Annotated in this window: 51 protein-coding genes, 2 tRNA genes and 1 pseudogene (1 of these 54 running past the window's edge); 46 read left to right on the top strand and 8 right to left on the bottom strand. The window is 69.0% G+C overall.

Annotated features, from left to right (window positions below; genetic code table 11):
- From CHR28_RS22465 to CHR28_RS22420, 11 genes are all read left to right on the top strand, one after another.
- Window positions 1-228, top strand: partial view of an SCO3933 family regulatory protein gene (locus tag CHR28_RS22465; RefSeq protein WP_094055481.1) — the 3' portion only. It extends 102 nt beyond the left edge of the window; only the last 228 of its 330 coding nucleotides appear in the window; its start codon lies beyond the left edge, outside the window; it ends in the stop codon at window positions 226-228.
- 2 nt (window positions 229-230) lie between these two features.
- Complete coding sequence (locus CHR28_RS22460; protein ID WP_094055480.1) at window positions 231-1,598, top strand: FtsK/SpoIIIE domain-containing protein; 1,368 nt, start codon at window positions 231-233, stop codon at window positions 1,596-1,598.
- 57 nt (window positions 1,599-1,655) lie between these two features.
- Complete coding sequence (locus tag CHR28_RS37835; protein ID WP_179272526.1) at window positions 1,656-1,826, top strand: hypothetical protein; 171 nt, start codon at window positions 1,656-1,658, stop codon at window positions 1,824-1,826.
- Window positions 1,827-1,902: 76 nt separating this feature from the next.
- Window positions 1,903-2,538 (top strand): DUF2637 domain-containing protein, encoded by a 636-nt coding sequence (locus CHR28_RS22455; protein WP_094055561.1) that lies wholly within the window; start codon window positions 1,903-1,905, stop codon window positions 2,536-2,538.
- Between the two features lie 19 nt (window positions 2,539-2,557).
- A complete protein-coding gene (locus tag CHR28_RS22450; protein ID WP_094055479.1) occupies window positions 2,558-2,743 on the top strand; it encodes a mobile element transfer protein in 186 nt (61 codons plus the stop codon).
- A gap of 19 nt (window positions 2,744-2,762) precedes the next feature.
- Window positions 2,763-3,068 (top strand): hypothetical protein, encoded by a 306-nt coding sequence (locus CHR28_RS22445; protein WP_094055478.1) that lies wholly within the window; start codon window positions 2,763-2,765, stop codon window positions 3,066-3,068.
- A gap of 93 nt (window positions 3,069-3,161) precedes the next feature.
- On the top strand, window positions 3,162-3,344 hold the full coding sequence (locus CHR28_RS22440) for a hypothetical protein (RefSeq protein WP_094055477.1): 183 nt from the start codon (window positions 3,162-3,164) through the stop codon (window positions 3,342-3,344).
- Window positions 3,345-3,350: 6 nt separating this feature from the next.
- Window positions 3,351-3,539, top strand: a complete 189-nt coding sequence (locus tag CHR28_RS22435; RefSeq protein ID WP_094055476.1) for a hypothetical protein — start codon at window positions 3,351-3,353, stop codon at window positions 3,537-3,539.
- A gap of 4 nt (window positions 3,540-3,543) precedes the next feature.
- The gene (locus CHR28_RS22430; protein WP_094055475.1) at window positions 3,544-5,031 is read left to right on the top strand and encodes a replication initiator; all 1,488 of its coding nucleotides are present in this window, start codon (window positions 3,544-3,546) and stop codon (window positions 5,029-5,031) included.
- The gene (locus CHR28_RS22425) at window positions 5,024-5,236 is read left to right on the top strand and encodes a helix-turn-helix domain-containing protein (RefSeq protein WP_094055474.1); all 213 of its coding nucleotides are present in this window, start codon (window positions 5,024-5,026) and stop codon (window positions 5,234-5,236) included. Before CHR28_RS22430 ends, CHR28_RS22425 begins: the two co-directional genes overlap by 8 nt.
- Window positions 5,236-6,393, top strand: coding sequence for a tyrosine-type recombinase/integrase (locus CHR28_RS22420; protein ID WP_094055473.1), 1,158 nt, complete (start codon window positions 5,236-5,238; stop codon window positions 6,391-6,393). The genes CHR28_RS22425 and CHR28_RS22420 overlap by 1 nt, the downstream gene beginning before the upstream one ends.
- 66 nt (window positions 6,394-6,459) lie before the next feature.
- Here CHR28_RS22420 and CHR28_RS22415 read toward each other — a convergent pair.
- A tRNA-Gly gene (locus tag CHR28_RS22415) sits at window positions 6,460-6,533 on the bottom strand.
- Window positions 6,534-6,699: 166 nt separating this feature from the next.
- On the opposite strand from CHR28_RS22415, the gene CHR28_RS22410 reads away from it, so the two are divergent.
- The 6 genes from CHR28_RS22410 to CHR28_RS22385 all read left to right on the top strand — a co-directional run bounded on the left by CHR28_RS22410 (window position 6,700) and on the right by CHR28_RS22385 (window position 12,067).
- Window positions 6,700-6,776 (top strand) — tRNA-Pro (locus CHR28_RS22410).
- Between the two features lie 193 nt (window positions 6,777-6,969).
- Window positions 6,970-8,358 carry a trigger factor gene (gene tig, locus CHR28_RS22405; RefSeq protein WP_094055472.1) on the top strand — a complete coding sequence of 463 codons (1,389 nt, stop codon included), beginning with the start codon at window positions 6,970-6,972 and terminating at the stop codon, window positions 8,356-8,358.
- Window positions 8,359-8,714: 356 nt separating this feature from the next.
- Complete coding sequence (locus CHR28_RS22400) at window positions 8,715-9,320, top strand: ATP-dependent Clp protease proteolytic subunit (protein ID WP_031114129.1); 606 nt, start codon at window positions 8,715-8,717, stop codon at window positions 9,318-9,320.
- A 109-nt stretch (window positions 9,321-9,429) separates the two neighbouring features.
- Entirely contained in the window at window positions 9,430-10,137 is a 708-nt protein-coding gene (locus CHR28_RS22395; protein WP_094055471.1) for an ATP-dependent Clp protease proteolytic subunit, read from the top strand.
- A 181-nt stretch (window positions 10,138-10,318) separates the two neighbouring features.
- Window positions 10,319-11,605 (top strand): ATP-dependent Clp protease ATP-binding subunit ClpX, encoded by a 1,287-nt coding sequence (clpX, locus tag CHR28_RS22390; RefSeq protein ID WP_031114127.1) that lies wholly within the window; start codon window positions 10,319-10,321, stop codon window positions 11,603-11,605.
- A 177-nt stretch (window positions 11,606-11,782) separates the two neighbouring features.
- Window positions 11,783-12,067 carry a hypothetical protein gene (locus CHR28_RS22385; protein WP_143655871.1) on the top strand — a complete coding sequence of 95 codons (285 nt, stop codon included), beginning with the start codon at window positions 11,783-11,785 and terminating at the stop codon, window positions 12,065-12,067.
- A 101-nt stretch (window positions 12,068-12,168) separates the two neighbouring features.
- On the opposite strand, the gene CHR28_RS22380 is transcribed toward CHR28_RS22385, so the two are convergent.
- Entirely contained in the window at window positions 12,169-13,131 is a 963-nt protein-coding gene (locus tag CHR28_RS22380) for a hypothetical protein (RefSeq protein WP_094055469.1), read from the bottom strand.
- A gap of 138 nt (window positions 13,132-13,269) precedes the next feature.
- Between CHR28_RS22380 and CHR28_RS22375 the strand changes: the two genes are divergently transcribed.
- The 11 genes from CHR28_RS22375 to CHR28_RS22325 all read left to right on the top strand — a co-directional run bounded on the left by CHR28_RS22375 (window position 13,270) and on the right by CHR28_RS22325 (window position 28,743).
- Entirely contained in the window at window positions 13,270-15,894 is a 2,625-nt protein-coding gene (locus CHR28_RS22375) for a valine--tRNA ligase (RefSeq protein WP_094055468.1), read from the top strand.
- Window positions 15,895-16,071: 177 nt separating this feature from the next.
- The gene (folC, locus tag CHR28_RS22370) at window positions 16,072-17,595 is read left to right on the top strand and encodes a bifunctional tetrahydrofolate synthase/dihydrofolate synthase (protein WP_094055467.1); all 1,524 of its coding nucleotides are present in this window, start codon (window positions 16,072-16,074) and stop codon (window positions 17,593-17,595) included.
- 6 nt (window positions 17,596-17,601) lie between these two features.
- On the top strand, window positions 17,602-17,958 hold the full coding sequence (locus tag CHR28_RS22365) for a DUF4233 domain-containing protein (protein ID WP_094055466.1): 357 nt from the start codon (window positions 17,602-17,604) through the stop codon (window positions 17,956-17,958).
- A gap of 82 nt (window positions 17,959-18,040) precedes the next feature.
- Window positions 18,041-18,454: a nucleoside-diphosphate kinase gene (gene ndk, locus CHR28_RS22360; RefSeq protein ID WP_094055465.1), complete on the top strand. Its 414-nt coding sequence runs from the start codon at window positions 18,041-18,043 to the stop codon at window positions 18,452-18,454.
- Window positions 18,455-18,729: 275 nt separating this feature from the next.
- A complete protein-coding gene (locus CHR28_RS22355; RefSeq protein WP_006133575.1) occupies window positions 18,730-19,749 on the top strand; it encodes a rod shape-determining protein in 1,020 nt (339 codons plus the stop codon).
- 145 nt (window positions 19,750-19,894) lie between these two features.
- Window positions 19,895-20,842: a rod shape-determining protein MreC gene (gene mreC / locus CHR28_RS22350; protein ID WP_094055464.1), complete on the top strand. Its 948-nt coding sequence runs from the start codon at window positions 19,895-19,897 to the stop codon at window positions 20,840-20,842.
- 13 nt (window positions 20,843-20,855) lie between these two features.
- Window positions 20,856-21,530, top strand: coding sequence for a rod shape-determining protein MreD (gene mreD, locus CHR28_RS22345; protein WP_094055463.1), 675 nt, complete (start codon window positions 20,856-20,858; stop codon window positions 21,528-21,530).
- Between the two features lie 148 nt (window positions 21,531-21,678).
- Window positions 21,679-23,925, top strand: coding sequence for a penicillin-binding protein 2 (gene mrdA, locus CHR28_RS22340; protein ID WP_094055462.1), 2,247 nt, complete (start codon window positions 21,679-21,681; stop codon window positions 23,923-23,925).
- Window positions 23,922-25,124, top strand: a complete 1,203-nt coding sequence (gene rodA / locus CHR28_RS22335) for a rod shape-determining protein RodA (RefSeq protein WP_094055461.1) — start codon at window positions 23,922-23,924, stop codon at window positions 25,122-25,124. The genes mrdA and rodA overlap by 4 nt, the downstream gene beginning before the upstream one ends.
- 54 nt (window positions 25,125-25,178) lie before the next feature.
- Complete coding sequence (locus tag CHR28_RS22330; RefSeq protein WP_094055460.1) at window positions 25,179-26,684, top strand: CYTH and CHAD domain-containing protein; 1,506 nt, start codon at window positions 25,179-25,181, stop codon at window positions 26,682-26,684.
- Between the two features lie 88 nt (window positions 26,685-26,772).
- Window positions 26,773-28,743 carry a TIGR03960 family B12-binding radical SAM protein gene (locus tag CHR28_RS22325; protein ID WP_094055459.1) on the top strand — a complete coding sequence of 657 codons (1,971 nt, stop codon included), beginning with the start codon at window positions 26,773-26,775 and terminating at the stop codon, window positions 28,741-28,743.
- Window positions 28,744-28,948: 205 nt separating this feature from the next.
- On the opposite strand, the gene CHR28_RS22315 is transcribed toward CHR28_RS22325, so the two are convergent.
- Entirely contained in the window at window positions 28,949-29,641 is a 693-nt protein-coding gene (locus tag CHR28_RS22315; RefSeq protein ID WP_256984339.1) for a hypothetical protein, read from the bottom strand.
- Between the two features lie 238 nt (window positions 29,642-29,879).
- Here CHR28_RS22315 and CHR28_RS22310 point away from each other — a divergent pair, with 238 nt between their 5' ends.
- The 4 genes from CHR28_RS22310 (at window position 29,880) to CHR28_RS22295 (ending at window position 37,608) form a co-directional block, all read left to right on the top strand.
- Window positions 29,880-33,455: a DEAD/DEAH box helicase family protein gene (locus tag CHR28_RS22310; protein WP_179272525.1), complete on the top strand. Its 3,576-nt coding sequence runs from the start codon at window positions 29,880-29,882 to the stop codon at window positions 33,453-33,455.
- Window positions 33,452-34,951 carry a restriction endonuclease subunit S gene (locus CHR28_RS22305; RefSeq protein ID WP_094055456.1) on the top strand — a complete coding sequence of 500 codons (1,500 nt, stop codon included), beginning with the start codon at window positions 33,452-33,454 and terminating at the stop codon, window positions 34,949-34,951. The genes CHR28_RS22310 and CHR28_RS22305 overlap by 4 nt, the downstream gene beginning before the upstream one ends.
- Window positions 34,948-36,531, top strand: coding sequence for a class I SAM-dependent DNA methyltransferase (locus CHR28_RS22300; RefSeq protein ID WP_256984338.1), 1,584 nt, complete (start codon window positions 34,948-34,950; stop codon window positions 36,529-36,531). Before CHR28_RS22305 ends, CHR28_RS22300 begins: the two co-directional genes overlap by 4 nt.
- Window positions 36,532-36,678: 147 nt before the next feature.
- Window positions 36,679-37,608 (top strand): DUF2510 domain-containing protein, encoded by a 930-nt coding sequence (locus CHR28_RS22295; protein ID WP_218829475.1) that lies wholly within the window; start codon window positions 36,679-36,681, stop codon window positions 37,606-37,608.
- A 131-nt stretch (window positions 37,609-37,739) separates the two neighbouring features.
- Here CHR28_RS22295 and CHR28_RS22290 read toward each other — a convergent pair whose 3' ends face one another.
- Window positions 37,740-38,030, bottom strand: coding sequence for a hypothetical protein (locus CHR28_RS22290; RefSeq protein ID WP_143655869.1), 291 nt, complete (start codon window positions 38,028-38,030; stop codon window positions 37,740-37,742).
- A gap of 338 nt (window positions 38,031-38,368) precedes the next feature.
- Here CHR28_RS22290 and CHR28_RS22285 point away from each other — a divergent pair, with 338 nt between their 5' ends.
- Window positions 38,369-39,283 (top strand): phosphotransferase enzyme family protein, encoded by a 915-nt coding sequence (locus CHR28_RS22285; RefSeq protein ID WP_094055453.1) that lies wholly within the window; start codon window positions 38,369-38,371, stop codon window positions 39,281-39,283.
- 3 nt (window positions 39,284-39,286) lie between these two features.
- On the opposite strand, the gene CHR28_RS22280 is transcribed toward CHR28_RS22285, so the two are convergent.
- A complete protein-coding gene (locus CHR28_RS22280; protein ID WP_094055452.1) occupies window positions 39,287-40,663 on the bottom strand; it encodes a sporulation protein in 1,377 nt (458 codons plus the stop codon).
- 198 nt (window positions 40,664-40,861) lie between these two features.
- On the opposite strand from CHR28_RS22280, the gene CHR28_RS22275 reads away from it, so the two are divergent.
- Both CHR28_RS22275 and CHR28_RS22270 read left to right on the top strand, forming a co-directional pair.
- A complete protein-coding gene (locus tag CHR28_RS22275; RefSeq protein WP_094055451.1) occupies window positions 40,862-41,416 on the top strand; it encodes an ATP-binding protein in 555 nt (184 codons plus the stop codon).
- Window positions 41,417-41,740: 324 nt separating this feature from the next.
- Complete coding sequence (locus tag CHR28_RS22270; protein ID WP_094055559.1) at window positions 41,741-42,037, top strand: hypothetical protein; 297 nt, start codon at window positions 41,741-41,743, stop codon at window positions 42,035-42,037.
- A gap of 368 nt (window positions 42,038-42,405) precedes the next feature.
- Here the strand turns inward: CHR28_RS22270 and CHR28_RS22265 are convergent, their stop codons facing one another.
- Entirely contained in the window at window positions 42,406-43,185 is a 780-nt protein-coding gene (locus CHR28_RS22265) for a GntR family transcriptional regulator (RefSeq protein WP_094055450.1), read from the bottom strand.
- A 165-nt stretch (window positions 43,186-43,350) separates the two neighbouring features.
- Here CHR28_RS22265 and CHR28_RS22260 point away from each other — a divergent pair, with 165 nt between their 5' ends.
- The 4 genes from CHR28_RS22260 (at window position 43,351) to CHR28_RS22245 (ending at window position 46,843) form a co-directional block, all read left to right on the top strand.
- Window positions 43,351-43,695 carry an SCO3933 family regulatory protein gene (locus CHR28_RS22260; protein ID WP_094055449.1) on the top strand — a complete coding sequence of 115 codons (345 nt, stop codon included), beginning with the start codon at window positions 43,351-43,353 and terminating at the stop codon, window positions 43,693-43,695.
- Window positions 43,695-44,996 carry an FtsK/SpoIIIE domain-containing protein gene (locus CHR28_RS22255; RefSeq protein ID WP_094055448.1) on the top strand — a complete coding sequence of 434 codons (1,302 nt, stop codon included), beginning with the start codon at window positions 43,695-43,697 and terminating at the stop codon, window positions 44,994-44,996. The genes CHR28_RS22260 and CHR28_RS22255 overlap by 1 nt, the downstream gene beginning before the upstream one ends.
- Window positions 44,993-45,190 (top strand): hypothetical protein, encoded by a 198-nt coding sequence (locus CHR28_RS22250; protein WP_094055447.1) that lies wholly within the window; start codon window positions 44,993-44,995, stop codon window positions 45,188-45,190. Before CHR28_RS22255 ends, CHR28_RS22250 begins: the two co-directional genes overlap by 4 nt.
- A gap of 294 nt (window positions 45,191-45,484) precedes the next feature.
- Window positions 45,485-46,843, top strand: a complete 1,359-nt coding sequence (locus CHR28_RS22245; RefSeq protein WP_094055446.1) for a replication initiator — start codon at window positions 45,485-45,487, stop codon at window positions 46,841-46,843.
- A 215-nt stretch (window positions 46,844-47,058) separates the two neighbouring features.
- On the opposite strand, the gene CHR28_RS22240 is transcribed toward CHR28_RS22245, so the two are convergent.
- Entirely contained in the window at window positions 47,059-48,678 is a 1,620-nt protein-coding gene (locus CHR28_RS22240; protein ID WP_094055445.1) for a recombinase family protein, read from the bottom strand.
- A gap of 350 nt (window positions 48,679-49,028) precedes the next feature.
- Between CHR28_RS22240 and CHR28_RS22235 the strand changes: the two genes are divergently transcribed.
- Both CHR28_RS22235 and CHR28_RS22230 read left to right on the top strand, forming a co-directional pair.
- Entirely contained in the window at window positions 49,029-51,086 is a 2,058-nt protein-coding gene (locus CHR28_RS22235) for a restriction endonuclease (protein ID WP_179272524.1), read from the top strand.
- A 127-nt stretch (window positions 51,087-51,213) separates the two neighbouring features.
- Window positions 51,214-52,404, top strand: a complete 1,191-nt coding sequence (locus CHR28_RS22230; protein ID WP_094055444.1) for a serine hydrolase domain-containing protein — start codon at window positions 51,214-51,216, stop codon at window positions 52,402-52,404.
- A gap of 139 nt (window positions 52,405-52,543) precedes the next feature.
- On the opposite strand, the gene CHR28_RS22225 is transcribed toward CHR28_RS22230, so the two are convergent.
- A complete protein-coding gene (locus CHR28_RS22225) occupies window positions 52,544-53,233 on the bottom strand; it encodes a GAF and ANTAR domain-containing protein (protein WP_256984336.1) in 690 nt (229 codons plus the stop codon).
- 167 nt (window positions 53,234-53,400) lie between these two features.
- Here CHR28_RS22225 and CHR28_RS22220 point away from each other — a divergent pair, with 167 nt between their 5' ends.
- From CHR28_RS22220 to CHR28_RS22200, 5 genes and pseudogenes are all read left to right on the top strand, one after another.
- The gene (locus CHR28_RS22220) at window positions 53,401-53,898 is read left to right on the top strand and encodes a DUF2975 domain-containing protein (RefSeq protein WP_094055443.1); all 498 of its coding nucleotides are present in this window, start codon (window positions 53,401-53,403) and stop codon (window positions 53,896-53,898) included.
- Window positions 53,898-54,128 (top strand): helix-turn-helix domain-containing protein, encoded by a 231-nt coding sequence (locus CHR28_RS22215; protein ID WP_094055442.1) that lies wholly within the window; start codon window positions 53,898-53,900, stop codon window positions 54,126-54,128. Before CHR28_RS22220 ends, CHR28_RS22215 begins: the two co-directional genes overlap by 1 nt.
- A gap of 100 nt (window positions 54,129-54,228) precedes the next feature.
- Entirely contained in the window at window positions 54,229-55,446 is a 1,218-nt protein-coding gene (locus CHR28_RS22210) for a hypothetical protein (protein ID WP_256984335.1), read from the top strand.
- A 48-nt stretch (window positions 55,447-55,494) separates the two neighbouring features.
- Entirely contained in the window at window positions 55,495-56,277 is a 783-nt protein-coding gene (locus CHR28_RS22205; RefSeq protein ID WP_094055441.1) for a TIGR03936 family radical SAM-associated protein, read from the top strand.
- A gap of 259 nt (window positions 56,278-56,536) precedes the next feature.
- Window positions 56,537-57,671: pseudogene (locus CHR28_RS22200) on the top strand (Rne/Rng family ribonuclease); the annotation flags it as partial.

Raw genomic sequence — 57,671 nt, 5'->3', positions numbered from 1 at the left:
CGGGAGACCGGTGCGGCCCTGTCGACGGTGGGCCTTCTCGTCTCGGACGAGGGGGAGGGGAACCTGTACCAGGTGACCATCCCGGAGACGGGCTACCCGGAGGGCCTCCAGCCGGGCATGCCGGTCAAGGTCATCGGTCTGAAGGCCCGTGACTGGGAGAACGAGTTCAACGGCCAGAAGCGGCACGGGATCTCGTTCCGCGCGGTCGCGATCACCTCGGCGGTCTAACCATGACCGACCTCACCACCTGGTTCGAGCTGGGCGGTCTCGCGACCGGTGCCGGCGGAGTCGGCTACGCCAAGCACCGTGCCCCGCGCGTGTACTGGTCGCTGGTCGGCCTGCCGGTCACCTGGGGCCGGTTCACCTGGTCCTACGGCTCGACCATGGACGCGTGCGGGCTGACGGTGCAGCCGTCCGGCTTCCGGGCGTTCATGACGCGCAACGTCACCCGCCGTGAGGTACGACCGGTGCCGCCGAAGGTCCGCCGGGTCCGCCCGACCTCGACCGGCCTGCGGGTCACGCTCCGTCTTCCCGCCGGCCTGGAGCCCACCGATATCGCGGCGTCGTCCGAGCGCCTCCGCCACGCCTGGGGAGTGCACTCGGTGACCGTGGCGGAGACCAAGCCCGGCTTTGTCGAGCTGCGGATGACCGGTTACGACGTCCTCAACCGCGTGAAGATGCCCCGCAAGGCACAGCCCCGGGACCTGATCGTCCCTGTCGCGCTGCGGGAGGACGGCACGGTCTTCGAGCGTGACTATCGCAAGATCCCGCACGCCCTGACCCTGGGCGCCAACCAGTCCGGCAAGTCCATGTATCAGCGCAACCTGATCAAGGGACTGGCCAAGCTACCGGTGGCCTTGGTGGGGATCGACTGCAAGCGCGGTGTCGAGCAGTCCCGCTACGCACCCCGACTGTCGGCGCTGGCCACCGACCGCGAGAGCGCCGGCCGCCTGGCTGACGCGCTGGTGACGGAGATGGAAGACCGCTTCGACCTGCTCGCCCTGTACGGCGTCTCGGATCTGTGGGAGCTGCCGGATGAGGTGCGGCCCGTGCCCCTGGTCGTGCTGATCGACGAAGTCGCGGAACTCTTCCTGGTGACTTCCAAGAAGGAAGAAGCCGATCGCGATCACACGGTCATGCAACTGGTCCGCCTTGGGCAGATGGCCCGTGCGGTCGGCATCTACCTGGAGGCGTGCGGACAGCGCTTCGGCTCCGACCTGGGCAAGGGCGCAACCGCCCTGCGTGCCCAGCTCACCGGCCGTGTCGTGCACCGTGTCAACGACAAGCAGACGGCAGAGATGGGGTTGGGCGACATCGCCCCGGACGCCGTGGTCTCCGTGCTGGGAGTCCGCGCCGACCGTCCCGGTGTTGCGGTGGCCGGCGACGCCTCTGGCTACTGGTCCCGCATCCGCACCCCCGAGATCACCCCGGCTCAGGCGGCGGCCGTCTGCCGCGAATTCGCTCACCTGACCCCGGAGTTGCCGTTCCTGGCTCCGTTCCGTCCGGTCGGTCAGATCGTGCCGCCGATGCCCACGACGCCGCCGCTCGTGGCTCCGTACTCGTCGGCGAGTAACACCCCAGCTCCACGGTCGGCGTGACCGCCTCGCGCCAGGCCCCTACCCGAGCCATGCCGAAAACCCGACAGGAGATCGCCCATGGCACGCAAGACCACCAAGCCCCAGACCAAGCAGTGCCCGCCCTGCAAGGGCACCGGCGAGGTCTCTCGCACGGTCCGAGTGGGTCGGAAGCGCCGGACGGTCGGTCAGCAGACCGGCTTGTGCCTGAACTGCCTGGGCGCCGGCGAAATCCCCGCCGACGACGACTGAACCGCCGGGGCCGGGCGGCCGGACATCTGATCCCCGCCCCGCCCCCGGCCCGATCCCCCGGAGGGAGGTGAAGACCATGCCCCGCTCGTTCCGGCTCGACGCCGTACTCGTACAGGCCGTGATCGCCGGCGCGTTGTCCTTCGCCCACTTGCACGACCTTGCCGAAGCCGCCGGCCAGACCGGCTGGAAAGCCTGGGCCTACCCCGTCTCGGTCGACCTGCTCTTGGTCGCCGTGTGGCGCCGACTGCGCACCGAACGGTCCCGGCTGGCCTGGTTCTGGTTCCTGGTCGCCCTGGTCGCCTCGCTCGGCGCCAACATCGCCACCGCCGGACTCCTCGACCTCGAACACGTCCCGGCCTGGCTGCGCATCCTCGTCGCCGGCTGGCCCGCGCTGGCTTTCCTCGGCGGCACCCTGCTCGCCCACCAGCCCACCGACCCCCCGCCCGCCCCGGAGCCCGCGCCCCGGCCCGTGGCCGTGGTCGACCGCCCCGAGGCACCCGCCCCGGCCCCGGAGATCACCACGCCGGAACCGGCCCCGGCTCTGCCGGAAGCACCCGCCCCGGCGGTGCCCCCGGCGCTGATCGACCACGCCCGCAAGGTCGCGACAGATCACCGCATCCGCACGGGCACCGACATCGACACCGCCACCCTGCGCGCCCGGCTCGGCCTCTCCGAAGACCTCGCCGGCGCGATCGTCGCCCAACTCGCTTGACAGACAAGGAGGTTCCACCGTGCGTCCGAACCGCTTCTACGACGTGATCCGCATCGGCCCGGTGAAGGTCGGCACGTTCAACAACGGCCGTGGCCAGACCAAGCACACCGCCGCCTGCACCGCCCCGAAGTGCGGGTTCTCCACCGAGCACGGCGACCGCTCCGCCGCCGAACTCGCCGCCCGCACCCACCGCTGCATCGCCTGACAGGGCAAGGAGAGATCCCATGCGCCTGCCCGACGAACAGCTTCGCGCCGGTCACATTCCCGCCGATCTGTACCGGCAGATCCCGCCGGGCACCGACATGCGCCAAGTCGTGATCGTGCAGCAAGCCCCCCGCTCCTACACCGGCCCGATCGTGCTGACCCTCCTGGTCGTCACCGGCTCGATCGCGGTGCTGCTGGTGATCGCCTACGTCACGCAGATCATCGCCGCGTCGATCGTCTCGGTCCTGTCGGCCACCTGCGGTGTCAGCTACACGATCAGCCGCACGTCCAAGCGCAAGAAGGCACCGCCCGCGCTCGGCAAGTAACGCCCTCCGGGGCGGCTCTCTCGCCAAAGATCCGCCGCCCCGGACGGCTCTCACCACTTCCAGACCCATCGATCCGAAAGGGCTCCACTCATCATGCCTGCCCGCGTCCCGAACCGTCCGGTCTGCCACCACTGCGACGGCTTCCCCGTCGTCTCGATCACCACCGGCGACCGCCACCGCGACGGCTCCCGCGTCCTGCTCCGCGTCGTCTGCCACGCCTGCCAGGGCACCGGCCACGTTCTCGCCGCCTCCGTCCTGGCCCGGACCGGGAGGTGACCGGCCGTGGCTGACCTGACCCCGACCCCGGATCGTCCCGGCCTCCGCGTCAGCAAGCCGTCCCCGTCCGCCCCCGCTACCGCGTCGGCGGTCTGCCACTGCGGTGCCTCCGCCAGGGCGACCGGTGACGCCCAGGTCAAGGCGCTGGTCGACGGCTACACCGCCAACCACGGCCCTGCCCACGGCAGGAGGTGACGACGTGACCGACGCCGCCACCATGGCGGGGCTCGACCCGGCCACCCTCGCTGATGTGCTGAGGGTGGCCGGCTCGGCCGACTTCGACCGCTGGCAAGAACAGATCAAGCGCACCGGCGGCTGTTCCGACCCGATCCGCCTCGTGGGCCAGACCAAGACCATCGACCCGGCCACCGGCACCGTGCTCCACGCCTACACCACCGCACAGGAACCCGGCGGCATGCTCCGCGTAGCTTGCGGCAACCGCCGCGCCTCGCGCTGCCCCTCCTGCGCCTGGACCTACGCCGGCGACACCTTCCACCTCATCCGCGCCGGACTGGTCGGCGACCCCGACAAGGGCACCCCGCGCACCATCCGCGAGCACCCCCGCGTCTTCGCCACCCTCACCGCCCCGTCGTTCGGCCCCGTCCACAACCGTCCCGGCACCCGGCCCTGCCGCTGCGGTCGGCGGCATGCCGAGGATGCGCCCGAACTCGGTACGCCGCTCGATCCCGAGTCGTACGACTACGCCGGGGCGGTGCTGTGGAACAACCATGCCTCCGAGCTGTGGCGCTACTTCACGATCTACCTGCGCCGCGAGATCGCCAAGCGGGCCGGGCTCACCCAGAAGGACGCGCACGAACAGTCCCGGGTCTCCTTCGGCAAGGTCGCTGAGTACCAAAAGCGCGGGGCCGTGCACTTCCACGCGGTGATCCGCTTCGACGGACCGGACGGACCGGACTCGCCCCCGCCGGCCTGGGCCAGCCTGGACCTGCTCACCGACTCCATCCGCGCGGCTGCCGCTCGCGTCGCGGTCGACGTTCCCCCGGGCGGTGACCAGCCTGCCCGCACCCTGCGCTGGGGCACACAGCTCGACGTACGCCCCATCAAAGCGTTCGGCGACGGCTCCGAGATCACCGAACTGGCGGTTGCCTCGTACGTGGCCAAGTACGCCACCAAAGCCGCCGAGACGACCGGCGCCACGGATGCCCCGGTGCACTGCCGCACCTGCCGGGGATCCGGCCGCTCCCCGCGCTACGACCGCGCTGGCTCAGCCCTCGCCCGCTGCGTCGACTGCCAGGGCACCGGACTGGGCGAAGACCTCGCCCGCCTGGAGATCCCCCCGCATGCCCGGCGCTTGATGGCCGCATGTGTCCGCCTCCAGCCGCTCTACCCCGACCGCCACCTTGCGCGGTGGGCTCACATGCTCGGCTTCCGGGGCCACTTTTCCACCAAGTCCCGCCGCTACTCGACCACTCTCGGCGCCCTGCGCCAGGTCCGCGCCGACTACCGCGCCGCCCAGCAGCGCGAAGCCCTCGGCCTGCCCCACCTCGACGACAACCCGGAGGCAACCACGCTCACCCTCGCCCACTGGACCTACGCCGGCCACGGCCACACTCCGGGCGAATCCTGGCTAGCCGCCAACATTCGTCGCGACATCCAACTTAACCGCGAAACCGCACGTGAGGCGCTTACCGATCTGCGCCAGGAAGGAGAGCACGACCATGAATGAGCGGTACCTCAACGTCGACCAGGTCGCGGAACTGCTCGGCACAACCGTGCGTTTCCCCCGGCGCCTCATCGAGGAGCGGCGCATCACTTACGTGAAGGTGGGCCGTCACGTCCGGATCCCCGAGAGCGCGGTTCGCGAGTTCATCGAGGCCAACACGGTGCAGCCGCGTCGGCGTGGTGCGGTCCTTCGGGGGGTGGCTGCCTGATGGCAGGGAAGCGCCGGCACTTCGGCCGGGTCCGCAAGCTCCCGTCCGGTCGCTATCAGGCCCGCTACCTCGGCCCTGACGGGCAGCTTCGGCCTGCGCCCCACACGTTCCGCACCAAGAAGGATGCGGACGACTGGCTTGCCGACAAGCAGACCGAGCTTCGGCGCGGCGACTGGCACGACCCCGACGCCGGCAAGGTGGCGTTCGGCGAGTACGCGGCTGCCTGGGTCAAGGAACGCGAGCTGACCAGCACGACCCGGCAGCTCTACGGCTCGCTCCTGCGGCACCACCTCGAACCCGCTTTCGGGTCCGTCAACGTCGCGGAGATCTCGCCCCCGCTCGTGCGACGCTGGCGCGCTGACAAACTCGCCTCTGGCACGGGCCCGACCACGGTCGCCAAGGCTTACGCCTTGCTGCGCGCGATCATGGGTACGGCCGTTGCCGACCAGATGATCAGGCGCAACCCGTGCACGATCAAGGGTGCAAGCACCGTGCACACCCCGGAGCGGCCGACCGCCACCGTGCAGGAGGTCTACGACCTGGCCGACGCCATGCAGCCCCGCTACCGGGCGCTGGTGCTGATGGCCGGGTTCCTCGGCCTGCGCTGGGGCGAGCTGATCGGTTTGCACCGCCGGGACATTGACCTGGACCACGGCACCGTGAGGGTCCGCCGGGCCGTCGCCGAGCTGTTCAACGGACAGCGCGAGATCAAGGCCCCCAAGAGCGCTGCGGGCAAGCGCACCGTCTCGATCCCGGCCGCGATCATCCCGGACATCCGCGAGCACCTGGAGCGCTACGCGGAGGCCGGCGCCGATGGCCGGGTCTTCCTCGGTGCCAAGGGGGCGACTCCCCGCCGGAACCACTTCAACCGGCTGTGGCGCAAGGCGTGCAGTGATGCCGGGATCAAGGACCTGCACTTTCACGATCTTCGGCACACGGGCAACACTCTGGCGGCCTCCACTGGTGCGAGCACGCGCGAGCTGATGGCGCGCATGGGCCACAGCACCGCCCGGGCCGCGCTGATCTACCAGCACGCCAGTGCCGCCCGTGACCGGTTGATCGCCGACGCGCTGAGCGACCTGGTCGACAAGGGCCGCAAGCCCCGGCGGAAACAAGATCCAGAGCCGCAGGGGCACGCGGGGGACACGCCGGACTGAACGCAGTCCCCGGAAACACTCAGGGCCAGGCCGAGGAATTATCCTCTGACCTGGCCCTGAGCCATATGGAGCGGGCGACGGGAATCGAACCCGCGTAGCTAGTTTGGAAGACTAGGGCTCTACCATTGAGCTACGCCCGCACAGCACGCGCCGCAGGTCGGAGCGACCGCGGCACTGAAGGCATCGTAGCGGGTCGGGCCCGCCCCACGCACACCGCATTTCCGGCCCCGGCCGACGCGGCGCCTGCCCTGTGGAAATGCGGCGGTCGCAGCGCCCGGCGGCATGTACCCTACGTGTCGCACCAGACGGGGTGTGGCGCAGCTTGGTAGCGCGTCCGCTTTGGGAGCGGAAGGCCGTGGGTTCAAATCCCGCCACCCCGACCAGCCACCCGACCACCTCGGGTGATCGTCTCCTGATCACTCGCGTGATCGCCTTTTGGGCGGTGTAGTCGCTGCCGTTACTATGCAAGCTGCACGCCCGTGTGTCTCATCGTCTGAAGTCCTCCGGGCGGCGAAATCCGCCGGGCCGTTCTGGCCCCGGCAGAAACCAAGAAGTCAGCCACAAGGAGACCGAACCGTGAAGAGCGCCGTGGAGACCCTGAACCCGACTCGGGTTCGGCTCACTGTCGAGGTGCCCTTCGAGGAGCTCAAGGACAGCCTCGACGCGGCGTACAAGAAGATCAACCAGCAGGTCACGGTGAAGGGCTTCCGCAAGGGCAAGGTCCCGGCCCGGGTCATCGACCAGCGGTTCGGCCGCGGTGCGGTGCTGGAGGAGGCCGTCAACGACGCGCTTCCCAAGTTCTACACCGACGCGGTCAACGAGGCCGAGCTCAGCCCGCTGGGCCAGCCCGAGGTCGACATCACCGAGCTGAAGGACGGCGAGACGCTGAACTTCACCGCCGAGGTCGACATCCGCCCGGCCATCGAGATCCCGGACTACTCCGGCATCGAGGTCGAGGTCGACGCGGTCGAGGTCACCGACGAGGACGTCGACAAGGCCGTAGAGGAGCTGCGCGAGCGCTTCGCCTCCACCGCCCCGGTCGAGCGTGCCGCCGAGGACGGCGACGTCGTGACGATCGACCTGGAGGCCAAGGTCGACGGCGAGGTCCTGGAGGACGGCGTCGCGAACGGCGTCTCCTACACCATCGGCTCCGGTGAGCTGCTGGACGGCATCGACGACGCCGTGAAGGGCCTGGAGGCCGGTGGCGAGGCCACCTTCACCTCCGAGCTCAAGGGCGGCTCCGCCGCCGGCAAGGAGGCCGAGGTCACCGTCAAGGTCACCCAGGTCGCCAAGCGCGAACTGCCCGAGCTGGACGACGAGTTCGCGCAGCTCGCCTCCGAGTTCGACACCCTCGAGGAGCTGCGCGCCGACAGCCGCAAGCGCCTGGAGAACATGAAGCAGTACGACCAGGCCACGCAGGCCCAGGAGCGCGTCCTGGAGAAGCTGCTGGAGCTCGTCGAGGTGCCCGTCCCCGAGAAGCTGCTCGAGGACGAGATCAACACCCGCAAGCACAACCTGGAGCACCACCAGCTCGGCCAGATGGGCCTCGACCTCGCGAAGTACCTGGAGATCCAGGGCAAGACCGAGGAGGAGTTCGACACCGAGACCCGTGAGGCCGCGGTCAAGGGCATCAAGACCCAGTTCGTCCTCGACGAGCTGGTCAAGCAGGAGAAGCTGAACGTCAACCAGGAGGAGCTCACCGAGCACCTCATGCGCCGCGCGGCCTCCTCCGGCATGTCCCCCGACCAGTTCGCCCAGGCGGTCGTCGAGGGCGGCCAGGTTCCGCTGCTGGTCGGCGAGGTCGCCCGCGGCAAGGCCCTGGCCGTCGTGGTCGAGAAGGCCACGGTCAAGGACACCAACGGCGAGATCGTCGACCTCGACGACGAAGAGGACGAGACCGAGTCCACCGAGGCCTCCGCCGAGGAGACCCCGGCCGAGTCCGCCGAGGAGAAGACCGAGGGCTGACCCCGGTCGCCGTGAGTCACTGAGAAGGCCCTGGGGCACACCCCAGGGCCTTCTTGATCTTGCCGGTGGGCAGCGTCCCCAAGGGGCGCGGGGAACTGCGCGGGCAACCACGACGCACCCGCGGCCCGGCGACGGCAGGACCACCCCGGCGAGACGCCCCGGCCCCACCGGCGGAGCCCACCGCGCTACGCCCCCGGCGAACACTCCCATCTCCGGGATTCCCCGAAGGGACCCGCGCGTTAGGGTCCATGAATACCAGGGCAGTGGAGTCTCCGATACGGCTCCCGCCCCGCAGGGAACACGTGAGACGGCCCGGCGCCGTCGTAAGACGAGCAGGTGGATACGTGACGAATCTGATGCCTTCAGCCGCCGGCGAGCCTTCCATCGGTGGTGGCCTCGGCGACCAGGTCTACAACCGGCTGCTCAACGAGCGGATCATCTTCCTCGGCCAGCCGGTCGACGACGACATCGCGAACAAGATCACCGCACAGCTGCTGCTCCTTGCCTCGGACCCCGACAAGGACATCTACCTCTACATCAACAGCCCCGGCGGTTCGATCACGGCCGGCATGGCGATCTACGACACCATGCAGTACATCAAGAACGACGTGGTGACGATCGCCATGGGTCTCGCGGCGTCCATGGGCCAGTTCCTGCTCAGCGCGGGCACCCCCGGCAAGCGCTTCGCGCTGCCGAACGCCGAGATCCTGATCCACCAGCCCTCCGCCGGCCTCGCCGGCTCCGCCTCGGACATCAAGATCCACGCGGAGCGGCTGCTGCACACCAAGAAGCGCATGGCCGAGCTCACCGCCCAGCACACGGGCCAGACGGTCGAGCAGATCACCCGCGACTCGGACCGCGACCGCTGGTTCGACGCCTTCGAGGCCAAGGAGTACGGCCTCATCGACGACGTGATCGCCACGGCCGCCGGCATGCCGGGCGGCGGCGGCACCGGGGCCTGACAGGTCCCACGCGGCTCCACGAGCCCCGTAGGACCCCGCCCGGGCCCCGGAGGGCCCGGGGCGCCCCAGCAGCCCCAGCCGACCGCCTCAGCCCCTTTCAGGAGACACCGTGAACGCATTCCCCGGCAGCGGGATCTACGACCGTATGCAGGCCGTGCAGGACATGAGCGGCTCGCAGGGCCGCTACACCGGCCCGCAGGCCGAGTCCCGCTACGTCATCCCGCGCTTCGTCGAGCGCACCTCCCAGGGCATTCGCGAGTACGACCCGTACGCGAAGCTCTTCGAGGAGCGCGTGATCTTCCTCGGCGTCCAGATCGACGACGCCTCCGCCAACGACGTCATGGCGCAGCTGCTGTGCCTGGAGTCGATGGACCCCGACCGGGACATCTCGGTCTACATCAACAGCCCCGGCGGCTCCTTCACGGCGCTCACGGCGATCTACGACACGATGCAGTACGTCAAGCCGGACATCCAGACGGTCTGCATGGGCCAGGCGGCCTCCGCCGCGGCCGTCCTGCTGGCCGCCGGCACGCCGGGCAAGCGCATGGCCCTGCCGAACGCGCGCGTGCTGATCCACCAGCCCTACAGCGAGACGGGCCGCGGCCAGGTGTCCGACCTGGAGATCGCCGCGAACGAGATCCTCCGGATGCGCACGCAGCTGGAGGAGATGCTGGCCAAGCACTCCACCCAGGCGATCGACAAGATCCGCGAGGACATCGAGCGCGACAAGATCCTCACGGCCGAGGACGCGCTGAACTACGGGCTGATCGACCAGATCATCACCACCCGGAAGATGGACAACTCGAGCCTGCGCTGAGGCGCGAGGCTGTAACGTCTGCCGCCCCTTGGCACGGTTTGGCCCGGTTCACGTCAAAGCGAACCGCGCCAAGGGGGGCCCGAACGGGGGGCCCGGCAAGGTACCGTCGGACATAAGGCAGCACCAGGAGTCCGCTGGACGTCGACGTCCAGGAGTCTCCCAGGCGAAGGGGAAGCACACCGTGGCACGCATCGGTGACGGCGGCGATCTGCTCAAGTGCTCGTTCTGCGGCAAGAGCCAGAAGCAGGTCAAGAAGCTCATCGCAGGGCCCGGTGTCTACATCTGCGACGAGTGCATCGATCTCTGCAACGAGATCATCGAGGAAGAGCTGGCGGAGACCAGCGAGGTCCGCTGGGAGGAACTCCCGAAGCCGCGCGAGATCTACGAGTTCCTCGAGGGCTACGTGGTGGGCCAGGAGGCCGCCAAGAAGGCCCTGTCCGTGGCGGTGTACAACCACTACAAGCGCGTCCAGGCCGGTGAGAACGGCGGGGCGAACGGCCGCGACGACGCCATCGAGTTGGCGAAGTCCAACATCCTCCTGCTCGGCCCCACGGGCTCCGGCAAGACCCTCCTCGCGCAGACCCTGGCGCGCATGCTGAACGTCCCCTTCGCCATCGCCGACGCCACGGCCCTGACGGAGGCCGGCTACGTCGGCGAGGACGTCGAGAACATCCTCCTGAAGCTGATCCAGGCCGCCGACTACGACGTCAAGAAGGCCGAGACCGGGATCATCTACATCGACGAGATCGACAAGGTCGCGAGGAAGAGTGAAAACCCCTCCATCACGCGCGACGTCTCGGGCGAGGGCGTTCAGCAGGCCCTGCTGAAGATCCTGGAGGGCACCACGGCGTCGGTCCCGCCGCAGGGCGGCCGCAAACACCCGCACCAGGAGTTCATCCAGATCGACACGACGAACGTGCTGTTCATCGTGGGCGGTGCCTTCGCCGGCCTGGAGAAGATCATCGAGGCCCGGGCCGGCGCCAAGGGCATCGGTTTCGGCGCGCAGATCCGCTCCAAGCGCGAGATGGAGTCGAAGGACCAGTTCCAGGAGGTCATGCCGGAGGACCTGGTCAAGTTCGGCATGATCCCCGAGTTCATCGGCCGGCTCCCCGTCATCACCTCGGTCCACAACCTCGACCGCGAGGCCCTGCTGCAGATCCTCGTCGAGCCGCGCAACGCGCTCGTCAAGCAGTACCAGCGCCTCTTCGAACTCGACGGCGTGGAGCTGGACTTCGAGCGCGAGGCGCTGGAGGCCATCGCCGACCAGGCCATCCTCCGCCAGACCGGCGCGCGCGGCCTGCGCGCCATCATGGAGGAAGTCCTCCAGGGCGTGATGTACGAGGTCCCGTCCCGCAAGGACGTGGCCCGGGTCGTCATCACGGCGGACGTCGTCCAGTCCAACGTCAACCCGACCCTGATCCCCCGCGACGCCCGCGGCCGGGGTCCGGGCGAGCAGAAGACGGCCTAGCTGTCGACCAGTTGTCTGAGAGGCGTCCGGTACACGGGGTGTGCCGGACGTCTCTTCTTTGCACGCAGACGCAAGAATCGCGCCATGCTCACGGCAACTCTTGAGAGCGGCGACAGGTGCGTGATCAACTGGGCCCGACCGCACCGAATGTTCGTTCGATACGAGGGGGAAGTCGGTATGAAACTGCAGAGGACGAAGAGGCTCCTGTCGGTGGCAAGCGTCGTTGCTGCGGCGGGAGTCCTTCCGCTGATCAGCGCTACCCCGGCCAGCGCCGACCAGGGCGCCTGCACGAAGTACCTCGCAAACAAGGGGTACCTCGTCGGGCCCAAGGTCAAGTCCGCATGTGCAAACCCGGCGCTGCACACGCCCCTGGGCGTCGTGCCGGACTTCGACTGCACTCATGGTCTGCGCGTGGCGGGGGTCAAGGACCAGCACGCCATTGATGCCTGTAAGCGAGCCTGAGTCATCGACTCGCAAGCGTCCGTAAGGCCGCTGACGGGGAGCTCAACCGGCTGGTCGGGCTCCCCGTACAAGTCGTAGCGCTCGTACCTGAACGAGCCTCGTCAGGCCTTGACGCGGATCTCCGGGCGCAGCTTGGTTGTGACGTCAATGGCGGCGTCCTTAGTGGTCTCCTTCGTGGCATCACCCGAGGAGACGACGGCAATGGTGCTGTAATCGGCCCAGGCGCAGAACCAGTTGGTCTGCTCCTTCTTGGTCATCACGTTCTGCCCCTTCAGTGCCTGGCACTTCATGACCGCGCCGTCCAGGTCGGCTTCCTCGGGCTCGCCGATCAGCTCGGTCTTGGCGCCGCTGCTGCTGGAGGAGTCCTCCTCGGCCGACTTCTTGAAGTTGGCGAAGAAGGTGTCCAGGGACGCCTCAGGGTCGGCGACCTCTCCGTAGACACCGAAGAACTGCACGCTCTTGGCCGTCGCCAGCGTTGCGGCCGAGGACGGGTCCGAGGGGTCGTACTTGGTCGGGTCCACCGTCGAGTAGGAGCCCAGCACCGACGTGCCGTTCTTGACGCCGCTTTTCTCCAGTTCCTTGGTGGAGTCATCGCCGGCGGACGCCCCGTCCTTCGTGACGCGGTTGTACTCGCTCAGCACCTTCGCCGGGGTCGCCAGCTTGTGGGGGCCGTCGTCCTCCACGGCGCCCGCGCCGCCGCCACCGCCGAGTACGAAGTACGCGCCCACGCCGATCGCCGCGACCACGGCGACCGCGCCGATGACGATGCCCGTCTTCTTCTTGCCGCCGCCCGGGGCCGGGGGCTGGGGCACGCCGTAGGGGGCCTGGCCGTAGGGCGGCTGCTGGCCGTACGGGGGCTGCTGGCCGTAAGGGGCCTGCTGGGGCGGGACGCCCTGCGGGGGCTGCTGCGGGTAGCCGTAGCCGGGCTGGGGCGGAGGGGCCTGCTGGGGGTAGCCGTAGCCGGGCTGGGGCGCCTGCGGCTGCTGGCCGTACGGACCCGGCTGGCCGTACGGTCCGGGCTGCTGGGGCTGCCCGCCGTACGGGCCCGGCTGGTTGTAGCTCATGTTCTGGGTTCCCCTCCAGATGCTTACGTGTTTCCGACATCCTGGCGCAGACCCGCCGTGTGCATGGCAGCGGGGCCCGCACCGTTACAAGACAAACGCGTTTCGGGACGGGGTCGTGACACCTCTAAACTGACCCCCGTGACCGAGAACGCTCAGCAGCAGCCACCAGCGCCCAGCACCGACCTGCCGACCCAGTACGCGCCGGCCGACGTAGAGGGGCCGCTGTACGAGCGCTGGGTGGAGCGGGGTTACTTCGAGGCGGACGCCAAGAGCGACAAGCCGCCGTACACCATCGTCATCCCGCCGCCGAACGTCACGGGCAGCCTGCACCTCGGGCACGCCTTCGAGCACACGCTCATCGACGCCCTGACCCGCCGTAAGCGGATGCAGGGCTACGAGACGCTGTGGCAGCCGGGCATGGACCACGCCGGCATCGCCACGCAGAACGTCGTCGAGCGCGAACTCGGCAAGGAGGGCAAGTCCCGCCACGACCTGGGCCGGGAGGCCTTCGTCGAGCGGGTCTGGCAGTGGAAGGGCGAGTCCGGCGGCCAGATCAGCGGCCAGATGCGGCGGTTGGGCGACGGCGTCGCCTGGTCGCGCGAGCGCTTCACGATGGACGAGGGCCTGTCCCAGGCCGTCCAGACCATCTTCAAGCGCCTCTACGACGACGAGCTCATCTACCGCGCCGAGCGCATCATCAACTGGTGCCCGCGCTGTCTGACCGCGATCTCGGACATCGAGGTCGAGTACCAGGACGACGACGGCGAGCTCGTCTCCATGAAGTACGGCGACGGGGACGACACCATCGTCGTCGCCACCACCCGCGCCGAGACGATGCTCGGTGACACGGCCGTCGCCGTCCACCCCGAGGACGACCGCTACAAGCACCTGGTCGGCAAGCTCATCAAGCTGCCGCTGACCGACCGCTCCATCCCGGTCGTCGCCGACGAGCACGTCGACCCCGAGTTCGGCACGGGTGCCGTCAAGGTCACCCCGGCGCACGACCCGAACGACTTCGAGATCGGCCAGCGCCACGGCCTGCCGGCCATCACGATCATGGACGAGCACGCGGTCATCACCGCCCACGGCCCCTTCCAGGGCCTGGACCGGCTGGAGGCCCGCTCCGCGATCGTCGCCGCGCTGCGCGCCGAGGGCCGGATCGTCGCCGAGAAGCGGCCCTACGTCCACTCCGTCGGCCACTGCTCGCGCTGCAAGACCACCATCGAGCCGCGCCTGTCCATGCAGTGGTGGGTCAAGGTCGGCCCGCTGGCCAAGGCGGCCGGTGACGCCGTCCGCGACGGCCGCGTCAAGATCCACCCGCAGGAGATGGAGAAGCGCTACTTCGACTGGGTCGACAACCTCCACGACTGGTGCATCTCGCGCCAGCTGTGGTGGGGCCATCGCATCCCGGTCTGGTACGGCCCCGACGGCGAGGTCGTCTGCGTCGGCCCCGACGAGGAGCCGCCGAGCGGCGAGGGCTGGCGTCAGGACACCGACGTCCTCGACACCTGGTTCTCCTCGGGCCTGTGGCCGTTCTCCACGCTCGGCTGGCCCGAGCAGACCGAGTCGCTCGCGAAGTTCTACCCGAACTCCGTCCTGGTCACCGGCTACGACATCCTCTTCTTCTGGGTCGCCCGGATGATGATGTTCGGCCTGTACGCCATGGACGGCACCCCGCCGTTCCACACCATCGCCCTGCACGGCATGGTCCGCGACCAGTTCGGCAAGAAGATGTCGAAGTCCTTCGGCAACGCGGTCAACCCGCTGGACTGGATGGACAAGTACGGCTCCGACGCCCTGCGCTTCACCCTCGCCCGCGGCGCCAACCCGGGCGTCGACGTCCCGATCGGCGAGGACTGGGTCCAGGGCTCGCGCAACTTCGCCAACAAGATCTGGAACGCCACGCGCTTCGCGCTGATGAACGGCGCGACGGTGGACGGCCCGCTGCCGGAGGCGGAGAAGCTGTCGTCGACGGACCGCTGGATCCTGTCCCGCCTGAACTCGGTCGTGGCCGAAGTCGACGCGTACTACGACGACTTCCAGTTCGCGAAACTGTCGGACTCGCTGTTCCACTTCGCGTGGGACGAGGTCTTCGACTGGTACGTCGAGCTCTCCAAGACGACGTTCCAGGCGGGCGGCGAGGCGGCCGAGGTCTCCAAGCGCGTCCTCGGCGAGGTCCTCGACGTCACGCTGAGGCTGCTGCACCCGGTGGTCCCCTTCGTCACCGAGACCCTGTGGACCACGCTCACCGGCGGCGAGTCGGTCGTCATCGCCGACTGGCCGAGCGACAGCGGTTTCCGGGACGCCGACGCCGAGCGTGAGATCGAGTCCCTCCAGTCGGTCATCACCGAGGTCCGCCGCTTCCGCGCCGACCAGGGCCTGCAGCCGGGCCAGCGCGTCCCGGCCCGCCTCACCCTGGACGGCACGCCGTTTGCGCCCCACGAGGCCGCCATCCGCCAGCTGCTGCGCCTGCAGCCGGAGGGCGAGTCCTTCACGGCGACGGCGACCCTCCCGGTCGCCGGTGCCGAGGTCGCCCTCGACCTGTCCGGCACGATCGACGTCGCCGCAGAGCGCAAGCGCCTGGCGAAGGACCTCGCCGCGGCCGAGAAGGAGAAGGCCCAGGCGAACGCCAAGCTCGGCAACGAGGCGTTCCTGGCGAAGGCCCCCGACCACGTCGTCGACAAGATCCGCACCCGCCTCGCCAAGGCGGAGGAGGACATCGCCCGCATCCAGTCCCAGCTGGAGCGCCTGCCGCAGGCGTAAGGGTGCGTACGGCGTGAGAGGCCCCGGGAGCCATCGGTCCCGGGGCCTCTCACGTGGCTTAGGGGTACGTACTTCAGGGACGCGGGGAACTGCGCGACAAGCCACCACGAACCCGCACACACACGACGACACAAACCACCCCCGACCGATGTCACCGCCGCTCCGTAGACTGGCCCCGTGAGCGAGCTCCCTCCAGACCACGACGCCGACGACCAGCCCGACCCCCGCACCGCCTTCGACGAGATCATCGCGGAGGAGACCACCCGCGACCCCGATCTCGCGGTCATCGAGGCCGGCAGCCGAACCCTGCGCACCCAGGGCGGCCCCCCGGAGGCCGACATCCCGGCCCGGCCCGCCGACCCCGAGGTCGACAAGGCCCTGCGCGAGGTCGAGGCGGAGCTCGCCACCCGCTGGGGCGAGACGAAGCTGGAGCCGTCGGTCAGCCGGATCGCCGCCCTGATGGACGTCCTGGGCGAGCCGCAGCGGTCGTACCCGTCGATCCACATCACGGGCACCAACGGCAAGACGTCCACGGCCCGCATGATCGAGGCCCTGCTGGGCGCCTTCGAGCTGCGCACCGGCCGCTACACCTCGCCGCACGTGCAGTCGATCACCGAGCGCATCAGCCTGGACGGCGCCCCCATCTCCGCCGAGCGGTTCATCGAGACGTACCGGGACATCAAGCCGTACGTGGAGATGGTCGACGCCTCGCAGGACTACCGCCTGTCCTTCTTCGAGGTGCTCACGGCCATGGCGTACGCGGCGTTCGCCGACGCCCCCGCGGACGTCGCCGTCGTCGAGGTCGGCATGGGCGGCTCCTGGGACGCCACGAACGTGATCGACGGTGACGTCGCCGTCGTCACCCCCATCGACCTCGACCACACCGACCGCCTCGGCACCACGCACGCCGAGATCGCCACGGAGAAGGCCGGCATCGTCAAGCAGGGCGCCACCGTCATCCTGGCGCAGCAGCCGGTCGAGGCCGCGCAGGTGCTGCTGAAGAAGGCCGTCGAGGTGGACGCGACGGTGGCCCGGGAAGGGCTGGAGTTCGGTGTCGTGGACCGGCAGGTGGCCGTCGGCGGGCAGCTGCTGACGCTGCGCGGGCTGGGCGGCGAGTACCGGGAGGTGTACCTGCCGCTGCACGGCGCGCACCAGGCGCACAACGCGGCCGTGGCGCTCGCCGCCGTCGAGGCGTTCTTCGGCGTCGGCGCGCAGCGGCCCGACCCGCTGGACCTGGACACGGTCCGCAAGGCGTTCGCCGCCGTGGCCTCGCCCGGCCGCCTGGAGGTCGTGCGGCGCTCCCCGACGGTCGTCCTGGACGCCGCCCACAACCCGGCGGGCGCCCGGGCCGCGGCCGAGGCGATCGGGGAGGCGTTCCAGTTCAGCCGCCTCATCGGCGTGGTCGGCGCGAGCGGCGACAAGAACGTACGGGAGCTGCTGGAGGCCTTCGAGCCGGTGTTCGCCGAGGTCGTCGTCACGCAGAACTCCAGCCACCGCGCGATGGACGCCGACGAGCTGGCCGGCATCGCCGTCGAGGTGTTCGGCGAGGAGCGCGTCCAGGTCGAGCCGCGGCTGCCCGACGCGCTGGAGGCCGCCATCACGCTGGCCGAGGAGGAGGGCGAGTTCGCGGGCGGCGGTGTGCTCGTCACCGGTTCGGTCATCACCGTCGGCGAGGCCCGACTGCTCCTGGGGAAGGGCTGAGAACCCATGCGTACGCTCTGTTCTTCCACGCTGATCGGCGAGTTCTTCGTCATCGGCTTCGCCGGGCTGGTCGCCATGAAGGACCCCGACCTGTCCATGAGCACCGTGTGGACGGTCAGCGGCATCGCGATGTTCCTGTGCGTGCTGCTGTGCGGCCTGGTGACGCGGCCCGGCGGGGTCGCGCTCGGCTGGGCGCTGCAGATCGCGCTGATCGCGTCCGGCTTCATCGTGCCGACCATGTTCTTCCTCGGCGCGATCTTCGCGGCCCTGTGGTGGGCGTCCGTGCACTACGGACGGAAGGTGGACGAGGCCAAGGCGAGATTCGCCGCCCAGGCCGCTTCCTCCACACCTGACGCTGCGTAAAAGGCGCCCCGACACGCCGGGTAATCTCGTCCCACCGCATCACCGCTTCACCGCACAGCCTTGACGCATAAGGAGCCCCGTCGTGACCCAGCGCACCCTCGTCCTCCTCAAGCCCGACGCCGTCCGTCGTGGCCTGACCGGCGAGATCATCAGCCGCATCGAGCGCAAGGCGGGCTGGACGATCACCGCGCTGGAGCTGCGCACCCTGGACCAGGACACGCTGGAGCAGCACTACGGCGAGCACAAGGGCAAGCCCTTCTACGAGCCGCTGGTGGCGTTCATGGCCTCCGGTCCGGTCGTGGCGCTGATCGTCGAGGGTGAGCGGGTCATCGAGGGCGTGCGAGCGCTCGCCGGCCCGACCGACCCGATCGCCGCGGCGCCCGGCTCCATCCGCGGCGACTACGGCGTCATCGTCCGGGAGAACCTGATCCACGCCTCCGACTCCGAGGAGTCCGCCGAGCGCGAGGTGAAGATCTTCTTCCCCGGTCGGGCGTAGGCTCGGCACCCCACCAGCACAAACGGCGGGTTCGGGGGCGTCGGCCCCCGGACTTTGCGGCATATGCGTGGCGTACGAGGGAACGATCGCCCCCGAACGCCCGTCTCCACAAGCGAACCCGCACAGCATCTGCTGACAATGGCGGAGACCCTCCCGCAGTGTTCGCGAAGGCGCGTCTACCATGGAAGCCTTCACGTCACAGCACCCACCTTTGCCGACCTGAAAAGCCCTCAAAAGCTCATGGGAAGGCCAGACGAATCCTGATGGGGAACTCAATGTCGTTCATCGGCCGTGACATGGCTGTCGACCTCGGGACCGCCAACACGCTGGTGTACGTCAGGGGTCGCGGGATCGTACTCAACGAGCCGTCCGTTGTCGCGATCAACACCAACACCGGTGGCATCCTCGCGGTCGGCGCCGAAGCGAAGAAGATGATCGGGCGCACGCCCGGCAACATCGTTGCCGTTCGTCCGCTGAAGGACGGCGTGATCGCCGACTTCGAGATCACCGAGCGGATGCTCCGCTACTTCATCCTGAAGATCCACAAGCGGCGGTATCTGGCTCGTCCGCGGGTCGTCGTCTGTGTGCCCTCGGGCATCACGGGCGTCGAGCGCCGTGCCGTCATCGAGGCGTCGTCCCAGGCCGGCGCCCGCCAGGTGCACATCATCGAGGAGCCCATGGCCGCGGCCATCGGCTCCGGCCTGCCGGTCCACGAGGCCACGGGCAACATGGTGGTCGACATCGGCGGCGGCACGACGGAGGTCGCGGTCATCTCCCTCGGCGGCATCGTCACCGCCCAGTCCATCCGTGTCGCCGGTGACGAACTGGACAACGCGATCATCCAGCACATCAAGAAGGAGTACTCGCTCCTGCTGGGTGAGCGGACGGCCGAACAGATCAAGATCACGATCGGTTCGGCGTACGACCTCGACACCGACGAGCACACCGAAATCCGCGGCCGGGACCTGGTCTCCGGCCTGCCGAAGACCGTCGTCATCTCCGCGGCCGAAGTCCGCAAGGCGATCGAGGAACCGGTCAACGCCATCGTCGACGCCGTCAAGACGACCCTCGACAAGTGCCCGCCGGAGCTGTCCGGCGACATCATGGACCGAGGAATCGTTCTGACCGGCGGCGGAGCGCTGCTGCGGGGCCTGGACGAGCGGCTGCGCCGGGAGACCGGCATGCCGATCCACATCGCCGAGGACCCGCTGGACAGCGTGGCGCTCGGATCCGGAAAGTGCGTCGAGGAGTTCGAGGCGCTGCAGCAGGTGCTGGACGCCCAGCCGCGCAGATGACATAACTCTTCGATTCCGCCGTACGGGACGATCTCCTCTCGTACGGCGGATCGTTGATATAGAGGCATAAGCTCCCGTAAAGCAGCCCCTCGGTATTCCCTGGGGGCTTCCCGAATTCCTATGAGGAAGGGCACGGCCGCCGCACGTGAGGGACACACGAGAGAGCCGGCTGCTCCTGGTGCTGCTGATCGCCATCGCGTTCGCGTTGATCACGGTGGACATCCGCGGTGGGGAGGACTCGCCCGTCGACGGTGCCCGGCAGGCCGCGGCGACGGTCTTCGGCCCGATCGAGAGCGGCGTGTCGTCCGCGGTCGACCCGGTCGGCAACGCGGTCTCCGCCATCCGCGACTCCGGCGAACGACACGACCGGCTCGCCGCGCTGGAGAAGGAGAACGCGGCCCTGAAGGCCCGCCTCGGCAGCGACGACCGCGCCCGCAGCCGCCTCAAGCAGCTCGACACGATGCTGAAGGTCGCCGGGCAGGGCCAGTACGGCATCAAGGGCGCCGAGGTCATCGCCATCGGCGCGGCGCAGGGCTTCTCCTGGACCATCACCATCGACGTCGGCGCCAACGACGGCATCAAGCGGGACATGACCGTCCTGAACGGGGACGGGCTGGTCGGCCGCGTCACCACCGTCGGGCCGAACACCTCCACGGTCCTGCTCGCCAGCGACCCCGACTTCACGGTCGGCACCCGCATGGAGTCCGGTGACGAGCTGGGCTTCGCCTCCGGGCAGGGCGACCGCCCGCTGCGCGTGGAACTCCTCAACGGCAAGGCCGAGGTGAAGAAGGGCGACCGCCTCGTCACCTTCGGCTCGCAGGCCGACCGGCCCTTCGTGCCCGGCGTGCCGGTCGGCGTGGTCTCCCGCGTCGACCCCTCCGGCGGCGGCCTGACCCGCACGCTGTACGTCACGCCGTACGCCGCCTTCACCAAGCTCGACATCGTCGGTGTCGTGGTCGAGCCCCCGAAGAAGGATCCGCGTGACACGGTGCTCCCGCCCAAGCCCAAGCCGACCCCGAGGCCGACGGTGACGGTGACCGTGACGCCGTCCGCCGAGGCCCCCGTGGACGGCCAGAACCAGCAAGAGCAGTAGGAGCTGTCACCTCATGCGCGTCAACCGGATCCTGCTCTCCTCCGCCCTGGTCGTCGTCGCCCTGGTGATCCAGGTCAGCGTCCTCGCCCGGCTCCACCTGCCGGGCGCCGTGCCCGACCTGTTGCTGCTCACCGTCCTGGGCCTCGCGCTGGTGTACGGGCACGTCGGGGGTGCCCTCGTCGGCTTCGGCGCGGGCCTGCTCGCCGACCTGGCCCCGCCCGCCGACCACGCCGCCGGGCGGTACGCCCTGGTGCTGTGCGTCATCGGCTATCTCTCGGGCTTGGTGAAGCCCGAGAGCGGCCAGCTGAAGTCCGCCACCGGCCCGATGGTCGTGGTGGTCGCCGCCGCGGTCGGCTCGACCCTGCTGTACGCCGGGGTCGGGGCCCTCGTCGGGGACACCGCCGCCCGCCATGTGGGCCTGAGCGGCCTGCTGTTCACGGCCGCCCTGTACGACCTGCTGCTCGCCCCGTTCGTGGTGCCGGGGGTGATGGCCCTGGCCCGGCGCGCCGAGAACGATCCGCTCGCCGAGTCCACGTCGGCCGCCGCCAAGGCCACGGACATCTCCTCCGGCTGGCTCTCCGGCGGCACGGGCCTGCGGATCGGCAGCCAGCGCAACGGGCTGCGGGTGAAGGCGGCCCGGGCCCGGATGGCGCGGGCCGGGCGCATCAAGGGGGTCAAGCGGCTGTGACACCGGGGAAGTTCACCCGAACGGGGCGGTCCAGTAGGAACGCCGGCGCGTGGGCCCGTCGTTCATCACTCGTCACCGCACACACGTGTGCGGACAGACCGTCGTACTCGCACATCCGTACCCGCACGGAGAGGGGGAGGCAGCCGCAGTGACCAACATTCCCGAGACCGGACGGAACCCACGGGTCCAGATCCGGCTCGTCGTCATCCAGGTCCTGGTCCTCTCCCTCCTGCTCACCCTCGGCGGACGCCTGTGGTACCTCCAGATCCGTGAGGGCGCGGCCTACGCCAAGGAGGCCTCCGGCAACCACGTCCAGCAGGTCGTCCAGCCCGCCGTCCGCGGCTCCATCCTGGACGCCCGCGGGGTGGCCCTCGCGGACAACGAGACGCGCCTGGTGGTCTCCGCCTCCCGCACCGACCTGCTGAAGATGAAGGACGACGGCAAGGAAGTCCTCACCAAGCTCGCCGATGTCCTCGGCATGACCCCCAAGGAGGTCATGGAGAAGGTCCGGCTGTGCGACGCCAAGACGCCCCAGCCCTGCTGGAACGGCTCGCCCTACCAGCCCATCCCCATCACCGACGAGGCCACGCCCAAGCAGGCCCTGCAGATCCGCGAGCGCGCCGAGGACTTCCCCGGCATCACCGCCGAGCCGCAGGCCGTGCGCCGCTACCCGAGCCCGGGCAAGGCCAACACCGCCCAGGTCCTCGGCTACCTCTCCCCGGTCACCGACGAGGAGATCAAGAAGGCGCAGAACACCAACTCGCCGTACCTGCGCTCCGACCAGGTCGGCCGCTCCGGCCTGGAGCGCCAGTACGACAAGCAGCTGCGCGGCAAGGCCGGCGTCACGCGCTACGAGGTCGACAACCTCGGCCGTGTCATCGGCCAGGCCGAGGCCGACCCCACCCAGCCCGGCGACAACCTCGTCACCAGCATCGACGCCCGCGTCCAGCGGATCGCCGAGTACGAGCTGAACGAGGCCATGAAGCAGGCCCGCAAGGAGCACGACCGCAACACGGGCACGAACTACAAGGCCGACTCCGGCGCCGTCGTCGTCATGGAGGCCAAGACCGGCCGCGTCGTCGCCATGGCGTCGAACCCGAGCTACGACCCGAACGCCTGGGTGGGCGGCATCTCCGCCAAGGACTACGCCAGGCTCACCGGCAAGAAGTCCAACTACCCGCTGCTCAACCGCGCCATCCAGGGCCAGTCGGCGCCCGGCTCCATCTTCAAGGTCATCCCGACGGCCGCCGCGGTCAACGCCGGCTACTCCTTCAACGGCCCCTACGAGTGCTCCAGCTCCTACTCCATCGGCGGCCAGGTCTTCAAGAACTTCGAGTCCAAGGGCTACGGGGCGATCAGCCTCGGCCGCGCCCTGGAGGTCTCCTGCGACACGGTCTTCTACCGGCTCTCGCACGAGGAGTGGAAGCGCGACGGCGGCACCAAGCCGAAGAAGAACGCCAACGACTGGTTCTACAAGACCGCCCACCAGTTCGGCCTCGGCGAGGAGACCGGCATCGACCTGCCGAACGAGGTCACCGGCCGCGTCCCCGACCGCCAGTGGAAGCTGGACTACTGGAAGGCCAACAAGGACGCCTGGTGCCGCACCGGCAAGCGCAACGGCAGCTACGCCGAGAAGATCGCCTACGAGAACTGCCTCGAAGGCAACCGCCTGCGCGCCGGTGACTCCGTCAACTACTCCATCGGCCAGGGCGACACGCTCGTCACGCCCATCCAGATGGCCACCATCTACGCAGCCATCTCCAACGGCGGCACGATGTACACGCCCTCCGTCGGCAAGGCCGTCATCAGCGCCGACGGCAAGACCGTCACGCCGATCAAGCCCAAGGCCCACGGCAAGCTCCCGATGAGCCAGAAGACGCGCAACGAGATAAGCGATGCCCTCGCGGGAGTCGCCACCCGCGGTACGGCCGCCTGGAGGTTCGGCGGCTGGCCGCAGGACCGGATCCCGATGCACGCCAAGACGGGTACGGCCGAGGTCTACGGCAAGCAGACGACCTCCTGGTTCGCCACGTATACCAAGGACTACGCGGTCGTCATGACGATCTCCCAGGGTGGTACGGGCTCCGGCGCCTCGGGTCCGGCCGTGCGCAACATCTACAACGCGCTGTACGGCGTGTCCCCGGACGGCGACATCGACCCGAAGAAGGCCCTGCTGCCCACGCCCCAGAAGACCCTGCCGAAGGTCAAGGTCGACGGCACCATCGCCTCCCCGAAGATGTCCAAGGACCCGGCCAAGGACCAGCAGGCCAACAAGAAGGACCCGAACGCGCCGGCCGACCCGCTCCAGCCGGCGACGGCGGCCCCGCCGACGCCCGAGAACCGTGACACCCGAAGGCGCCGGCGCCGGCGGGGAAGCCGGAGGTTGCCGACATGACCGGCGGTGTGAACAGCTTCCAGGTCTCCGGCTACGGACCCGAGCGCTCCGGCTGGACCCGGCTGCTGGCCCGGGACTCGGTGGCCCGGCGCCTCGACTGGCCGATCCTGCTGTCGGCGCTGGCCCTGTCCCTGCTCGGCACGCTGCTGGTCTACTCGGCCACCCGCAACCGCACCGAGCTCAACCAGGGCGACCCGTACTACTTCCTCGTCCGGCACCTGCTGAACACCGGCATCGGCCTCGCCCTGATGGCCGGCACGGTCTGGCTCGGCCACCGCGCCCTGCGCACGGCCGTGCCGGTCCTGTACGGCCTGTCGGTGCTGCTGATCCTGCTGGTGCTCACCCCGCTCGGCTCGACGATCAACGGCGCCCACTCCTGGATCAAGCTCCCCGGCGGCTTCTCGCTCCAGCCCTCGGAGTTCGTGAAGGTCACGATCATCCTGGGCATGGCGATGCTGCTGGCGGCGCGGGTCGACGCGGGCGACAAGCAGTACCCCGACCACCGCACGGTCGTGCAGGCCCTCGGTCTGGCCGCCGTGCCCATGCTGATCGTGATGCTCATGCCCGACCTCGGGTCGGTCATGGTGATGGTCATCATCGTGCTCGGTGTCCTGCTCGCCTCCGGCGCCACCAACCGGTGGGTGTTCGGCCTGCTGGGCGCGGGCGCCGCCGGCGCGATCACCGTCTGGCAGCTCGGCGTGCTCGACGACTACCAGATCGCCCGTTTCGCCGCCTTCGCCAACCCCGAGCTCGACCCGGCCGGCGTCGGCTACAACACCAACCAGGCCCGCATCGCCATCGGCTCCGGCGGACTGACCGGCTCCGGCCTCTTCCACGGCTCGCAGACCACCGGCCAGTTCGTGCCCGAGCAGCAGACGGACTTCGTCTTCACGGTGGCGGGGGAGGAGCTGGGCTTCCTCGGCGGCGGCCTGATCATCCTGCTGCTCGGCATCGTCCTGTGGCGGGCCTGCCGTATCGCCCGGGAGACGACCGACCTGTACGGCACGATCGTGGCCGCCGGCATCGTCGCCTGGTTCGCCTTCCAGACGTTCGAGAACATCGGCATGACCCTCGGCATCATGCCGGTCACGGGCCTGCCCCTGCCGTTCGTGTCGTACGGCGGCTCCTCGATGTTCGCCGTGTGGATAGCGGTGGGACTGCTGCAGTCGATCCGGGTGCAAAGACCCATGTCGGCATGACACGAGCGGGGTGGTCCCCTGCCGCCCCGCGTCCGGGCCGACTAGATTCGGTTCATGGCGGACACCAAGCGTGAGATCGAGCGGAAGTACGAGGCCGAGGACAGCGGGCTGCCGGACCTGACCGGTGTGCCCGGAGTCGCGAAGGTGGTCGACAAGGGGGTCGCCCACCTCGACGCGACCTACTACGACACCGTCGACGAGCGCCTCGCGGCGACATCCGTCACCCTGCGCCGCCGCACCGGCGGCTCGGACGCCGGCTGGCACCTGAAGTTCCCGGTCGGCCCGGACACCCGGGACGAGATCCACGCCCCGCTCTCCGACACCCTGCCCGGTGAACTCGCCGGGCTCGTCCGCTCCCGCGTCCGCGACGGCGAGCTGCTCCCGCTGGTCCGGCTGCGCTCCGAGCGGGACGTACGGCACCTCGTCGACGCCGAGGGCCGGCTGCTCGCGGAGGTCAGCGTGGACGCCGTGCACGCCGAGCGGCTCACGGCCGGCGGGGGCGAGGCGCAGTGGACCGAGATGGAGGTCGAGCTCGCCGACGGCGGCGACCCGGCCTTCCTCGACAAGGTGGAGAAGCGGCTGCGCAAGGCCGGCGTGCGGCCCTCGAAGTCGCCGTCCAAGCTGGCGCGGGCCCTGGCGGAGACGGCGCCCCGCAAGCGGCGCCCCTCCGCGGAGGCGGGGGAGCCGGTGACGGCCGGGGACCACGTGCTCGCGTACGTGCGCGTCCAGCGCGACGCGATCGTCGCCCTGGACCCCGCGGTCCGCCGGGACGCCGAGGACGCCGTGCACAGCATGCGCGTGGCCACCCGGCGGCTGCGCAGCACCTTCAGGACCTTCCGGGACATCCTCGACCGGACCGTCACCGACCCGGTCGCCGACGAGCTGAAGTGGCTGGCCGGGGAGCTGGGCCTGGACCGCGACCGCGAGGTGCTGGCCGCACGGCTGACGTCGGCCCTCGGCGAGGTGCCCGACGACCTGGTCCGCGGCCCCGTCGGCCGGCGCCTGCGGGACTGGTCGAGCGCCGAGCACCACACGGCCCGCGGCCGGCTGCTCGGGGTCCTGGACTCCCGCCGCCATCTCGCCCTGCTCGACACCCTGGACGCGCTGATCGCCGATCCGCCGCTGCTGAAGGCGGCCGGGAAGAAGCCCGGCAAACCGCTCGCCGACGCCGTGGACAAGGACTTCCGCAAGGTGGCCCGGCTGGTGGAGCGGGCGCTGGAGCTGGAGCCCGGCACCGAGCGGGACGTCGCCGTGCACGAGGCCCGCAAGAAGGCCAAGCGCGCCCGCTACGCCGCGGAGGCGGCCGAGCCGGCCCTGGGCAAGCCCGCCAGGACCATGCTCAAGTCCATGAAGTCACTCCAGAAATTGCTCGGCGAGCACCAGGACAGCGTGATGGCCCGGCACACCCTGCGCGAGCTGTCGGCGGTCGCCCACGCGGCCGGGGAGAGCGCGTTCACCTACGGCCTGCTCCACCAGCGCGAGGAGCAGCGGGCCCTGCGCACGGAGGCCGAGCTGCCCGGGCTGTGGAAGGAGATCAAGGGCGCCGCGGCGGGCCTGTGAGGCCCGGGGCGTACGGAGGTGCCCCGCGGCCGCGTTAGGCTGGATGGTCACCCCTGTCAGTTAAGTCCAGCTCACGAAGGTGCGCGACATGCCTGCCGAAGTCGCTGCGTCGGTGTTCCCGCAGCTCGAAGCTCTGCTCCCGCATGTGCAGAAGCCGATCCAGTACGTCGGCGGAGAACTGAACTCCACGGTCAAGGACTGGGAGTCCTGTGACGTCCGCTGGGCGCTCATGTACCCGGACGCGTACGAGGTCGGTCTGCCCAACCAGGGCGTCCAGATCCTCTACGAGGTCCTGAACGAACAGCAGGGCGTCCTCGCCGAGCGCACGTACAGCGTGTGGCCGGACCTGGAGGAGCTGATGCGCGAGCACGGCGTCCCCCAGTTCACGGTCGACAGCCACCGGCCGGTGAAGGCGTTCGACGTGCTCGGCCTCTCCTTCTCCACCGAGCTCGGCTACACGAACATGCTGGCCGCCCTGGATCTGGCGGGCATCCCGCTGGAGTCGAAGGACCGCGGCCTGGACGACCCGATCGTCCTGGCCGGCGGCCACGCCGCGTTCAACCCCGAGCCGATCGCGGACTTCATCGACTGCGCCGTGATCGGTGACGGCGAGCAGGCCGTCCTGGAGATCACCGCGATCGTCCGCGCCTGGAAGGCGGAGGGCCGCCCGGGCGGCCGCGAGGAGCTGCTGTTCCGCCTGGCGAAGACGGGCGGGGTGTACGTGCCCGGCTTCTACGACGTCGAGTACCTGCCCGACGGCCGTATCGCCCGTGTGGTGCCCAAGCGCAGCGGTGTCCCGTGGCGGGTGTCCAAGCACACCGTCATGGACCTGGACGAGTGGCCGTACCCCAAGCAGCCGCTGGTCCCGCTGGCCGAGACGGTGCACGAGCGCATGTCGGTGGAGATCTTCCGCGGCTGCACGCGGGGCTGCCGCTTCTGCCAGGCCGGCATGATCACGCGTCCGGTCCGGGAGCGTTCGATCACGGGCATCGGCGACATGGTCGAGCAGGGCCTGAAGGCGACCGGCTTCGAGGAGGTCGGCCTGCTGTCGCTGTCCTCCGCGGACCACAGCGAGATCGGCGACATCGCCAAGGGCCTCGCCGACCGCTACGAGGACGACAAGATCGGCCTGTCGCTGCCGTCGACCCGCGTGGACGCCTTCAACATCGACCTGGCCAACGAGCTGACCCGCAACGGCCGGCGTTCGGGCCTGACCTTCGCCCCCGAGGGCGGCTCGGAGCGCATCCGCAAGGTCATCAACAAGATGGTCTCCGAGGACGACCTGATCCGCACGGTCGCCACCGCCTACGGCAACGGCTGGCGGCAGGTGAAGCTGTACTTCATGTGCGGCCTGCCCACCGAGACCGACGACGACGTCCTGCAGATCGCCGACATGGCGACGAAGGTCATCGCCAAGGGCCGCGAGGTCTCCCGCTCCAACGACATCCGCTGCACGGTCTCCATCGGCGGCTTCGTGCCCAAGCCGCACACGCCCTTCCAGTGGGCCCCGCAGCTGTCCGCCGAGGAGACCGACGCCCGTCTGGCCAAGCTCCGGGACAAGATCCGCGGCGACAAGAAGTACGGCCGCTCCATCGGCTTCCGCTACCACGACGGCAAGCCCGGCATCGTCGAGGGCCTGCTCTCCCGGGGCGACCGCCGCATCGGCGCGGTCATCCGCGCGGTCTACGAGGACGGCGGCCGCTTCGACGGCTGGCGCGAGCACTTCTCCTACGACCGCTGGATGGCGTGCGCGGACAAGGCCCTGCAGCCGTTCGGCGTGGACGTCGACTGGTACACCACCCGCGAGCGCACCTACGAGGAGGTCCTGCCCTGGGACCACCTCGACTCGGGCCTGGACAAGGACTGGCTCTGGGAGGACTGGCAGGACGCCCTCGACGAGACGGAGGTCGAGGACTGCCGCTGGACCCCGTGCTTCGACTGTGGCGTCTGCCCGCAGATGGATACGGCCATACAAATCGGTCCGACCGGCAAGAAGTTGCTTCCGCTGACGGTCAAGAACGGTGGTCCGACGCCGGCTTCGGGTGGCCATGCGCACTGAGGTGGGCGAGGCACTCGATCGGGTGGTGGGGGCGCTGGCGGGGGTGAGCGAGGAGGAGGTGGCGGCTGCGCTGGCTGCGGTCGGCGCTTCGGCCCCTTGCCCGTCGGCGCCGTTGGCGTCCTCCCGGCCTCCGCTGCCGAGCCCAAGGAGCGCCTCGCGAATCGTCTCCGAGGTGGAGTGGGTCTGAGGAATCAGCGCTCACCAATTACGCGTCTGTGTCGTCGTCGGCTTCGGTAGCCGATGGATCGACGAACACCGCCAGGTAGCGGAACTCACTGCCTGCTCCGCCCTGCTCGGAGTACATCTCCCATTCGAGGGGGTAGGTGCCTTGCAGACTGCATGTGTTCGGTTCGTAGGTCCCCTCGGCCCAGAGCAGAGTCCCGGCGAGTTCCCGTCCCTGGTGTATCCGGAAGGCATGATCCCGAGTACGCCGGCGGCTGGGACCCGGCGGGGTCCACAAGGACGCCTCGTTGGTCAGGATGAGGGCAAGGCCGTTCTGGCCGGGCTGACGACAGAAGCGCTCCAGCCTCGCTATGTCCCGAACAAAGTGCAGGCGGGCGAGGTCAGTGGCGCCATGCGCCTTCAAGGCGTAGTCCTCGACCGGAACGCCGGCCTTGCCTGTCCAAGCTCGGGTGAAGTACTTGAATTCGATCGCAGTGCGGTCCCCAGGGCCGAGGCACTGAAGGTCTAGGTACTCGGTCCTGCCCAACCCGCGCTGCGGCACCTCGAGCCTGGAGTGCACATCTGGCGCCAACTCACAGAGCACCCGGGCGAAACTGTGCTGAAGGTCAGCCTCGGAGTGGAAGACCGGCCTGTGCCGACACAACTTCGCCATGACGTCGTCGAGTGAGACCCGGCCAGCAATGATTCTCTTGCGGTCTATCGGTGTCGTGGTCACGGCGCCATTGAAATCGCCCTGCGTCTCAACTCTCAAGCCCTATGGGCCCCATGTGACCCATTGGAAGGGCTCGTAGGTGTGCCGTGGCATGCAGGGGCGCCGTTGGATCGGGATGGCCCCCGGGGCAGGCGCCCGCTCATGCAGAGTCGTCAAGACTTGCGGATGGGCCCAAGTAGTGGAATCCTGAAAGGCTTTGATCATCAAGCGCGGCCCTGGGGGGAGCTACATGATGGCGTCGATGGCCAACGCCGGACAGGACGATGAAAAGAAGGTCGCCTGGCTGGCGGCACGTTCGTCCAACTTCGGTCACCTGATCGGGTACGAGCCCTTGCTGGTGACGCTCGGCTGTGCCGCGGAGTCATACGTCCACACCGATCCCCACGCCGCCATGGTGAAGGCCCGTCTCTATGGCGAGGTCATGACCCGGCACTTGGTCACGCTTCTCGGCATCACCGTGCCGGGGCCCCGGCAGGTGGACCGGATCAACGCCCTCACCAGGGCGGGCGTCCTTGTCCCGCAGGTGCGGGCCTGGTTCGAGGCGATCCGCACCACGGGCAACCGGGCCGTCCACGAGTACTACGCCAACGTCCGTGAAGCACTTCAGTCCGTGGAGATGTGCTTCCGTCTCGGCGACTGGCTGCACCGTTCCCTCGACCAGTCCGACACCACCCACCGGGTCTTCCTTGCGCCCGCGCCGCCCTCCGCCGCGCCCGCGCCCGCGACCATCGCCGACCAGCACGAGCTGGAGCAGTTGCGCGCCGAGCTTGACGCCTACCGCCGTCGGCTGGAGGAGGCCCGGCTCCGTTACGACGGCAAGCAGAGCCGCCTGGAGCGCGAGCGGGCCGCCCGCGAGCAGGCCGAGGCGGAACTGGCCCGTGCGGAGGCCGAGCGGGCCGCGCTGCACGACCTGATCGCCGAACTGAGTGAGAAGATCACCGAACTGACGACTCCGGCCCTGGAGTCCCGTTCGGCCGCTCGCCCGCTGGACGGGGCCTCCCAGCGTGACGAGTTCATCGCGCACGCCCAGAAGGCCGCCCGTCCGCCCATGAGCGAGGCACAGGTACGTGCCGAGCTCGACTGCATCCTGGAGAAGGCGGGCTGGACTGTCCAGGACGAGAAGGCCAAGAACCTCTTCGCGGGCCGTGGCGTCGCCGTCCGGGAGGTCTCCACTGCCGTCGGCCGCGCCGACTACCTTCTCTACGTCGACCAGCGACTGGTCGGCGTCATAGAGGCCAAGCGGGAGGGCGCCGACCTGGAGGCCGCTATGCAGCAGGCCGCCCGCTACGCCACCGGGCTTACCCGCAGCCAGCAGCTCAGCGCCTGGCGCGCCAGCCTGCCCTTTCGGTACGTCGCCGACGGCAACACCGTCCGCTTCCACAATGACCTCGACCCCTCGCCGCGTACCCGTGACGTCTTCGCCGTGCACCGCCCGGACACGATCGCGCGCTGGGTCGAGGAGGCCGACGCCGATCCCGCTGCACCGACCCTGCGGTCCCGGATGCGCCGTCTGCCGCAGACCTTTCTCGATCCGGAGGATCTGCGCCCGGCCCAGGTGACGGCGATCAAGGGTTTGGAGCGGTCCCTGGCCAAGGACGACCCCCGTGCCCTGATCCAGATGGCGACCGGCGCTGGCAAGACCTACACCGTGGTCAGCGAAAGCTACCGGCTACTCAAGCACGCCAGCGCCAAGCGCGTCCTCTTCCTTGTCGACCGCAACAACCTCGGCAGCCAGGCTGCCACCGAGTTCGAGAACTTTGACACCCCGGACGACGGCCGCAAGTTCACCGAGCTGTACGTCGTGCAGCGCCTCGCGGGCGACACCGTCCTCGGCTCCGCGCACGTCGTGGTGTCCACGGTGCAGCGGCTGTGGCTAGCCCTGACGGGCCAGGCGGTGCCGAGCGCCGACGACGACAACGAGGCCCTGGACCGCTACGACCTCGTCGACGAGCCCGTGACGGTCAGTTACAACCCGGCCCTGCCACCGGAGTCCTTCGATCTGATCGTCGTCGACGAGTGCCACCGCTCCATCTACGGCAAGTGGCGCGCGGTCCTGGAGTACTTCGACGCCCACCTGGTCGGCCTCACCGCCACCCCGGTCAAGCAGACCTTCGGCTTCTTCTTCCAGAACCTGGTGAGCGAGTACCCCTACGAGCAGGCCGTCGCCGACGGCGTCAACGTCGACTTCGACGTCTTCCGCATCCGTACGGAACTGGGCGAGAACGGCAGCACGATCCCCGCCGAGACGGTCGTGCCGATGCGAGAGCGGAAGACCCGGAGGGAGCGTTACCAGGAGCTTGAGGAGGACCTGGAGTGGAAGGCGTCCCAGCTGGGCCGCCAGGTCATCAGCAAGGGGCAGCTGAAACTCGTCATTGAGACCTTCCGCAAGCACCTGTTCACCGACATCTTCCCGCCGGTCGGGGAGGGCGACGTACAGCGGGCTCGCACGCATGTGCCTAAGACCCTGATCTTCGCTGTGGACGACAACCACGCCGACGAGATCGTCCAGACCGTGCGGCAGGTCTTCGGCGAGGGTGACGACTTCTGCATGAAGATCACACACGCGGCGAAGCGGCCGGCGGAACTGATCAAGGCATTCCGCAACAGCCCGGAGCTGCGGATCGCGGTCACCGTGGACATGATCGCTACCGGGACCGACATCCCGCCACTGGAGTGCGTGTTCTTCCTGCGGGACGTCAAGAGCTGGGCCTACTTCGAGCAGATGAAGGGGCGCGGTTCGCGCACCGTGGACCCGGCGGAGTTCCAGGCGGTCACGCCGGACGCCGAGGTCAAGGAACGGTTCGTGATCGTCGACGCGGTCGGCGTCACGGACTCGCCCCGCGTGGACGCGCGCCCGCTCAACCGCGTCTCCGAGCGGAAGATCCCGCTGGAGCGGCTGATGGCCAAGACGGCCGGTCTGGCAATGACGGAGGACGAGGTCGCCACCCTGGCTGGCCGCCTCGCCCGCCTCGACCGGCAGCTCACCCCCGAGGAGCGCGAGGAGGTCGAGGAGCTGGCCGGGCAGCCGCTCCGGGAGATCGTCGGCGGCCTGGTCCGCTCCGTTGACCCCGACCAGCAGGAGCGGGCCCGGCGCATCGGCGGCGAGAAGCAGGTCCGGCAGGACATGCTCGACGCGCTGAAGCCGATCGCCTCCAACGGCGAGCTGCGCGACCGCCTGCTGTCGATGCGCCGCGCCCACGACATCGTCATCGACGAGGTCAGCGTGGACGAGGTGAAGGAGGCGCGCGGCATCACGGCGGAGGAGCTGGCCATCCGCCGCGTGTCGTCCTGGCAGCAGTACCTAAAGGACCACCGTGACGAGATCGCCGCGCTCAGCCTCGCCTTCGGCGAGCGACGCGACCCGAAGGAGGTCTACCGGCGCCTGCGCGACCTGGCACGGAAGATCGAACGCCCCCCGTTCCAGTGGACCCCGGCCCGGCTTTACGACGCTTACGTGCAGCTGGGCAAGGCGTCCCGGCACCCGCGAGGAGCGGCCGGCGTGGTGGACCTGATCGGCCTGCTCCGCTTCGAGTTGGGGCTGGACCAGGAGGTACGGCCGTATCGGGCGCTGGTCGAGGAACGGTACGCGGCCTGGCGGGCCCGGCAGGAGCAGGCGGGGGCGGTGTTCACCCCGGACCAGGCGTGGTGGCTCGACAGGATCGTCGACGTGATAGCGACGGATGCGGCGATCGAGCCCGAGCACCTGAAGGACGTACCCTTCATCGAGCGCGGGGGCGTGGACGGATTCCTGCGGGACTTCGGGGCCGACCGGGGGGCTGAAATTCTAAACGAATTGGGACGGGAGTTGGGCGCGTGAGCGAGGGCGGTATTCATTCGGGGGCTCCGAAGGGGTGGGTCCGGGTTCGGCTGGATGAGGTCGCTGAGGTGCGGCTCGGTCGACAGCGGTCGCCCAAGAATCACTCCGGCACGCAAATGCGGCCGTATCTGCGGGCTGCGAATGTGGACTGGAATGGGCTCAAGCTTGACGACGTGAAGGAAATGAACTTCACGGATGACGAGGTTGCTGTCTACGGTTTGAAGAAGGGGGACATCGTACTGAGTGAGGCATCTGGTAGCGCCTCCGAGGTCGGTAAGCCCGCTATCTGGAACGATCAAATCCCCAACTGCTGCTTGCAGAACACGCTGATCAGGGTCCGGAGCTACGGTGTCGATCCGCAGTATCTGCTGCATTTTTTGCGCAGCGAGGCGATGCGCGGAGCCTTCGTTGAACACTCACGCGGCGTGGGCATCCACCACATCGGAGCCGCGAGGCTTGCGGCATGGCAGGTGCCGGTGCCTCCGCTGAAGGAGCAGCGGCGCATCGTTGCCGCGCTCGAAGAGCAACTGTCGCGGCTCGACGCGGCAGCAGGTAGTGCTGCCCAGGTGCGCAGTAAATTGTTGGCGTACAAGGCGAGTCGCGAACGTGAGATTGTGCCGTCCCCGCAAGCTGGTGCGGCAGAGCAGCCGCTTCCAGGCGAATGGCAAATGGTGCGGCTCAGTGACATCTCGCACTCATCCGGTTACGGCACATCCACGAAGTGCGGTTACGATGGCGCAGGCGGCGCAGTTTTGCGTATTCCCAATATTCAGAGTGGAACCATCAACACCGCAGACCTGAAGTATGCGCTGGAAGCAGACCTTGACCTAGACGCGTACAAGGTAAGTGCTGGGGACTTGCTCGTTGTTCGTACAAACGGAAGCAGAGACCTGATCGGACGCGTGGCGGTATCGCGTGAGGATACTGACTACGCCTTTGCATCTTATTTGATCCGCTTTAAGATCAAGACGGATGATGCTTTCCCTGATTGGGTTTCCAGGATTCTTTCCACCCGCCCTTGGCGGCAGCTCATCGAGTCAGCAGCGGCTTCAACAGCGGGACAGTACAACCTCAACTTGAAGAAGTTGGGCTCGCTGCCGATTCCGTTGCCCCCGCTTGAAGAACAGCGTTCGCTCACTGTCGCGCTGGATGAGATCGACGCATCAGTTCGGCGCCTTACCAGTGCAGTCGACGACGCTTCGCTGAAAGGCGAGGCCCTCCGCCGCACTCTCCTTGCCGAAGCATTCGCCGGCCGCCTCATCCCCCAGGACCCCGCCGACGAGCCCGCCGACGCCCTGCTCGACCGCATCCGCGCCGAGCGTGAGGCGGCCGGAGCGACCAAGTCCCGGCGCCGAAGCCCTCGCCGGACGCCCGCCCAGCGCAAGCGCACGCCGGACACCGCACCCGTACCGGACGCACCTCCGCCGCCCCCGGCCGACGCTCCCGCCCTCGCCACCGCCACCCAGCCCACCCTTGACCTGGAGATCCCCTCGTGACCACCACCGAGGCCCGTCGGCTCGTCGACAAGCTCTGGAGCTACTGCCACGTCCTGCGTGACGACGGCGTATCCACCATCGACTACGTCGAGCAGTTGACGCTTCTCGTGTTCCTCAAGATGGCGCACGAGGCACAGTCCCGCCCCCCGATGTTTCGCGAGCAGATCATGCCCGAGGGCTCGGTCTGGGAGGGCCGTGGCTGGCCCGAGCTGCTGAAGAACGACGGTGCCGCCCTCGAAACCGCCTACGCCGAACTCCTCGAAGACCTCGGCAACCAGCGCAAGGACACCACCTTCCACCTGATCTTCAACGGGGCCCGTAACCGCATCCACGACCCCGCCAAGCTCAAGCGCTTGGTCAAGGACCTGATCGACAAGGAGAGCTGGTCGGGTCAGAAGACCGACATCAAGGGCGACGCCTACGAGGAACTGCTGTCCCGTGGCGCGGAGGACATCAAGTCCGGCGCGGGCCAGTACTTCACCCCGCGGGCGCTGATCCAGGCCGTCATCGACTGCGTCCGTCCGACCCCAGACGACACGATCACCGACCCCGCCTGCGGAACCGGCGGCTTCCTGCTGGCCGCCGCCGAGTACATCCTCCACGAGTACGGCAACCAGCTCACCCCCGAGCAGCGCAAGCACCTCAGTAGCGGCGGCATCTGGGGCACTGAGCTGGTCCGGAACACTGCGCGCCTCGCCGCGATGAACCTCTTCCTGCACGGTATCGGCCACCCCACCGGACCGGCCCTGGTCCGCACCCGGGACGCCCTCGCCGCCCCGCCAGACAAGCGCGCGAGTCTGGTGCTGGCCAACCCGCCCTTCGGCAAGAAGTCGTCCATCACCGTCTACGGCGACGACGGTTCCGCCGCCCGCGAGGCGATCGCCTACGAGCGCCGCGACTTCTGGGTCACCACGACCAACAAACAGCTCAACTTCGTGCAGCACATCGCCTCGCTGCTGGAGATCCACGGCCGCGCTGCGGTCGTCGTCCCCGACAATGTCCTTTTCGAGGGCGGCGCGGGCGAGACCATCCGCCGGCGCCTGCTGAACGAGTACGACGTCCACACCCTGCTCCGCCTGCCCACCGGCATCTTCTACGCGGGCGGCGTCAAGGCCAACGTGCTGTTCTTCGAGCGCAAGCCGGCCCGCCCGAACCAACCGTGGACGGAGAAGCTGTGGGTTTACGACTTCCGTACGGCCCAGCACTTCACGCTCAAGCAGAACCCGCTCACGCGGGCCCACCTCGAAGACTTCGTACAGTGCTTCCAGCCTGACGACCGCTCCAAGCGGGTGGAGTCAGAACGCTTCAAGGCGTTCACGTACGAGGAACTGGTCGCCCGCGACAAGGCGAACCTCGACATCACCTGGCTCCGTGACCCGAGCCTCGACGACGCCGACAACCTCCCCGCGCCGGAGATCCTGGCTGCCGAGATCGTCGAAGACCTCCAGGCCGCCCTGGAGGAGTTCGCTGCAATTGCAGACACGCTCCAACAGGTGCGGAGTAACGGAATGCCTGTACCGAACGCATCCGGAGACCCGAACCTGACTCACACTCCTCCCTCCGAGGGGCCGACCAATTAGTGCCCAATGTCGTTCCAGTGGCTTAGGCATGCTCCCCGATCTCCTCGGGGGGGGGCGAAGGGGCTGACGGCGACGAGGTGGCCTCACCTCGACTATGGCGTTACTGACGCAACATGGAAAGAACTCACAGCACTCTTGGGGCGCCACATGTCTCATACCGACAACGAGAACATTGAGGGGCCCGGCCCCAGCCACGAGGACCGAACGACCAAAGCCGCTCCCGCAAGCTCAGGGCGGCGAATGGCTAGAAAAAAGGTCTGGATTACATATCCAGACGAAGCCCAGCTTGGGCGATCAAGAGACGATGATGGAGCACAGAGCCCAAATCTTTATGTTCCTGGATCGAAAGGGGTCAAGGGGCAGGTCAAGATTTATGACGTGAATGAACCCTCCATAGTCACCCAGATTGCCACTGACGTGCTTTCTCATGTCATTGAGAGGGCTGTTGACAGGGCCATCGATGAGGTTCGGCTGCACGCCAAGAGTTGGTGGAACGATAGAAAGTCGAAGCGGAAGAGTGCCGCCCCATCGAAATCGAGGGTAAGGGGGTTGTTCGAACCGGCCCCGGCGGCACCGGCTGGCTGGTACGTCGACAGATTCGATGCGACACAGCTGCGCTACTGGGATGGGGTCGCGTGGACCAACCGCTTCGCGCCGACACGTAGAACTGCGGCCACGCCCGCGCCGGTAGCAACGACTTCCCACGCGCCAGCAACGCAGCCGCTCGAAGAGTCCAGAATCATTATGAGCAGCGCAGAGTGGCAGGAGCTTGTCCTTGCGTGGCTGAAGGCTGGGGCAATCGGGGAAGAGTTGTGGAGGCGCATATCCACTGCTTGCATCAAAGATGCTGACGCTGCGACTCTGGAATCTCAGCGTGAGATGGAGAAGCTCACGGCTCGGCAAGGTGCGGATCGAATCAGGTTGATGCTGGAATCAAATTCTTCTTTGCGTGACGAAGGTGCACTAGCGGAGTTCATGAAGCTCTTTGGTAGCGGTCGAAACGCTGATTTCGAGGATGCGCGGTTGCGAAACGCGGCGATGAAAGAGGCGCCACGCTTGACTGAGGGTGAGTTATAGCAACGGCTACTCTCAGGTGAGGTTGACGACCAGGGTCTCGGAATAGTCGCTATGTGGCTGATGTGCGCGCTCTGGGAGACGCCCACGAAAAGTGATGCCAGCGATGGCCTGGGCCGATACAGCGTAGGGTTTCAATCAAGATCGACGCCCAAGATTTCCGCGAGGCGGGAAAGCCCCTCAATGGACCGTTCCATGTGTTCAGGGATGATTCTGTCTCGCGCTTCTTTGGGGAGGTGCTGGTCCGCCTCCTGCATGAGCGTGGCGTACTCCTGAAAAACTTGCACGCAAAGATTCGTGAGCTGCGCCGCCTGACGGCGAGTCGGATCGTCCGCGTTGAGGTCCGCCTCAAACAGCGCCAAGGCATCTTCCAGGACGGAGTGGCGATTGGGTGCCAGTGCACCGGGCGTTGGTCGGTCATCCACAGACCCAGTCTGACGAATCGCACAGTGAACAGGGAAGCCTGTTGGGCTCCCCGATTCACTACATGCCTGTGTCAGACGCGTGCCAGATCGGGCGCGGAGCCACAGGGAAGAGTGGGGACCAGGCAGCTAGTCAGACAGACCTCTTCGCCGTTCCACCGCAGGTCAACCCAATAGTCGGCCGTGGAGGACCCAAGCTTCCTTCCCAGGTTGATAGCTCCCGCTCTCGCTGAGCCACCGTGCCCCTGGGTACCGTCGTGGTCGTGTGTCTGGTGCGCGCCGGGTTGGTCACCCATAGCCGTGCCGGTTGATCGCGTGCGACTAGGGGAGCTGGTACGGGCATGGCGGTTGACGCTGCTCGATCGGAAGAGGGGTTCACGTCGGCCATGGCTACGCGGGTGATGAGTGCCGCGTGCCGGGCTGCGGGGCTTGACGATAGAGGCGCTGAGCTGATCCGGTTGGGAGAGAACGCGCTGTTCCGACTGGCCACGGCGCCCGTGATCGTTAGAGTGGCTAGGGGCGAACCGTGGTTGCCGAAGGCTCGTGTCGAGGTGGCTGTAGCCAGATGGCTAGCTGCAGAGGGGTTCCCGGCGTCCCGACTCATTGACGGCCTGGAACAGCCCTTGCTGATCGACGGCCACCCGGTGACCTTCTGGCGCCTCATCGTGGAGGGCGACCGCAAGGCCACCTACGGTGAACTGGGCGGCCTCCTCAGGGACCTGCACTCCATGAGCGTGCCCGCGGGCCTTGAGCTGCCTGCCTTCGACCCCTTCGACAAGCAAGAGCTGCGGATCAGCAAGGCGCCGATCTCTGAAGATGACCGGGTCTTCCTCCGCAAGCGCTGGCAGGAGTTGCGTGGTCAGTTCGAGGAGTTGAGGTTCGAGACTCCGAAGGGACCGGTGCACGGTGATGCCCACGTGCAGAACCTGATGGTGAACGATCGGGATGAGGTGATCCTGATCGACTTCGAGGCCTTCTGCTTCGATCACCCTGAGTGGGACTTGATGGTCACGGCGGTCGAGCATCACAGCCTTGGGTGGCAAAGCGATGAGCAGTACGGCGACTTTGTCAGGGCGTACGGGCGGGACCTGTACGACTGGCACGGCTACGACACGCTCCGGCGGCTTCAGGAGTTCGGCATGACGACTTGGCTTATGCAGAACGTGCAGGAGAACGAGGAGACGGCGGCCGAGTACCGTCGGCGCATCGCCGGCTTGCGCAACGACGATGCGCCGCGTGATTGGCGTCCCTGGTAGCTGCTACTCGTCCTCGTCGTCCAGGCGGGCAAGAGCTTCGCTCACTTGCTCGTTGAAGGCAACGACGGTGGGGTGAGTGGCGTGTGCGCTGACCTCGGCCTGGAAGTCGGTGACGTAGCGCTGGAAGCGGGAGGACTGGAGGGAGTCGCCGCCGTCCACGGCCAGGCTCGCGGTGGTGACGGCGGCTTCCAGTTCGCCGTTCAGTAGCTGGCTCTGGGCGAGGACCATGCGGCAGAAGCCCAGCGTGCGGGCGTACTGCGGATCGGTGCTGTCGACGGCGCGCTGTGCGTGCTCGACTGCTTCCCGGCGCATCTTGAGGTCTCGGAAGCAGTGGCAGAACTCGCCCAAGAGTTCAGCGTCGTCGAAGTAGCTCAGCCATGCCGGGTCGTCGGCGCTGTCGGCCCGCTCGAAGTGTCCTTCTGCTTGCTTCATCGCCTCGGCTGCCCCTGGCCGGTCGCCGGCGTTGGAGAGGGCGCGGGCTTCCATGGCCCAGTAGTTGGCCATGGCTCGGGGGGTGGCGCGGCCTTTGGCGCCCTCGACGGCTGCGCGGGCAAGCTGGATGGCTTGGGTGTGGTTGTCCAGGTAGTTGGCCTGATGACTCAGGTTGCCCAGGATGCGCGACCCGAACATGCGGTCATCGATGACCTGGGACAGCCGCAGTGTGGACGTGAGGTAGCGGTGGGCAAGTCGGTGGTTGCCGACGTCGTAGGCGGTCCATGCGAGCAACTGGGAGACCTCGGCGGCGGCCCCGAACAGTGCCATGCCCACCTTCTCGCTGTAGCTCGCGTTCAGCAGGGGAAGGACCTCGTGGCGGAAGTAGTGGCGTAATGCCTTGTGACCGTGGCCGCCGCCGTACTTGAAGTCGAGTTGCATGAACATCGAGGCGGCATCCCTGATCGCGCGGACGTCGCGCATGCCGACTCGCTGGTGTGCGGGCCTGTCGGCTTGGACGCCGTCGGGTCGGGCGATCATCCAGGACAGGACGGCGGAGCTGAGGTCGGTGTCCGCAATGTTCAGTGGGTCTGAGGCGGTGACGTCGGCGCGCTCCTGGGCAAGGTCGTCCAGCATCGACAGGGCCTCGGGGACGGTGCTTGGGTAGCCGATCGGCTCTGGGGTCGTGGGCCGGGTTTGGTCGAAGAAGCCAAGATCACCCGGCGTGACACGGCGGTCCAGCTTGGTGCTCAGAACCTCGGCCATGATCACTGCTGTCTCCGGCTTGATGCCGGCGCCGTCTCGCCAGCGCTGCACAGCGATGTGTGTGGTTCCGAGACTGGTCCCTCGCCGGGCGGCCGCGTCTTTCATCCGCTTGGCCAGTCCCTTGTTGGAGACCTTCGCTTCGTCCATGACCGCGATCAACTGGGCGTTCGGTTCTCGGCTCATGCTCCCCTGCCAACCCGAGAATTACGGCGAGTGCTCATCGTGTCACAGCAGTATCGCGGTGGGGGGTTCATTGATGAACCCCCCTGCATTTGCTGGTGTTCACGTGAACCCCCTGGTGAACGCTCCCGGTCGTGGGCCTGGCGTCGTGTACTGACTTGCGCGAAGCAATCGGTGCGATGAGAGCTGGGAAGGGACGCAATGGACGCGGCAAAGGCCAGGCATCTGAGCGAGGAGCTGGACGCCTACGCTCACTGGTTCGTAGCACCGGATCCGGCTGTGGGCGGGCACTTTCTGGCGGTCACCCTCTTCGCCGAGTTCGGCGACACTGCGCGGGTTGCACGTGAGGCGACGGCGATGTTTCTGGTGGGCGCCGGTGCGGGTGAACTCGTAGACGACGCTCGGCTGGTCGTCTCGGAGCTGGTGGCGAACGTCGTGAACCACACCGTTCCTGATCGGCACCTCGCTCGACCCGGTAGCTGCCGCCGTATCGACGTGACCTTCAAGAAGTACCCGAAGTGGGTCTTCATCGGTGTCTCCGACGAAGACTCGACACCGCCACTGCTTCCGGCGGGTGAGACGTTCCCTGCCGCTTTGGTCGGTGAGCTGTCGGAAGCGGTGCTGCCGGACAGCGGTCGTGGGCTGCTCATCGCTCAGCGGCTCGCCACGTCGGTCTGGTGGTCGCCGGAAGAACGTGGCGGCAAGACCGTGTGGTGCCGCTTCGACCTTGACCAGCCGGGCATTCGCTCGGACTGACAGGCGCCGGGTCGCCACCCCTGCTCTGCTCCCTCGCGATCGGGAGTGGGGAGGCGGCCCGGTAACTGGCCGGAGCCTGACCACTCCGGCCGAAGGGGCGCGGTCTCTCGGACGGCCCGGGGGCTCCCCTCCCGAGCGAGAGTCCGCGCTTCACATCCCCATATAGGCCGGGCCACCCCATCAGCCCTGGAAAGCGAAGGGTGGCCCGGCTGGGAACACGGCGGCTCCCGGTGCCTGATGGTACCGGGGCCGCCGTGCTGCGTTTCAGCCCTGGTCCAAGGAAGTTGATGATCCGTTACCTAGATCAGGGCAGAGGTGGGCAAGGTGACTGGCTCGGGTGAGGGCTGGCTGAACGATGGTCTCGATCTGCCGGGGGCGGACTCCGGACTCTGGGTGTCCGGGGTGGACTACATCTCCGGTTGGCGTGAGGCACGTGAGACTGCCGACCGGCTGAACCGCGCACTCCTCGGACTGGGCTTGGAACTGTCCGCCGCGCGGGCCGTCGCGTCCACGAACGAGGACGGGCGCGGGGTGGTGCGGCTGACAGGTTGGCCGGATGCCGTGAACCGGCTCGCTGAGCTCCTGGAGGCACGCGCGGCCAGCGATGGCGGTGCAGAATGAGGGGCGCTTCCGCTGGTGAAGTCTGCGTGAGGTCGACGACTGCCCTGCTTGATGCCTCAGCCACAGACAGTCAGCCACGACGATGCCGTGCGACGAACGAGCCGGCGCGCGTGTGCCTCGCTCAGCCACCCACTGGCAGCAACCACGCTTCCGTGCTCCTGGTCCTCACGGCCGGTACCGTCCGGGCGGGAGCACCGATGGTTGGTCGATGCCTCGACTCCTTGGCCGTGCCGCGGGCGGGGGTGCCGGCAGACCGGACGGGACCGGCGTCCACGCCGCACGCCCGGCCGGGGCGGCCGGGCGCCCCGGCGCGCCGCAGGCGCGCCCTTGAGGAAGTGAAGGCGGTTTCGACCGATCATTGTCGGCGCTCAGGAGCGGGGGTGTTGTGCGGGCTGCCTGTCAGCGGTGATCCGGTAAGCGAGTTCGGCCCGGTCGGCGCCGAAGCGCAGTTCTTCGAGGATCAGTGGGCGGTCGTCGGTGCCATGCGCGATCCGGCTGACGTGCAGGATCGGTGTGGCGTCGGGGAGTCGGAGCGTGGTGCGTTCGTCGGGCAGGGGCATGCGTGCGCGTACGGTCTCGGTCCAGGTGAGCTTGTGGCCGGCCTGGGTGAGCACCCAGTAGAGCGCGGCCGATGGCTTGCACGGCTCCTGACCGAGCAGAGGAACGGCCTCGGCAACTTCGAACGGGATCAAGGTGCGATGCATGGCGCGCGTCCCGGTGCTGGGGTCGGTGAGCAGTCGGTCACATCCGAAGAGCGCTTCCTCGACGTCGAGCCCGAGGAGTCGGCCCGTGGCCTTTGTCGTGCGGGTGCGGTAGGTGCTCGGCTCCTCGGCCTCCTGCCAGATGTCGCCGCTTGGCATCACGAACTTGCCGTCCCTGGTGCGGCTGACGCCTCGTTCCAAGGTGAGGACGGGCTGACCGCTGGAGCGGACAAAGCTGCCCTTGCCGTGCCGGACATCGATAAGGCCTTCGGCCCGCAGTGCGGCAATGGCGTTGCGGACGGTCGGCCGGGAGACGCCGTACCGGGCCATGAGCTGCGCTTCGGATGGCAGCAGGGAGTCGGGCTCGAACTCGCCGGACAGGATCGCTTCGCGGATCGCGGCGGCGACCTGCTGGTAGAGGGCTCCTGGGCGCTGGATCTCCGACATGCGGTCATCTCCGGTTGAGGTCGTAGGCACGTCGCACGCGCGACATCACTCGTCAGCATAAGTAGTTGCGCTGGAGCCGTACAGGGCTTCATAGTCATCACTCGTAAGGACAAGTGACGTCAGTGTGTGTGACTGACGTCCCGACTGGCCAAGGAGGCCAACGAAATGCAGTCCATTCCCGTGGACACGGCGCGGCTGGGCGTACTGCGGTGCGCCATCGCCCCCGAAGCGAAGATCAGCAACCACGAGACGCAGGAGGTGAAGAGGGACCGGGACGGCAACCCGGTGTGGACCGTAGCCGTCACCGTGCGGCAGGACCGACGGCGGATTTCCGTCATTGAGATCGCCGTGAGCGGTCAGCCCAAGGGGATTGACGAAGGGCAGGTCGTCAAGGTCACCGGCCTGACCGCGTTCATGTGGTCGATGGGTGACCGACACGGCGTCAGCTTCCGCGCCGATGCCATCACCCCTGTGACCGGTCCGGCGCACGCCAAGGGCGGTGACGCCTGATGGGACCGATCCTGCTTGCCCTCGGTCTGGCCGTGCTGGCGTGGGTGCTCGTTGTCGGTGACCTAATCCGCCGGCACCGCCCCCTCTGGCACTGGTACCTGATCGGCTACCCGACCACCGCCTGCCGGGTCGTTCTCACCTGGCGCAAGGTCGCGATGCTCAACGACCTGGCCGTGTCCAAGCGTCCGCCGCGCGGGCTGCTCGGGGACCTGGTCGTCAAGGGCGACCCGCTGCGGCCGGTGGCCCCGCGGACTTCCTTTCCGCGCGCCACACGCATGGGCCTGACGGTGCTGGTCCGGCTCCATGCCGGGCAGACCCCGGCGACCTTCATGAAGGCGGCGGACGCGTTCGTGCATGCGTGGAAGGTCCACGCGGTCCGGGTCACCTCGCCCGAACGCGGGCTCGTCCTGCTGACCGTGACGGCCACCGACCCGCTTCAGCGGCCGGGCTTAGCGTCTGCTCCGGCCGAGTTGCTGTCGGCGCTCATCGGGGTTTTGGAGAGCGGCGGCGCCTGGGTGATGAACCTGCGCATGGTCCCGCACTGGCTCATCGCCGGGGCCACCCGTTCGGGGAAGTCCACGCTGCTGGCCCGGCTGATCACCCAACTCGCCCCGCAGCCGATCGCCCTGGTGGGCATCGACTGCAAGGGCGGCATGGAACTAGGCCTGTTCGCCGACCGGCTCAGTGCGCTGGCCACCTGCCGCCGTGAAGCGGTCGCCGTGCTCTCAGCGCTGGTGGGCGACATGCAGGACCGGATGGGCGCCTGCCGGTCGGCGGGAGTCCGCTCGATCTGGGAGCTCCCGGACAAGGTGCGGCCGGTGCCGGTCGTCGTGATCGTGGACGAAATCGCTGAGCTGTACCTGTCCGACGGCACCCGCGAGAGCAAGGCGGAATCCGAGCAGTGCTCGACCCTCCTGCTCCGTATCGGGCAGCTCGGTGCTGCTCTCGGCCTGCACCTGGTCGTCGCCGGCCAACGCGTCGGCTCCGACCTCGGCCCCGGCGTCACCGCGCTGCGTGCTCAACTCGGCGGCCGGATCTGCCACCGCGTCAACGATCCCGCCACGGCCGAGATGACCTTGGGCGACCTGAACAAGGACGCCGTGGCCGTCGCGCAATCGATCACGGCAGAGGAACGCGGCGTGGCCGTCTGCACCGGCCCGGACGGTGGCTGGAGCCGCGCCCGCTCGCACCTCACCCCAACCGAACAAGCCGTCTCGACGGCGCGGAAGTACGCCGCGACGGCACCGGAACTGCCCGCCCTGAACCGCGCCCTTGAGGCGCCGGAAGGAGAGAGCAAGTGATCAGCGAAGGTACAGCGTTCACGTTCTCGGTGATCTTCGGGATCATCACCGTCCTCCTCGTCCGCTCCCGCGACGTGCGCGCCTGGGAAGCGGTCTGCGTCGGCCTCTTCGGCCTCTACCTGGGCCAGACCCCGGTGGTCTTCACCGTCCACGGTCTCGTGACCTGGCTTATCAACGGCTTCGCCCACCACTGACCCGAAGGGACACACAGCCATGCCCATGCCTCGCGTGAGGTGCCCCCACTGCAAGGGCGACGGAGCCCGTAAGACCTGGACCGGGCGCACACGCCGCTGCCGCGTCTGCCGGGGCACCGGAACCATCCGCTGATCGCTAGCCACCCCCGACAAGGAGGTGATCCCCATGCCCCACACCGCGCTACAGCCCGTTCATGCCCCAGCCGCTTCGGCGGCCGACTGCGGAAGGTCACCACCATCACCCCGGACTTCACTCCGGCTGACCGGCGCGCCGCCCTCGACCGCGCGGCGCGCCTGCGTCAGCTCCCCGAAGCAGACCGCGACGCAATCCGTCTCGCACAAGACCCAAAGCTCCCTCGCCTGCTGGAGCAGATCACCGCTACCGGCGGCTGCGCCCACCCCGTCCACCTCTCCGGCTCCACCACCACAGTGGACGGCACAACCGGCGAGATCCTCCGCCACTACGACACCCGCGACGAGCCCGGCGAACGTCTCCTCGTCCGCTGCCGCAACCGCCGTGCAAGTATCTGCCCGGCCTGCTCCCGCATCCACGCCGGAGACACCTACCACCTCGTCCGCGCCGGCCTCCTCGGCGGCAAGAACGTTCCCGATGCCGTCCGCCATCGCCCGCGGCTGTTCGTCACCCTCACCGCTCCGTCGTTCGGCGCGGTCCACCGGTCATCGGAGCAGTGCCGTCCACGCCGCGACGGCGGCACTTGCGCACACGGCCGTCCCCTCGGCTGCGGTCTCGGCCACGCGTTGGACGAACCGAGTGTCGGCCAACCGCTCTGCCCGGACTGCTACGACTACACCGCCCACGTCCTGTGGCACGCACACGCCTCCAAGCTCTGGGACCGCTTCGTCATCGACGTCCGGAGGCGCCTCGCTTCCTCGGTCGGCCTGGTGCAGTCCCGCTTTGCCCAGCACGCCCGGTTGTCCTTCGCCCGCGTCGCCGAGTACCAGAGGCGGGCGGCCGTCCACGTCCATGCCGTCGTCCGCCTCGACGGCCCGACCGGTCCCGGAGACGAACCCCCGGCCTGGGGGACGTCCGAGCTGCTCATCGACGCCGTACGCGCCTCCGCCCGACGGGTCCTGGTCCGTACGCCCTACAGCCCTGCCGTAGGTGAACTGAGACTCCGTTGGGGTGCCCAGATCGATGCACGGCCCCTGCGGATAGACGGTGAGGGCCCGGACGATGACGCGGTGGCCGCGTACGTCGCCAAGTACGTCACCAAGGGCGCGAGCGACATCGGCGCCGGCACTGACTACCGGCTCTCGTCCTGGGGCGACATCGAGTCGGCGCCCGTGAGTGAACACGTGCGCACTCTTATGCGGACCTGCTGGCGCCTTGGAGGCCTACCTGAGTACGGGCCCCTCCGCCTCCGGGCTTGGGCCCACACCCTGGGCTACCGGGGCCACATTCTCACCAAGTCCCGCGCCTACTCCACCACCTATGCAGCACTCCGCGCTGAACGTGCCCTTCACCAGGGCCACACCGACCTGCCGGACGGGATCACCGAACGGCGCTGGCGTTACGTCGGCTCCGGCCATACGCCTGGCGCAGCACTCATTGCGGCTGGCATCGCAGACGATCTCGCGGAGTCCCGGAGGCTGGCCCTGGTCACGATGAAAGAGGGGGAGTGGCGCCGATAAGTGCTCTGCCTGAGTGTGTCTCGCAGCAGCCCCAGCGTGTGTCGCTTCTCCAGGCCTCCGACGAGAGACGGACGGCCGTGATTCAGAGCGAGATCGTGATCGTTGACGATGACGGTACGGAAGAGCCGTTCGACCCCTCTTCGTGGTTCTCGTGACGCGAAACCGCCCACCCAGTCGCTTGGGTGGGCGGCTCTGCTCTGTACCGAGAGCAGGAGTCAGAACGCCTCGGCGAAGTCGTCCTCTTTCATGATCAGCCGGTCACGCACGTCCTTAGGGATCAACAGCTTCATGTGGATGTGAGGGGCGCGAACCCCCTTCACCTTGCTCCGCTTGATCACGCACTTGACACCGACCCTGAGCAGATCGGCGGACATGGCCTCTATACCGCCCTCTTCCCAGTGCTGCCGGAACGTCTTGCCGTTGTGCACGGCTACCCATCGGTCCTTCGTGGACTCGGGGTCGATGGCCTCCAACTGCTTGATGAGGTCGTCCAGCGTCTTCTCGGCCTGCTCCTGGGTGAAGCGGGTCTTCGTGAACCGGCCTCCGGGTTCCAGGCCCGTCATGTAGTAGCTGATGGACTGTTCCAGCCGCTGCAGCTCCTTGCGGGCGTCGGCGCCCTGCCGGTACTCGCGTGTCATGACCGGCTCGTCACCCAGGACCCTTAGAACGTCGTCTACGAGCTGGCCGTAGATCTCCTCGGGGTTCGGTGCACCGTGCCCTCCGGCCTTGCATTTGCCGCACCGCAAGTACAGGTACGACCGTCCACTGACCCGAGTCCTTTGAACGGTCATGTTGGAGCTGCAGTCGTGGCAGATCAGCACACCGAGGAACTTCGTCGCGCCGCCGGGGCGCCGTGTGGGCTGGTTCCTTGATCTGCGGTTCAGGGCTTCCTGAAGACTCTCGAACTCTTCCTCGGTGAAGATCGGCTCGGCCACACGGATGGGCTTAGCGTCGCTGCCAAGGACGATCTTCGACCGGCGCACGCCTCCGTTCTTGTCCTCTTCGACGCGGTAGCCCATGAGCGCCGGATTCCTGAGACGCCGGAGCTGCGTTGAGGCTGTCAGTCCCGGTCCACAGAGACCGGCTCGTACGAGGACCTTGACCATGCGGCGGGCTGACGCGGGTTTGGCACGCATGGTGGCCTTCCGGCACCAGTGCAGTGCTCGGTACGCGTCCTGGTCGATGACGAGCACGACTCGGCCGGCCTCGTCTTCCGACGTCTCGTACCCGTAAGCGGGTTTGCCTACGAGCCACTCACCTTGAGTCTTCGTGTAGTCCCACAGGTTCGCGACGCGCGTGCTCGTGTTGGCCGCCTCGATCTCGGCGATACCGCCGATGATCGTGACCATGATCTTCCCGGCCGTGGTGGTCAGGTCGATCGAGTCGTTCTTGGAGACGAGGTTCTTCCCGTACTTCAGGCACCAGTCGATCATGGTGCTGAGGTCACTGAGCCGCCGCACGAAGCGGTCCAGCTTCCAGAAGAGGATCTCGTCGAACTCTGGTGCCCTGTTGTTCAGCCAGTCGCCGAGCTCTTTGCGCTTCCACGGCGGCACCTTCGTGGCCGACACGTTCAGGTCGCTGGCCACGCCGACGACTCGGCTGCCGCGGTCCACGGCCAGCTTTCGGAGGTCGAGTTCCTGCCGTACGGGCGACGTCGTGTCGTCGGTGAGCACCGACAGCCGCACGGACAGCAGGGCTCGTGGGGCGTCGTCGGGTAAGAGCGCTTCGGCCCTCTTCAGCTCCTCCAGGAGGGCTAAGTCCGCCCTCGTCCACTCGGCCTCAACTGAGTACTGAGCGCGTTCAGTTGCGGTGCGTGTCCTCGTTCGCTTCGCCATGACCAGCACCGTAGCGAATGTGGCGCCGTTGGGGTATAGCCGCAGATGGACACCCACATCCAGATCGGCCCGACGGGCAAGAAGCTGCTGCCCCTGACGGTCAAGAACGCGGCCCCGGCACCGGGCGGTCACGCGCACTGACCCGAGCCCCGACTGAGCCCCTTCCGGACCGGAGGGGGCTCAGTGCTGTCGGCGGCCGGGTGACCTGCTCGAATCATCCGATCCGATCGCTTCGGCAACGCGATATTCACGACGGCGATTGCTGGATACAGTCGTTTTGTCACTACTGGTTGCGGGGGCGACCAGAGCTTGGTCGGCTGTGCCGACGTCCTGGGGAGGGCCTGTAGCGCATGAGTCGTCGCTCTGCTGGTTTTGTCGGTGCCTGGGCTGAGATCCAGCGGCAGCAGCAACGTCAGATGGAAGCCGAGGCACGTCGACGGCGGTACGAGGCGCAGCAGGCCCGGGCGTATCAGCGGCGGGCTGAGCAAGGACACCGGGAGTACTGCCAGGCGGAGGCCAGACGGCGTACGGAGGAACTGGAGGCCCGGGTCGCGGCCCTGCAGGGTCTGCTGACCACGGGCTGCCGGGCGCCGGGCTTCCGGGCCTCGGACCTGATGCGTGCGGAGGACATCCCGCCGTTCGACCCGGGTCCGCTCGCCTGGCCGGTGCGGATGCCCGACCCGAACCAGTACCAGGCGCAGAGCGGCTGGACCGCCGGTCAGCGGGCGCGGGCACAGGCCGAGGCGCGGGCCCGGTTCGAGCAGGACTGGCATGCCGCCCAGGTCGCCGAAGGGCAGCGGCAGCAGCGGTTAGCGGCCTTGCAGCGGGACTACGAGCAGCGGACGGAGTCCCAGCGGGCCGAGGTGCGTCGGCACAACGCCGGGGTCGCGGCGGTGACCGAGGGGGTCAGGCGGGGCGATCCGGATTCCGTGGTCGAGTACTTCTCCGCCGCGCTGTACGCGTCGACGGCCTGGCCGGAGGGCTTTCCCCGGCAGGTGGCGGCGGCCTACGACGTAGCGGGACGGCAACTGGTGCTGGACTGGGAACTGCCCCCGTACGACGTGGTTCCCGAAGCGAAGTCCGTCAGGTACCAGCTCCGTGAGGACCAGTTCAAGGAAGCGGCACGCCCCGTGAGTCAGCGCCGGGCGCTGTACCGCGAGGTGCTGGGGCAGAGCCTGCTGCTGGTGCTGCATCAGCTGTTCGCGGCGGACGAGTACGGCGTCCTCGACTCGATAGCGCTGAACGGCTTCGTGGATGCCCCCGATCCGGCGACAGGACGCCGGACGCAGATCTTCCTGGCGACCGTCATGGCCTCCCGGGCGGCTTTCACGGATCTGCATCTGGGGCAGGTGGATCCGGTCAGCTGCCTGACCGACGCGCTGAGGGGACAGATCTCGACCCGACCCGACCAGCTCGCTTCCGTGCGGCCGGGCCGGCAGCCCCAGGACGTCGGCAGCCCCGTGGCCACCCATGGTGGCGATCACGAGCCGAACCTGTACGACATGGATCCGATCGCCTTCGAGTCCCTGGTCGCCGATCTGTTCCGCGCCATGGGCATGCAGGCCGTGACGACTCAGCGCTCGAACGATGGTGGCGTGGACGTCGACGCGACGGACCCGGCACCGATCCGCGGCGGCAAGATCGTGGTGCAGGTCAAGCGCTACCGCAACACGGTGCCGCCCACAGCGGTGCGCGACCTCTACGGCACGGTCCAGGACGTCGGCGCCAACAAGGGCGTCCTGGTGACGACGTCCGGATTCGGTCCGGGCTCGCACACCTTCGCCCGGGGAAAGCCGCTGGAGCTGATCTCGGGCGGAGAACTGGTCGACCTCCTGCACCGGCATGGGCTGCGCGGGCGCCTGGGAGAGACGCGCACGGCGGCCCCGGCCCAGCCGACGGGGGCCGGTCCCGCGGCTCCGCCCGACGACCACAACGTGCTGGGCATGACGTGGTCCGGCAACGTCGCACTCGACGTGTGCGCGCTCGTCTGCCGTGGCAGCCGAGTCCTCAGCGAGGATCACTTCGTGTTCTTCAACAACCCGCGGACGCCTGACGGTTCGGTGTGCGCCGTACCGGCTGCGGGTCCCGACAAGGCAGCCATGCGTGTCGCCTTCGACGGACTGCCGGAGGCAGCCGACCGGTTCGTGATCGTGGCCGCCGTGGATCCGGAGGTGAACCCGGAGGCCGACCTGTCGGGGTTCACCGACGCCTGCATCCGGCTGCTGGACCCGGCGCTGACCGAGCTCGGGCGGCTCGAGGTCTCCGACGGGCGCGCCGGAGAGACCGCGTTGGTGCTCGGCTCCTTCCGGCGCAGGGCCAATGGCGACTGGGACTTCGTGCTGGGCGGCAAGGGATACACCGGAGGACTGGAGCAGCTCGTCCGGGACTACGGCATCGAAGTGGAGTGACACGGAAGGGCTCGCTGCTGCCTCCGTACGAGTGGACTTCGTTCCGGGGCGGTCGGGCGGGGGTGCCGGGGGTGGGGTGGGTGGTGATGATCCTCGCGTTCGCCGTCCCCCGAAAGAGGCGTCTGCCATGCGACATGTTCGACGTGTTCCCTCCCGCCGGATGTTCGCCGCGGGGCTGGTCGCCCTGGCGGCGACGCCCGCCGCTGCCGGCCACGCCGCTGGTCTCGGCCGGCACGACTCGGGCGACTGTCCGCCGCACGGGCTCGGGCGTGAGCTGACCGCCCGGCTGGACGAGACGGTCGAGGACGTCCGCCGACAGGCCGGCATCCCCGGGGCCGTCGTCGGGCTGTGGTTGCCGGGCCGGGGCAGCTACGTCCGTGCCTCCGGGGTGGCCGACACCCGCACGGGTGAGCCGATGGCGGCCGACTCGTACGTCCGGATCGGCAGTGAGACCAAGACGTTCACCGTCACCGCGCTGCTGAAGCTCGTGGACGACGGCCTGGTCGGGCTGGACGATCCGGTCTCCCGGTACGTCGAGGGCGTGCCCGGCGGGCACCGGATCACGCTGCGGCACCTCGCCGAGATGCGCAGCGGGCTCTTCCCGTACACCGCCGACCCGGACTTCATCCACGACCTGCTGAGCCGCCCGCAGCGGTCCTTCACCCCGCGCGGGGTCCTCGCGTACGGCTTCCGGCACGCGAACACCTTCGCCCCGGGGCGGGAGTTCCAGTACTCCAACACCAATCTCGCCCTGCTCGGCCTGGTGATCGAGAAGGTGGGCGGCCGGCGGCTCGCCGACTTCCTCCACGCGCGCGTGCTCCGCCCGGCCGGACTGCGCCACACCCTGTTCCCCCGGGGCGGCGAGTTCCCCCGGCCGCACCCGCGCGGCTACACCGACCAGACGCTGAGCGGCGAGGTCGAGGACGTCACCGACTGGAACCCCAGCTGGGCCTGGGCGGCCGGGGCGATGATCTCCAACCTCCACGATCTGCGCCGCTGGGCCGGGATCCTCGCCACGGGCCGGCTGCTCAGCCCCGAGACCCAGGCGCAGCGGCTCAGGACGCTGCCGACCGGCCACCCCGGTACGACGTACGGTCTCGGCATCTTCGAGACCAACGGGTGGCTCGGGCACAACGGCTCGATCCCGGGCTACGAGACCGTGACGGTGTATCTGCCGGAACGGAAGGCCACCCTGGTCATCATGATCAACACGGATGTCGTGGTCGGGGGGCAGGAGCCGTCCACGCTGCTCGCCCGCGCGATCACGTCGGTCGTCACGCCGGACCACGTGTACGACGGGTCGGTGGTCGCGCGCTAGCGGCCGCTGTGCGGGCGGGCCGGAAAGGGGTGAGACAGCGGTCCTGGGGGACCCGCTGAAGAGGCGGCGTAGGTGACGCTCCCCCGGGGGGCCGGCGCCGTCAGGTTCCCCCAGTTCAGAATGTGTGCTGGGGGAGCCGTCAAGTCAGTCCGCCGTGTTCGCAGACCCGGCGTGCGACCTCCCGGAGCTTGACGTTCTTCTCCTGGGAGTAGCGGCGCAGGACACCGAAGGCCTGCTCCTCGGTGAGGTGGTGGCTGCCCATGAGGATGCCCATCGCCTCGCCGATCACATGCCGGGTGGCGATGGCCTGCTCCAGCTGGGCGTGACTGCGGGCGCTGGAGAAGGCGACGGCGGCGTGCGAGGCCAGCAGCCAGCCGGCCGTCTCGCTGTCCTCGGAGAAGGCCCCGGGGCGGTGGGAGTACAGGTTGAGCGCGCCGAGGTCCTCGTCCTCGGTGTACAGCAGGAAGCCCATGATGCTGCCGATGCCCAGCTCCTCGGCCCGTGCGGCGTAGGCACGCCAGCGGGACCGTCCGGCGGTGAGGTCGCCGATGCGGAACACGCGCTCGCCGGTGCTGGTGCGGGCCGCGTCGAAGCAGGGGCCCTCGCCGAGTTGCTCCTGGAGCCGGTCGCTCTCCACCACCAGGTCGTGGGTCGGCGCGAGCGACTCGACCTTCTTGCCGTGCAGCAGCAGGATGCCGGCCGCGTCGCACCCGGAGACCAGCTCGACGGCCGCGTGGGTGATGTGTCCCAGCGTGGTCTCGACCGAGTCCTGGGCGAGCAGGTCCCGCGCCATGGAGGCCATCTCCCGTGCGAACACGCGCCAGTCCACCGTCGTCCTCCTCGCTCCGGGTGCCGGCCTTGGGTGCCTCTTGCCACGGTGTCACGGGTCGCACTCCTTCGCGGGTACGACCACTTGCCGCATCTATCGATTCTCGATAGGTTTCCATCGTAGTTCGATCGGTTCGATCGGTTCGATGGATATGGATGGGGAGTGGGATGGGAAAGCTGGCCGTGGCCGCCCTGCGGGCGGTGCTCGTGGCGCTGCTCGCCGGGTCGTTGTTCGTGCAGTGCGTGATGGTCCCGCTGCTGGCCGCCGACATGAACGGGCTCAAGCCCGAGTACGCCCATCTGCGGACGCCGATCCTGGTGATCCTGGTGCTGGGTGTCGTGACGGCCCAGGTGGTGCTGGTGTGCGTGTGGCGGCTGGTGACGATGGTCCGGCGCGGGACGGTGTTCTCCACGGATGCCTTCCGGTACGTGCACCTGGTGATCGGCGCGTTCGTGGCGGCCGCCTGCCTGGTGTTCGCGCTCGGGGTGGTGCTCGCGCCGGGCGAGGCCGTCGCCCCCGGGGTGGTGCTGCTGCTGGGCGGGGCCGGCCTCGCGGTGCTGGGGGTCGCGCTGGTCGTGCTGGTGCTGCGGATGCTGCTGGCGCAGGCCGTCGCCCGCGACATCGAGGCGGCCCGGATGCAGGCCGAGCTGGAAGAGGTCATCTGATGCCGATCGCCGTCGACATCGACGTGATGCTGGCCAAGCGGAAGATGTCCGTGGGCGAGCTCGCCGAACGCGTCGGCATCACCCCGGCCAATCTGGCCGTCCTCAAGAACGGCCGCGCCAAGGCGGTCCGCTTCTCCACCCTCGCCGCGCTGTGCGAGGTGCTGGAGTGCCAGCCGGGAGATCTGCTGCGCTTCGAGACGGACGGGGACGCCCCCGCGGCCATGCCCTGAGCACCGCGTGATCACGACTGCGGGTGGAGGACCGCGGGAGAAACGGGGCGGGATGGTGCGGTACGGGATCCGGACGGGACGCTGAGGCGTCCTTGACGGTATGGATCTGCAGAAACCGCCCCGCGAGAGCACCGAGCCGCGGGTCGATCCGCGCGAGAGCCCGGCCGGGCCGCCCGTCCGGCGGCAGCCCGGGGCGTCCGGGGCGTCCAAGGCGCCCGAGGCGTCCGGGGTGCCCAGGGCGCCCGAGGGGTGCCTCGCCGTCGCGATCCGGATTCCCGTGCGGATCGTCGTGCTCGTGCTGGTCGTCCCCGTACGGATGCTCTGGGACGCGCTCGTCGTCACCGGCCGCTTCCTGAACGACACCCTGCTCCGGCCGCTCGGACGGGCCCTGCTGTGGCTGGCACGGGCGGTGTTCGTCTGGCCGTTCGTGGGGCTGTGGCGGTACGTCGCGGTGCCGCTCGGCCGGGCCCTCGCCTGGCTCGGGAAGGTCCTCGTCGTCGTACCGCTCGTCTGGCTGTACCGGTACGTGCTGACGCCGGTGGGACATGCGATCGCCTGGGCCGGTCGGGGCGTCGGCGCCGGGCTCGGCTGGGTGTACGCGCATCTGCTGACCCCCGCCGGGCATGCCGTGATGTGGGTCCTGAAGGGCATCGGCGCCGTGCTCGCCGCGCTCGGGTTCGGGGTGTACACGGCCGTGGCGTGGCTCGTCCGGTACCTGGTCGTCGTACCGGCCCGGTGGCTGTACACCTGGGTGCTAGCCCCCGTGGGACGCGCCCTGCTGTGGTGCGGCAAGGGGCTCGTGTGGCTGGTGCGCACCATCGTCACCGGCGTCGGCACGGCCCTGTACTGGATCGCGCGGATCCTGTTCGTGCTGCCCGCGCTCGCCCTCTGGCGCTGGGTCCTCGCTCCCGTCGGCCGCGTTCTCGCCGTCGTCGGACGGGAGGTGTCCGACGCCCTCGGTCACGCCTGGCGCATCGCCGGGCACATCTCGCTCGCCGTCGGCCGGTTCCTCGGCACGCTCCTGCGGTGGATCTTCGTGGAGCCGGTCCGGTGGGTGTACCGCAGCGTGCTCACGCCGGTCGGGCACGCCGTGCGCGACCACGTCCTGCGCCCCGCCGCCGAGGCCGCCCGCGGCGTCGGACGGGCCACCCGGCAGGCGCTGGCCGCCGCCCGCGAGACCGTACGGCAGGCCCGCGCCGACGTGCGCCGGATGCTCTTCGGCGAGCCGCGGCAGCCCGCTCCGGTCGCCCGGAGGGAACCTTCCGGCCGCGAGGCACGTACTCTTGGTGGCAGTACGACCGCTCTCACGAAGGACTGAACGACACTGGGCAAGCGACAGCCCGAAGGCCCGCCGCCCGCACCCGCGGTGCAGCGCATCCGACTGCGCTACACCAAGCGCGGCCGCCTCCGGTTCACCAGCCACCGTGACTTCCAGCGCGCCTTCGAGCGTGCGTTGCGCCGTGCCGAGGTGCCGATGGCCTACTCGGCCGGGTTCACGCCGCACCCGAAGGTGTCGTACGCCAATGCCGCACCCACCGGCACGGGCAGTGAGGCGGAGTACCTGGAGATCGCGCTCACCGCGCCCCGCGACCCGGAGCAGCTCAGGGTCCTTCTCGACGCGTCGATGCCCGCCGGGCTCGACATCGTCGAGGCGGTCGAGGCCCGCACCTCGGGCCTCGCCGACCGGCTGACCGCTTCCGTGTGGGAGCTGCGGCTGGACGGCGTGTCGCCGGAGGAGGCCCGCCGGGCGGCGGACGCCTTCACCGCGGCCGAGACCGTCGAGGTCCAGCGCCTCGCCAAGAACGGGGTCCGTACCTTCGACGCCCGCTCCGCCGTCGTGAGCCTGGAGAGCCGCGATCTCGCGGAAACGCAGAGTTCGCAGGCTGATAGGCCGACCGACCAGCCCTGTGCGATACTGCGGCTGGTTGTTCGGCACGTGACGCCTGCCGTACGACCCGACGACGTCCTGTCCGGTCTCCGCGCCGTGGCCGACCTGGCGCCGCCGGTCCCCGCAGCGGTGACCAGGCTGGCGCAGGGGCTGTTCGATGAAGAGACCGGCACGGTGACCGACCCGCTCGCGCCCGACCGCGAGGCAGCGCAGGCCCACTCAACGGCCGAACCGCCTGCCGCCGCGACGGCGCCGGCGTAAGGAAGGTCCCGCGTAGGGACGGACGTCGTAGCGCCGCCCTCGGACTCGGGAGCCACCTGGGTCGGGCAGCGTACCGATCAGAAGACTTTCGCCAGGCCGTACGCATTCGGCGTACGGAACCGGCGAGACAGGACACGGAGAGCTCCCGTGCGGCGCCCGCGCCCCGGACGGCGGCGACGCGCACAGCGCGAGCCGCGGACGTCACCGGCATCGCCGGACCAGGCGCGGCGCCCGGGAGCCTGACGGGAGAAAAGCCCGCATGCTCGAACCGACCGAACCCGCAGAGTCCTCGCAGGGCTCCGAACAGAACACCCCCAGCGACACCCTGCCGCCCCGCCGGCGGCGGCGTGCCGCCTCCCGCCCGGCGGGTCCGCCCGCCGGTGCCGCCGACGCGCCGGCCGAGACCGTCGCGCCGGCCATACCGGCCGCCGAGGCCGGCGAACTCGCGGCCGACGCCGAGGAGACCGACGAGGCCGCCCTCGACGTGACGGCGTCCGCGGAGACCGCCGCCGCGACGGAGTCCGCTGCGGCCGCCGACGCCGCGCAGTCCGGCGAGGCCGCCGGGGCCGCACCGGGGGAGGACACCGCGTCCGCCGGGCGCAAGCGGCGCCGTGTGGTGCGCCGCGCCTCCGCGCCGGCCGGGGCTCCGGCCTCCGAGGCCGCCGCCGAGACCGTGGTGCCCGCGACCGCCGCCGCTCCCGCTGCCTCCGAGGCGCCGGAGCAGGCCGAAGCCTCCGCCGAGGTGCCCGCCCCCGCCGAGGACGCCGCTCCCCGGCGCACCCGTCGCCGCGCGACCCGCAGCGTCACCTCGCCCGCCCCCGCTGCCGCCGAGACGGACACGCCGGCCCGGACCGGCCAGGCCGCGCAGAACGGCCGGCCCGCGCAGAGCGCGCCGGTCGACGCGGCACCGGCCGCCGCCGAGGCCACCGAGACCACTGAGACCACCGAGGCCGGTACCGCCGGTGCCGAGGCGGACGACGCCCCTCCGCGCCGCACCCGCCGGCGTGCTTCCCGGCGCGTCTCCGCGCCCGCCGAAGCGGCCGACTCCGGTGCCGACGCCGGCCCGTCCGGCTCCACCGCCGCGTCCGCCGAGGCGCCCGCCGCATCGCCTGAGGAGGCGGAGGCCCCCGTGACCGACAACCCCGCCGAGCCGGCCCGCAGGTCCAGGACCCGCTCCCGCTCCGAGGCCGCCGCCGAGCCGACCCCCGCGTCCGAGGCCGCCGCCGACTCCGCGCAGGCCGCCGACCAGGCCCCCGCCGCGTCCGAGAGCACCGCCGAAGCCGCCACCCAGGCCGCCCCCGCCGCCGAGCCGGCCGAGTCCGTCGAGGACGCCGCCCCGCGGCGCCGCCGCCGGGTCGTGCGCCGGGCCGCCGGCGGTTTCGCCGAGCCCGCCC

This window comes from Streptomyces sp. XY006 (assembly GCF_002237655.1).
GTDB classification, from domain to species: Bacteria; Actinomycetota; Actinomycetes; order Streptomycetales; family Streptomycetaceae; genus Streptomyces; species Streptomyces levis.
Note: the sequence above shows the minus strand (reverse complement) of the source record. Positions and strands in the feature narration are given on the sequence as shown.

Bases quoted from the DNA above. Each gene is read 5' to 3' on its own strand.
- CHR28_RS22325 (WP_094055459.1), top strand. From the start codon at position 26,773: ATGCCTGCCGAAGTCGCTGCGTCGGTGTTCCCGCAGCTCGAAGCTCTG.
- CHR28_RS22385 (WP_143655871.1), top strand. From the start codon at position 11,783: ATGAAACTGCAGAGGACGAAGAGGCTCCTGTCGGTGGCAAGCGTCGTT.
- CHR28_RS22230 (WP_094055444.1), top strand. From the start codon at position 51,214: ATGCGACATGTTCGACGTGTTCCCTCCCGCCGGATGTTCGCCGCGGGG.
- CHR28_RS22255 (WP_094055448.1), top strand. From the start codon at position 43,695: ATGGGACCGATCCTGCTTGCCCTCGGTCTGGCCGTGCTGGCGTGGGTG.
- CHR28_RS22425 (WP_094055474.1), top strand. From the start codon at position 5,024: ATGAATGAGCGGTACCTCAACGTCGACCAGGTCGCGGAACTGCTCGGC.
- CHR28_RS22285 (WP_094055453.1), top strand. From the start codon at position 38,369: ATGGCGGTTGACGCTGCTCGATCGGAAGAGGGGTTCACGTCGGCCATG.
- CHR28_RS22355 (WP_006133575.1), top strand. From the start codon at position 18,730: ATGTCGTTCATCGGCCGTGACATGGCTGTCGACCTCGGGACCGCCAAC.
- CHR28_RS22260 (WP_094055449.1), top strand. From the start codon at position 43,351: ATGCAGTCCATTCCCGTGGACACGGCGCGGCTGGGCGTACTGCGGTGC.
- CHR28_RS22215 (WP_094055442.1), top strand. From the start codon at position 53,898: ATGCCGATCGCCGTCGACATCGACGTGATGCTGGCCAAGCGGAAGATG.
- CHR28_RS22460 (WP_094055480.1), top strand. From the start codon at position 231: ATGACCGACCTCACCACCTGGTTCGAGCTGGGCGGTCTCGCGACCGGT.
- CHR28_RS22400 (WP_031114129.1), top strand. From the start codon at position 8,715: ATGCCTTCAGCCGCCGGCGAGCCTTCCATCGGTGGTGGCCTCGGCGAC.
- mreD (WP_094055463.1), top strand. From the start codon at position 20,856: ATGCGCGTCAACCGGATCCTGCTCTCCTCCGCCCTGGTCGTCGTCGCC.
- CHR28_RS22280 (WP_094055452.1), bottom strand. From the start codon at position 40,663: ATGAGCCGAGAACCGAACGCCCAGTTGATCGCGGTCATGGACGAAGCG.
- CHR28_RS22440 (WP_094055477.1), top strand. From the start codon at position 3,162: ATGCCTGCCCGCGTCCCGAACCGTCCGGTCTGCCACCACTGCGACGGC.
- CHR28_RS22210 (WP_256984335.1), top strand. From the start codon at position 54,229: ATGGATCTGCAGAAACCGCCCCGCGAGAGCACCGAGCCGCGGGTCGAT.
- CHR28_RS22275 (WP_094055451.1), top strand. From the start codon at position 40,862: ATGGACGCGGCAAAGGCCAGGCATCTGAGCGAGGAGCTGGACGCCTAC.
- CHR28_RS22240 (WP_094055445.1), bottom strand. From the start codon at position 48,678: ATGGCGAAGCGAACGAGGACACGCACCGCAACTGAACGCGCTCAGTAC.
- CHR28_RS22455 (WP_094055561.1), top strand. From the start codon at position 1,903: ATGCCCCGCTCGTTCCGGCTCGACGCCGTACTCGTACAGGCCGTGATC.
- CHR28_RS22365 (WP_094055466.1), top strand. From the start codon at position 17,602: ATGCGTACGCTCTGTTCTTCCACGCTGATCGGCGAGTTCTTCGTCATC.
- CHR28_RS22445 (WP_094055478.1), top strand. From the start codon at position 2,763: ATGCGCCTGCCCGACGAACAGCTTCGCGCCGGTCACATTCCCGCCGAT.
- CHR28_RS22380 (WP_094055469.1), bottom strand. From the start codon at position 13,131: ATGAGCTACAACCAGCCGGGCCCGTACGGCGGGCAGCCCCAGCAGCCC.
- CHR28_RS22330 (WP_094055460.1), top strand. From the start codon at position 25,179: ATGGCGGACACCAAGCGTGAGATCGAGCGGAAGTACGAGGCCGAGGAC.
- CHR28_RS22310 (WP_179272525.1), top strand. From the start codon at position 29,880: ATGGCCAACGCCGGACAGGACGATGAAAAGAAGGTCGCCTGGCTGGCG.
- CHR28_RS37835 (WP_179272526.1), top strand. From the start codon at position 1,656: ATGGCACGCAAGACCACCAAGCCCCAGACCAAGCAGTGCCCGCCCTGC.
- CHR28_RS22220 (WP_094055443.1), top strand. From the start codon at position 53,401: ATGGGAAAGCTGGCCGTGGCCGCCCTGCGGGCGGTGCTCGTGGCGCTG.
- rodA (WP_094055461.1), top strand. From the start codon at position 23,922: ATGACCGGCGGTGTGAACAGCTTCCAGGTCTCCGGCTACGGACCCGAG.
- CHR28_RS22295 (WP_218829475.1), top strand. From the start codon at position 36,679: ATGTCTCATACCGACAACGAGAACATTGAGGGGCCCGGCCCCAGCCAC.
- CHR28_RS22235 (WP_179272524.1), top strand. From the start codon at position 49,029: ATGAGTCGTCGCTCTGCTGGTTTTGTCGGTGCCTGGGCTGAGATCCAG.
- CHR28_RS22420 (WP_094055473.1), top strand. From the start codon at position 5,236: ATGGCAGGGAAGCGCCGGCACTTCGGCCGGGTCCGCAAGCTCCCGTCC.
- CHR28_RS22265 (WP_094055450.1), bottom strand. From the start codon at position 43,185: ATGTCGGAGATCCAGCGCCCAGGAGCCCTCTACCAGCAGGTCGCCGCC.